Annotated in this window: 51 protein-coding genes and 2 tRNA genes (2 of these 53 only partly in view); 19 read left to right on the top strand and 34 right to left on the bottom strand. The window is 62.3% G+C overall.

Features of this window, described 5'->3' with window-relative positions:
* Positions 1-1529, bottom strand: the beginning of a protein-coding gene (gene mfd, locus IC232_RS09450; RefSeq protein ID WP_190844666.1) for a transcription-repair coupling factor. It extends 1993 nt beyond the left edge of the window; only the first 1529 of its 3522 coding nucleotides appear in the window; it begins with the start codon at positions 1527-1529; its stop codon lies off the left edge, out of view.
* A gap of 77 nt (positions 1530-1606) precedes the next feature.
* Positions 1607-1903, bottom strand: coding sequence for a succinate dehydrogenase assembly factor 2 (locus IC232_RS09445; RefSeq protein ID WP_190844665.1), 297 nt, complete (start codon positions 1901-1903; stop codon positions 1607-1609).
* A 224-nt stretch (positions 1904-2127) separates the two neighbouring features.
* On the opposite strand from IC232_RS09445, the gene recG reads away from it, so the two are divergent.
* Positions 2128-4245 (top strand): ATP-dependent DNA helicase RecG, encoded by a 2118-nt coding sequence (gene recG, locus IC232_RS09440; protein WP_190844664.1) that lies wholly within the window; start codon positions 2128-2130, stop codon positions 4243-4245.
* Positions 4246-4371: 126 nt separating this feature from the next.
* Here the strand turns inward: recG and glmS are convergent, their stop codons facing one another.
* Both glmS and glmU read right to left on the bottom strand, forming a co-directional pair.
* Entirely contained in the window at positions 4372-6198 is a 1827-nt protein-coding gene (gene glmS, locus IC232_RS09435) for a glutamine--fructose-6-phosphate transaminase (isomerizing) (RefSeq protein WP_190844663.1), read from the bottom strand.
* A 110-nt stretch (positions 6199-6308) separates the two neighbouring features.
* On the bottom strand, positions 6309-7682 hold the full coding sequence (gene glmU / locus IC232_RS09430; protein ID WP_190844662.1) for a bifunctional UDP-N-acetylglucosamine diphosphorylase/glucosamine-1-phosphate N-acetyltransferase GlmU: 1374 nt from the start codon (positions 7680-7682) through the stop codon (positions 6309-6311).
* Between the two features lie 325 nt (positions 7683-8007).
* On the opposite strand from glmU, the gene IC232_RS09425 reads away from it, so the two are divergent.
* A complete protein-coding gene (locus tag IC232_RS09425) occupies positions 8008-9438 on the top strand; it encodes a glucan biosynthesis protein (RefSeq protein ID WP_190844661.1) in 1431 nt (476 codons plus the stop codon).
* Entirely contained in the window at positions 9414-11609 is a 2196-nt protein-coding gene (mdoH, locus tag IC232_RS09420) for a glucans biosynthesis glucosyltransferase MdoH (RefSeq protein WP_190844660.1), read from the top strand. Before IC232_RS09425 ends, mdoH begins: the two co-directional genes overlap by 25 nt.
* Positions 11610-11625: 16 nt before the next feature.
* Here mdoH and gcvA read toward each other — a convergent pair whose 3' ends face one another.
* A complete protein-coding gene (gene gcvA, locus IC232_RS09415; RefSeq protein ID WP_190844659.1) occupies positions 11626-12561 on the bottom strand; it encodes a transcriptional regulator GcvA in 936 nt (311 codons plus the stop codon).
* 132 nt (positions 12562-12693) lie between these two features.
* Here gcvA and IC232_RS09410 point away from each other — a divergent pair, with 132 nt between their 5' ends.
* Complete coding sequence (locus IC232_RS09410) at positions 12694-12894, top strand: hypothetical protein (RefSeq protein WP_190844658.1); 201 nt, start codon at positions 12694-12696, stop codon at positions 12892-12894.
* 9 nt (positions 12895-12903) lie between these two features.
* Here the strand turns inward: IC232_RS09410 and IC232_RS09405 are convergent, their stop codons facing one another.
* A complete protein-coding gene (locus IC232_RS09405; protein ID WP_190844657.1) occupies positions 12904-14547 on the bottom strand; it encodes a Na/Pi cotransporter family protein in 1644 nt (547 codons plus the stop codon).
* Between the two features lie 395 nt (positions 14548-14942).
* Between IC232_RS09405 and IC232_RS09400 the strand changes: the two genes are divergently transcribed.
* Positions 14943-15284, top strand: a complete 342-nt coding sequence (locus tag IC232_RS09400; RefSeq protein ID WP_190844656.1) for a hypothetical protein — start codon at positions 14943-14945, stop codon at positions 15282-15284.
* Positions 15285-15568: 284 nt separating this feature from the next.
* Positions 15569-18040 carry an SdrD B-like domain-containing protein gene (locus IC232_RS09395; RefSeq protein WP_190844655.1) on the top strand — a complete coding sequence of 824 codons (2472 nt, stop codon included), beginning with the start codon at positions 15569-15571 and terminating at the stop codon, positions 18038-18040.
* Between the two features lie 91 nt (positions 18041-18131).
* Here IC232_RS09395 and IC232_RS09390 read toward each other — a convergent pair whose 3' ends face one another.
* From IC232_RS09390 to IC232_RS09380, 3 genes are read right to left on the bottom strand one after another with little or no spacing between them, the layout of a single operon-like run.
* Entirely contained in the window at positions 18132-19184 is a 1053-nt protein-coding gene (locus IC232_RS09390) for a sensor histidine kinase (protein ID WP_190844654.1), read from the bottom strand.
* Positions 19181-19612, bottom strand: coding sequence for a response regulator (locus IC232_RS09385; RefSeq protein WP_190844653.1), 432 nt, complete (start codon positions 19610-19612; stop codon positions 19181-19183). The genes IC232_RS09390 and IC232_RS09385 overlap by 4 nt, the downstream gene beginning before the upstream one ends.
* Positions 19612-21690, bottom strand: a complete 2079-nt coding sequence (locus IC232_RS09380; protein WP_190844652.1) for a PAS domain-containing protein — start codon at positions 21688-21690, stop codon at positions 19612-19614. The genes IC232_RS09385 and IC232_RS09380 overlap by 1 nt, the downstream gene beginning before the upstream one ends.
* 256 nt (positions 21691-21946) lie before the next feature.
* Here IC232_RS09380 and IC232_RS09375 point away from each other — a divergent pair, with 256 nt between their 5' ends.
* Positions 21947-23470, top strand: a complete 1524-nt coding sequence (locus IC232_RS09375; RefSeq protein ID WP_190844651.1) for a peptide ligase PGM1-related protein — start codon at positions 21947-21949, stop codon at positions 23468-23470.
* Positions 23471-23479: 9 nt separating this feature from the next.
* On the opposite strand, the gene purT is transcribed toward IC232_RS09375, so the two are convergent.
* Entirely contained in the window at positions 23480-24652 is a 1173-nt protein-coding gene (purT, locus tag IC232_RS09370) for a formate-dependent phosphoribosylglycinamide formyltransferase (RefSeq protein ID WP_190844650.1), read from the bottom strand.
* Positions 24653-24690: 38 nt separating this feature from the next.
* Here purT and IC232_RS09365 point away from each other — a divergent pair, with 38 nt between their 5' ends.
* The 7 genes from IC232_RS09365 to IC232_RS09335 all read left to right on the top strand — a co-directional run bounded on the left by IC232_RS09365 (position 24691) and on the right by IC232_RS09335 (position 30221).
* Entirely contained in the window at positions 24691-24927 is a 237-nt protein-coding gene (locus tag IC232_RS09365; RefSeq protein WP_190844649.1) for a hypothetical protein, read from the top strand.
* 36 nt (positions 24928-24963) lie between these two features.
* Positions 24964-25275, top strand: coding sequence for a hypothetical protein (locus IC232_RS09360; RefSeq protein WP_190844648.1), 312 nt, complete (start codon positions 24964-24966; stop codon positions 25273-25275).
* Positions 25276-25371: 96 nt separating this feature from the next.
* Entirely contained in the window at positions 25372-26292 is a 921-nt protein-coding gene (locus IC232_RS09355; RefSeq protein ID WP_190844647.1) for a DMT family transporter, read from the top strand.
* Between the two features lie 129 nt (positions 26293-26421).
* Positions 26422-27504, top strand: a complete 1083-nt coding sequence (locus IC232_RS09350; protein ID WP_312895132.1) for a type III polyketide synthase — start codon at positions 26422-26424, stop codon at positions 27502-27504.
* A 7-nt stretch (positions 27505-27511) separates the two neighbouring features.
* Entirely contained in the window at positions 27512-28225 is a 714-nt protein-coding gene (locus IC232_RS09345) for a methyltransferase domain-containing protein (RefSeq protein WP_210335291.1), read from the top strand.
* Positions 28222-29376, top strand: coding sequence for an NAD(P)/FAD-dependent oxidoreductase (locus tag IC232_RS09340; RefSeq protein WP_190844645.1), 1155 nt, complete (start codon positions 28222-28224; stop codon positions 29374-29376). Before IC232_RS09345 ends, IC232_RS09340 begins: the two co-directional genes overlap by 4 nt.
* Entirely contained in the window at positions 29373-30221 is an 849-nt protein-coding gene (locus IC232_RS09335; protein ID WP_190844644.1) for an SAM-dependent methyltransferase, read from the top strand. Before IC232_RS09340 ends, IC232_RS09335 begins: the two co-directional genes overlap by 4 nt.
* 19 nt (positions 30222-30240) lie before the next feature.
* Here the strand turns inward: IC232_RS09335 and IC232_RS09330 are convergent, their stop codons facing one another.
* Both IC232_RS09330 and IC232_RS09325 read right to left on the bottom strand, forming a co-directional pair.
* Positions 30241-30765 carry an ankyrin repeat domain-containing protein gene (locus tag IC232_RS09330; protein ID WP_190844643.1) on the bottom strand — a complete coding sequence of 175 codons (525 nt, stop codon included), beginning with the start codon at positions 30763-30765 and terminating at the stop codon, positions 30241-30243.
* A gap of 11 nt (positions 30766-30776) precedes the next feature.
* A complete protein-coding gene (locus IC232_RS09325) occupies positions 30777-31721 on the bottom strand; it encodes a nucleoside hydrolase (protein ID WP_190844642.1) in 945 nt (314 codons plus the stop codon).
* A gap of 80 nt (positions 31722-31801) precedes the next feature.
* Between IC232_RS09325 and IC232_RS09320 the strand changes: the two genes are divergently transcribed.
* Positions 31802-33676, top strand: a complete 1875-nt coding sequence (locus IC232_RS09320) for an adenine deaminase (RefSeq protein WP_190844641.1) — start codon at positions 31802-31804, stop codon at positions 33674-33676.
* Positions 33677-33679: 3 nt separating this feature from the next.
* Here IC232_RS09320 and IC232_RS09315 read toward each other — a convergent pair whose 3' ends face one another.
* The 6 genes from IC232_RS09315 to IC232_RS09290 all read right to left on the bottom strand — a co-directional run bounded on the left by IC232_RS09315 (position 33680) and on the right by IC232_RS09290 (position 39609).
* A complete protein-coding gene (locus IC232_RS09315; protein WP_190844640.1) occupies positions 33680-35005 on the bottom strand; it encodes an amidohydrolase family protein in 1326 nt (441 codons plus the stop codon).
* Positions 35005-36072 carry an ABC transporter ATP-binding protein gene (locus tag IC232_RS09310; RefSeq protein WP_190844639.1) on the bottom strand — a complete coding sequence of 356 codons (1068 nt, stop codon included), beginning with the start codon at positions 36070-36072 and terminating at the stop codon, positions 35005-35007. The genes IC232_RS09315 and IC232_RS09310 overlap by 1 nt, the downstream gene beginning before the upstream one ends.
* 6 nt (positions 36073-36078) lie before the next feature.
* Positions 36079-36870: an ABC transporter permease gene (locus IC232_RS09305; RefSeq protein ID WP_190844638.1), complete on the bottom strand. Its 792-nt coding sequence runs from the start codon at positions 36868-36870 to the stop codon at positions 36079-36081.
* On the bottom strand, positions 36867-37715 hold the full coding sequence (locus IC232_RS09300; RefSeq protein WP_190844637.1) for an ABC transporter permease: 849 nt from the start codon (positions 37713-37715) through the stop codon (positions 36867-36869). Before IC232_RS09300 ends, IC232_RS09305 begins: the two co-directional genes overlap by 4 nt.
* A 10-nt stretch (positions 37716-37725) precedes the next feature.
* A complete protein-coding gene (locus tag IC232_RS09295; protein ID WP_190844636.1) occupies positions 37726-38766 on the bottom strand; it encodes a PotD/PotF family extracellular solute-binding protein in 1041 nt (346 codons plus the stop codon).
* Between the two features lie 153 nt (positions 38767-38919).
* The gene (locus IC232_RS09290; protein WP_190844635.1) at positions 38920-39609 is read right to left on the bottom strand and encodes a phosphoribosyltransferase; all 690 of its coding nucleotides are present in this window, start codon (positions 39607-39609) and stop codon (positions 38920-38922) included.
* Between the two features lie 99 nt (positions 39610-39708).
* Here IC232_RS09290 and IC232_RS09285 point away from each other — a divergent pair, with 99 nt between their 5' ends.
* Entirely contained in the window at positions 39709-40878 is a 1170-nt protein-coding gene (locus IC232_RS09285; protein ID WP_190844634.1) for a M20 aminoacylase family protein, read from the top strand.
* On the opposite strand, the gene IC232_RS09280 is transcribed toward IC232_RS09285, so the two are convergent.
* Positions 40875-43304, bottom strand: a complete 2430-nt coding sequence (locus tag IC232_RS09280) for a helicase-related protein (RefSeq protein ID WP_190844633.1) — start codon at positions 43302-43304, stop codon at positions 40875-40877. The two genes, IC232_RS09285 and IC232_RS09280, sit on opposite strands and share 4 nt — an antisense overlap.
* Positions 43305-43621: 317 nt before the next feature.
* The gene (locus IC232_RS09275; protein WP_190844632.1) at positions 43622-45670 is read right to left on the bottom strand and encodes a prolyl oligopeptidase family serine peptidase; all 2049 of its coding nucleotides are present in this window, start codon (positions 45668-45670) and stop codon (positions 43622-43624) included.
* 144 nt (positions 45671-45814) lie between these two features.
* Between IC232_RS09275 and IC232_RS09270 the strand changes: the two genes are divergently transcribed.
* Complete coding sequence (locus IC232_RS09270) at positions 45815-46189, top strand: hypothetical protein (protein WP_190844631.1); 375 nt, start codon at positions 45815-45817, stop codon at positions 46187-46189.
* 15 nt (positions 46190-46204) lie between these two features.
* Here IC232_RS09270 and IC232_RS09265 read toward each other — a convergent pair whose 3' ends face one another.
* On the bottom strand, positions 46205-46996 hold the full coding sequence (locus tag IC232_RS09265; protein WP_210335290.1) for a DUF2243 domain-containing protein: 792 nt from the start codon (positions 46994-46996) through the stop codon (positions 46205-46207).
* 239 nt (positions 46997-47235) lie between these two features.
* Here IC232_RS09265 and IC232_RS09260 point away from each other — a divergent pair, with 239 nt between their 5' ends.
* Entirely contained in the window at positions 47236-47433 is a 198-nt protein-coding gene (locus IC232_RS09260) for a hypothetical protein (RefSeq protein ID WP_190844630.1), read from the top strand.
* A 34-nt stretch (positions 47434-47467) separates the two neighbouring features.
* On the opposite strand, the gene IC232_RS09255 is transcribed toward IC232_RS09260, so the two are convergent.
* From IC232_RS09255 to IC232_RS09230, 6 genes are all read right to left on the bottom strand, one after another.
* The gene (locus tag IC232_RS09255) at positions 47468-47638 is read right to left on the bottom strand and encodes a hypothetical protein (RefSeq protein WP_190844629.1); all 171 of its coding nucleotides are present in this window, start codon (positions 47636-47638) and stop codon (positions 47468-47470) included.
* Positions 47639-47770: 132 nt separating this feature from the next.
* Entirely contained in the window at positions 47771-48868 is a 1098-nt protein-coding gene (locus IC232_RS09250; protein WP_190844628.1) for an SPL family radical SAM protein, read from the bottom strand.
* Positions 48869-48963: 95 nt separating this feature from the next.
* Positions 48964-49713: an SDR family NAD(P)-dependent oxidoreductase gene (locus IC232_RS09245; protein ID WP_190844627.1), complete on the bottom strand. Its 750-nt coding sequence runs from the start codon at positions 49711-49713 to the stop codon at positions 48964-48966.
* Positions 49714-49824: 111 nt separating this feature from the next.
* The gene (locus IC232_RS09240; RefSeq protein WP_190844626.1) at positions 49825-51060 is read right to left on the bottom strand and encodes an NAD(P)/FAD-dependent oxidoreductase; all 1236 of its coding nucleotides are present in this window, start codon (positions 51058-51060) and stop codon (positions 49825-49827) included.
* Positions 51061-51087: 27 nt separating this feature from the next.
* Positions 51088-52104: a 4-hydroxyproline epimerase gene (locus IC232_RS09235; RefSeq protein WP_190844625.1), complete on the bottom strand. Its 1017-nt coding sequence runs from the start codon at positions 52102-52104 to the stop codon at positions 51088-51090.
* A gap of 72 nt (positions 52105-52176) precedes the next feature.
* Positions 52177-53106, bottom strand: coding sequence for a dihydrodipicolinate synthase family protein (locus IC232_RS09230; protein ID WP_190844624.1), 930 nt, complete (start codon positions 53104-53106; stop codon positions 52177-52179).
* Positions 53107-53204: 98 nt separating this feature from the next.
* Here IC232_RS09230 and IC232_RS09225 point away from each other — a divergent pair, with 98 nt between their 5' ends.
* On the top strand, positions 53205-53924 hold the full coding sequence (locus IC232_RS09225) for a GntR family transcriptional regulator (RefSeq protein ID WP_190844623.1): 720 nt from the start codon (positions 53205-53207) through the stop codon (positions 53922-53924).
* Here the strand turns inward: IC232_RS09225 and IC232_RS09220 are convergent, their stop codons facing one another.
* The 7 genes from IC232_RS09220 to IC232_RS09190 form a co-directional block, all read right to left on the bottom strand.
* On the bottom strand, positions 53925-54632 hold the full coding sequence (locus tag IC232_RS09220; RefSeq protein ID WP_190844622.1) for a TVP38/TMEM64 family protein: 708 nt from the start codon (positions 54630-54632) through the stop codon (positions 53925-53927).
* 107 nt (positions 54633-54739) lie between these two features.
* Positions 54740-54816, bottom strand: a tRNA-Arg gene (locus IC232_RS09215).
* 21 nt (positions 54817-54837) lie between these two features.
* Positions 54838-55143: an ETC complex I subunit gene (locus IC232_RS09210; protein WP_036352548.1), complete on the bottom strand. Its 306-nt coding sequence runs from the start codon at positions 55141-55143 to the stop codon at positions 54838-54840.
* A gap of 37 nt (positions 55144-55180) precedes the next feature.
* Positions 55181-55257 (bottom strand) — tRNA-Pro (locus IC232_RS09205).
* Between the two features lie 625 nt (positions 55258-55882).
* The gene (locus IC232_RS09200; protein WP_190844621.1) at positions 55883-56350 is read right to left on the bottom strand and encodes a hypothetical protein; all 468 of its coding nucleotides are present in this window, start codon (positions 56348-56350) and stop codon (positions 55883-55885) included.
* A 38-nt stretch (positions 56351-56388) separates the two neighbouring features.
* The gene (locus IC232_RS09195; protein ID WP_190844620.1) at positions 56389-56856 is read right to left on the bottom strand and encodes a DUF192 domain-containing protein; all 468 of its coding nucleotides are present in this window, start codon (positions 56854-56856) and stop codon (positions 56389-56391) included.
* Positions 56856-57218: the 3' portion of a cold-shock protein gene (locus IC232_RS09190; RefSeq protein WP_190844619.1), read on the bottom strand. It continues 258 nt past the right edge of the window; 363 of the gene's 621 nt are visible here — the last part of the coding sequence; its start codon lies beyond the right edge, outside the window; its stop codon occupies positions 56856-56858. Before IC232_RS09190 ends, IC232_RS09195 begins: the two co-directional genes overlap by 1 nt.

Below are 57218 nucleotides of genomic sequence, written 5' to 3'. Positions count from 1 at the left end.
TGCACCACGAGGTCGCCGGGCGTGAGCGCCGCCACCTCGGTGAGGAAGTCCTGCGGCCGCTTCGACTTGCGCTTCTGGCGCACGAGACGGTCGCCCAGAATGTCCTGCTCGCTGATGACAACGAGATCGGCAGTCTCAAAACCCGATTCCAGGGGCCAGATGCCGACCGGTATCTCGTTGCGCGGATAGGCCAGCGCCTCCGAGAACCGGCCAATCGGCTTCGTCTGGCGCAGGTCGTGATCCTGCAGCACATGGCAGAGCCGCTCCCGCGAGCCCTCCGACCAGGCGCCCAGCATGACGCGCTTCTTGGCGGCCTGCAGGTCGCGGATATGACGGATGACCGCCTCGAACACGTTGGCGTTCTCGTCCGCCCGCTCGGCGATGAAGTTGCGGCCCTGCCGCGCCTCGCAGTCGATGACAAGCCGGCCCGAGGATTCGGGCAGCGCGAAAGGTGTCAGGCGCGCGAGCGGAAGGGCGGCGGTGCGTTCCGACCACTCCTCCGGCTTGAAATAGAGCGCATCCGGCGGCAGCGGGCGATAAGGCGCGACGCCGGGCTGGTTCTGGCCCATGCCCTCGCGGCGGGCATCATAATAGTCCTTCACCTGCGACAGGCGCTCGGCTGCCGCATCATCGGCCAGTGCGTCGAACACAACCGGGATGCCGGGCAGGTAGTCGAACAGCGTATCCAGATGATCGTGGAACAGCGGCATCCAGTGTTCGAGGCCGGGATAGCGCCTCCCCTCGCTGATCGCCTCATAGAGCCGGTCGTCGCGGGTCGGTGCCCCGAAGGCTGCCACATAGGCCTGCCGGAAGCGCTTGATGCTCCCGGTGGTCAGCTGCACCTCGCTCATGGGTACGAGATCGAGAGCGCGCAGGGTGCCGACCGTGCGCTGGGTCTCCGGATCGAAGGCCCGGATCGATTCCAGCGCGTCGCCGAAGAAATCGAGGCGAACCGGGTTGGGAAGACCTGCCGGGAAGAGGTCGATGATGCCGCCGCGGACCGCGTATTCGCCCGTGTCACGCACGGTGCCGGTGCGGAGAAAACCGTTAGCCTCCAGCCAATTGACCAACTGGGTCGTGTCCACCACGTTGCCGGGCGCAGCCGAGAAGGTCTCCGCCGCGATACGGGCCTTCGGCGGCACGCGCTGGACGAGGGCGTTCACCGTGGTCGAAAGGATGCGGGGCTTGTCCTCGGAAGTCTTGGAGCGGGCGAGCCGCGCCAGGGTCGTCATGCGCTGCGCCGTGATCGCCGCATTGGGCGAGACGCGGTCGTATGGCTGGCAATCCCAGGCCGGGAAGGTCAGAATCTCAATCTCCGGCGCGATGAAGCCGAGGCTGCTGGCGAAATTCTGCTGCCGCTGCCCGTCGCGGGCCACATGCACCAGAACGGCCGGCCCCTCTACGTGCCCCGAGAGGCCGCGGGCCAGATCGGCGACGGCAAGCGCATCGAAGCCGTCCGGCGCGCCGGACAAGGTGAGGCTTTGCCCCTTTTTCAGAGCATCAAGGGCGCGGGTCAGGGCAGGCTTCATGGTGAAATATCAGGCCAGAGATCAAAGGGAACGCGGGCGTTTCCGCTCGGTTCGGTCAAAACGGCGCTGCCAGAGCGTCAGCTGTGTATCGGCGACGTGTGGGTGTGAAAGGCCTTCAAGCGCCTGAATAGGGGCGTGTCGTAATTCGAGGGCGTCTCGATCTCGCCAGTGATCCAGCCCAGCAGGTCCCGGTCCGTCACCTCGATCAGACGCTCGAACTCGGCAAGATCCTCCTCGGAGAGCTCCCCGATTTCCGCATCGGCAAAGCGGCCCATGATCAGGTCCATCTCCCGCATGCCCCGGTGCCAGGAACGGTACAGGATCTGCCTGCGGCGAATATCAAGGCCGGCGCTGCTGCGTGTTGTTCCGCTCATGACGATGCTCCGATCTGATAAGTGGCCGTCGCCTCCGGCTGACCTAGCGCATTGTGCGGACCCAGAGGGCCGCGTCAGCGAAAAGTGGATCCGGTTTTCCGCACTGAACGATGCGCCGTATAGAGGATTGAGCATCGGAGTCGATCCCAAAAGTGCATTTCACTTTTGGGTCCGATGCTCTAGCCGCTATATAACCATCTCCCTTCCAGTTGCCACCCATTTGAATGTCACTGCGTCCTTCCATTCTCGATCCGCTATTCGCCCCGGCCAACACCCTGCCAGGGGTCGGCCCAAAGATCGCTCCCCTGCTCGACCGCCTCCTCGGCGAGCCGGGCAAGCCCACGCGTGTGGCAGACCTTCTGTTCCATCTGCCGAGCAGCGGCATTTCCCGGGAGATGAAGGGCTCCGTAGCGGATGCTCCTGTCGGCGAGCCGGTCACCCTCTCGGTGAGCGTCGTCGCGCACCGCCCGCCCCCGCCCGGCCGCCGGGCGCCGTACCGAATCCTGGTGGAGGACGAGACCGGCGATGTGACGCTGATCTTCTTCAACGGTCAGAAGGCCCGCCTGGAGAAGATCCTGCCCGTCGGTGAGCGCCGCTATGTCTCCGGCAAGATTGAACTCTGGGAGGGCCGCCGGCAGATGGTTCATCCGGACCGGATCCTCGACGACCGTGGCATCGAGAATCTGCCGGCGGTCGAAGCCGTCTATGGGCTCACCGAGGGTCTCTCATCGCGCATGGTAGCCAAGTATATCGGTGCGGCCCTCGAAACGGTCCCGAACCTGCCCGAATGGCAGGATCCAGCCTGGATGGGCCGCAACGCCTTGCCCGAGTTCCGGCAGGCGCTCTTTGCCCTCCACAGACCTGACAATGCGGCGCAGCTCTCAGAGGAAGCGATCGCCAAATCCGCCCCGCGCCGGCGCCTGGCTTATGACGAATTGCTTGCCTCGCAGCTTGCCCTCGCCCTCGTGCGAAGCCGCATGCGGCGGCTGCCGGGCCGGGTGAATGCGGGCGATGGGCGTCTGGTCGAGCGCCTGAGATCCGCCCTGCCCTTCGGACTGACGGCATCGCAGGAAAAAGCCGTCGAGGACATTCGCCACGATCTGGTTTCCGACAAGAAGATGCTGCGGCTGCTACAGGGCGATGTAGGATCGGGAAAAACCGTCGTCGGCCTGCTCACCATGGCCAGTGCCATCGAGGCGGGGCGTCAGGCGGCCATGATGGCGCCCACCGAAATCCTCGCCCGCCAGCATTACGAGCGGCTTGCGCCGATGGCCGAGCAGGCCGGCCTGACCATCGCGCTCCTGACCGGACGTGAGAAGGGTGTCGCGCGCCGAACGATTCTCGCGGGCCTTGCTGACGGCAGCATTCAGATTGCGGTCGGCACCCATGCGTTGTTTCAGGAAGGCGTCGCGTTCCATGATCTGGGTGTTGCTGTCGTGGACGAGCAGCACCGTTTCGGGGTGCATCAGCGCCTGGCGCTCGGCTCCAAGGGTGAGGCCGTCGACATCCTTGTGATGACCGCGACTCCGATCCCGCGCACCTTGGCTCTCACCTATTTCGGCGACATGGACGTGTCGGTGCTGAGCGAGAAGCCGGCGGGCCGCAAGCCCATTTCGACAAAGCTCATCGCCATCGACAGGCTCGACGAAGTGGTGGGCGGAATCGGGCGGGCCATCGCCAACGGCGATCAGGTCTACTGGGTCTGTCCGCTTGTGGGTGAATCTGAGTCCATTGACCTCGCTGCCGCCGAGGAGCGGTTCGAGTTGCTGAAAGGCTTCTTTGGCGACCAAGTCGGCCTCGTACATGGAAAGATGGCGGGCCGGGACAAAGACGCCGCCATGGAGCGGTTCTCGGGCGGTGAGACCAAGATCCTGGTCTCCACCACGGTAATCGAGGTAGGCGTCGACGTGCCGAACGCCACCATCATGGTGATCGAACATGCCGAGCGCTTCGGCCTCGCGCAATTGCACCAGCTGCGCGGGCGGATAGGACGCGGCTCGAAATCCTCGACATGCCTGCTGGTCTACAAGGGCCCACTGGGCCAAGTCGCACAGGCGCGACTTGAGATGATGCGCCAGACGGAAGACGGCTTCCGCATCGCCGAGGAGGATCTGCGGCTGCGCGGTGAAGGCGAAGTGCTCGGCACCCGTCAGTCGGGCACCCCCGGCTTCAAGCTGGCCCGTCTTGAGGTGGATGGCGACCTCCTCGGCGCGGCCCGCGACGATGCCCGCCTGATCGTTGATCGCGACCCGGACCTCGTGAGCGAGCGGGGGCAAGCCTTGCGAGTGCTGCTCTACCTGTTCGAGCGCGATTCCGCGATCCGGCTACTGCGGGCGGGATAGACCTGAACGGTTGAAGACACGCCCCGTCATGGCCGGGTTTGTCCCGGCCATCTCGCTGCTGTGAAGCGCCAGGCTTTTCCAATCGAGATCACCGGCACAAGGCCGGTGATGACATGAAATAAGTGCCTATTCCACCGTCACGGACTTGGCGAGGTTGCGCGGCTGGTCCACGTCCTTCCCCATGAAGACGGCCGTGTGATAGGCGAGCAGCTGGATCGGGATCGAGTTGATGATTGGCGCCACAATAGGATGCACCGATGGCATCACGATCGTGGCCATGGTGTCGAGACCGGTTTCCAGGGCACCCTTCTCGTCGGTGATCAGAATGATGCGCCCGCCGCGGGCTGCGACTTCCTGCATGTTGGAAACGGTCTTTTCAAAAATGGTATCGTGGGGCGCAATGACGATGACCGGCATCGTCTCGTCGATCAGCGCGATGGGGCCGTGCTTCAGCTCGCCGGCCGCATAGCCTTCCGCATGGATGTAGGAGATCTCCTTGAGCTTCAGGGCACCCTCCATCGCAAGGGGGTACGAGGTGCCGCGTCCGAGATAGAGAACGTCCTTGGCCTTGGAGAGTTCGCGGGAGAGAACCTCGATCTGATGCTCGCGCTTGATCGCTTCGGTTATCTGGCCCGGCACGGCAATCAGGGCGTTCACCAGTTCCTTCTCGTCCTCGGCACTCAGCGTTCCACGCGCCCGGCCGGCTGCGATGGCGAGAGACAGGAGCACGGTCAGCTGGCAGGTGAATGCCTTGGTCGATGCCACGCCGACTTCGACGCCAGCAAGGGTCTGCGCAACCACATTGCTCTCGCGAGCCATGGTGGATGTCGGCACGTTCACCACGGAGAGCGTATGCTGCTTCTCGGACGTGGCGTAGCGCAGCGACGCCAAGGTGTCCGCCGTCTCGCCCGATTGCGAGACGAAGAGCGCCAGACCGCCCGGCTCCAGAGGAGCCTCCCGATAGCGGAACTCGGACGCCACATCGATCTCGACCGGAATACGCGCCAGACGCTCGAACCAATATTTCGAGATCAGCCCCGCCAGATACGCGGTGCCACAGGCGGAGATCGAGATACGATTGAGGTTCTTGAAGTCGAAGGGCAATTCGAACGGCAGCTCAACCCGTTCACCCGAGAAGTTGACGTAGTGCGCGAGCGTGCGCCCCACGACCTCAGCCTGCTCGTGAATTTCCTTGGCCATGAAGTGGCGGTAGTTGCCCTTATCGGCCATGAAGGATCCGGCCGGGATTCTGTGGCGGGCCCGCTGCACGGAACGTCCGGATTCATCGTGAATATCGGCGCCTCTATGGGTCAGGATCGCCCAGTCGCCATCTTCCAGATAGGCGACGCTGTCGGTGAACGGCGCCAGCGCCAAAGCATCGGAGCCGAGATACATTTCGCCGTCCCCATAGCCGATCGCGAGAGGAGCGCCGTGGCGTGCGCCGATCAGCAGATCATCCTCGCCGGAGAACAGGAAGCCGAGCGCGAACGCACCGCGCAGGCGCGGCAGAGTGACGGCAACGGCCTCGATCGGCCCACGGCCCTGGCGGATCTCATAGGTGACGAGCTGGGCCACAACCTCGGTGTCGGTCTCGGTCTCAAACCGGATGCCTTTGGCCTCGAGCCCGGTCTTCAGCTCGCGGAAATTCTCGATGATGCCGTTATGGACAACGGCCAGTTTGTCGGTGGCGTGCGGATGCGCGTTGGTCTCGTTGGGCTTGCCGTGGGTCGCCCAGCGGGTGTGGCCGATGCCGATGACGCCGGAAAGAGGAGATTGGGAAAGCTTGGTCTCGAGATTGCGCAGCTTGCCCTCGGCCCGCCGGCGGTCGAGGCGCCCCTCCTCCAGAGTTGCGACGCCGGCGGAATCGTAACCCCGGTATTCAAGCCGCTTGAGCGCCTCCACGATCTGGGGAGCGACCGGCGTTTTCCCAATGATTCCAACAATTCCACACATGATGAAGAACTTCCTTTTGTAACGCGACCAACGCTACGCTTAACGCCTCTCTTACAAAGGGAGGCCTCAAGGGCAGAATCAACTTGCGTAACCTATTGTGACAAACGGCCTTATTTCTTCTTGGCGGCTTGAGCCTTTTCTCGGAATTCGATGGCCCAGCCCTCTTTGACGGTCTGACGTCCTCGGCCAAGACCTAAGGCATTATTGGGGATATTGTCCGTAATAACTGAGCCGGAACCGACGAATGCACCCTTGCCTATGGTAATGGGGGCCACCAGCGAGGAGTTGGAGCCGATGAAGGCGCCCTCGCCGATTTCGGTCCGGTGCTTGTTGAATCCGTCGTAGTTGCAGGTGATGGTGCCGGCTCCGATATTGGCCTCGGCGCCCACACTGGCATCTCCGAGATAGGTCAGGTGGCTGACCTTGGCGCCTGCCCCGAGATCCGTGTTCTTGATCTCGACGAAGTTTCCGACCTTGGCCTTAGGGCCGATCATTGCACCGGGGCGCAGGCGGGCGAAGGGACCGACTCCTGCCCCAGAAGCAATCCGCGCTCCTTCCAGATGGCTGAAGCTGTGGATGACGGCTGCCTCCTCCACCACCACACCCGGACCGAAGACCACATGCGGCTCGACCACCACATCCTGCCCGAGCCGGGTGTCGTGGCTGAAGAACACCGTCTCCGGAGCAATCAGCGTGACGCCGGACGCCATGGCGGCTTGGCGCAGGCGGTCCTGGATCATGCGCTCGGCGGCTGCGAGCTGCGCCCGGTCGTTGACCCCATGCACCTCTTCCTCCGACACGACGGCAATGGCCGTCCTGTGGCCCAGGCTGCGGGCGATCTCGACGATGTCGGTGAGGTAGTATTCTCCTTTGGCGTTGTTGTTCTCGACCCTGTCGAGGAGGGTGAGAGCCAGATCGCCCCGGATCGCCATCAGCCCGCCATTGCACAGGGTAATCGCCCGCTCGGCCTCGCTGGCATCCCGGTGCTCGCGAATGGCCAGAAGCTCTTTGCCCGATGTGATGAAGCGGCCATAGCCGGTCGGGTCCTTCGCCTCGAAGCCCATGGCGACCACGGCGGCCCCTTCCGCTAGGGGCGCCCTCAGCTTTGTGAAGGTCTCGGGCAGGATCAGGGGCGTATCGCCGAACGCGATGATCACATCGTCGACCGGCTGCGCCAGCGCCTCCCGGGCGCTCAGAACGGCATGAGCGGTCCCGAGCCGGTCTGTCTGAACGAAGATCCTGGCCTCGGCCGAGATCTTCTGAACCTCCCTGGCCACGTCCTCACGATCCGGACCGACCACGACGGCGGTGCTCGTGGCGCCTGCCTGGGTCAGGGTCGCCAGGACATGGCCCAACATGGAGCGGTTAGCGACCTGATGCAGCACCTTGGGCTTTGCGGATTTCATCCGGGTGCCCTCGCCTGCTCCAAGCACGATAGCCAGGCAGCTCCGAGACGAGACTTGGGAGGCGTGAGACAGGGTCATACAGTTTCAATCCGGTGGGGCACTGCCGTGCAGCTAAATCAGAAGGGGTAAATCGGCAATCGTTTCGTGAGCAATCAGGCAGTTTGCCCAATGGCCGCGTTTACTTCGTGCTCACAATTGACGATATGTATAAAGCATTCCACTTGTCTGGCTGAAGAGCCTTCGTACACGCAAGAGTATTACTGTGCCGGTATCGCCAAGGGGTCGATCCCCCTTCCATCCTCGCCGGCGCGACATGCTGGCCTACATCGGTGCCTCCGTCGCCGGGCTGGCATTCGCGTCGAGCCTTAGGGCGCAGACGCCTCAAGAGACGATTTCAGCCAGAATGGGAGAGAATCAACGGTTCGATCCGGCGGTTGTGGTCGACATTGCGCGCCAGCTTGCCAAGAAGCCGTTTGCCCCTCCTCCGAACGACCTGCCGGATGTGTTCGCGAATCTGAACCCGGAGCAGTATGGCGCGATCCGCTACACGCAGCCGCCTATCTGGGCTTCTGAGAACCGTGGAATCTCAGTCGAGCCGCTCCATCGTGGTTTCGTGTTCCGGGATGCGGTCGAGCTTTTCATGGTCGAGGACGGAGCCGTTCGCCGCATCGGCTACCAGCCGTCCCAGTTCGAATTCGGCCGGGTCAACCTGCCGAACAATCTGGGGGATATCCGTTATTCGGGGTTCAAGCTGATCGCCCAGGTGGGCAACGGCCGGCCATTCGACTTTGCGGTCGTGCAGGGCGGCACCTTTTTCCGTGCGCTCGCCCGAGGTCAGAACTATGGCGCCATCGCACGGGCATTGACCTTACGTCCGGCCGAGGCCCGCGGCGAGGAATTCCCCGCCTTCCGTGCCTTCTGGCTCGAGCGACCAGCTGTGGGCAGCAACAGCATCACGATTCACGGCGTTCTCGATTCCGAATCGACGACGGGTGCCGTCCGCATGACCTTCCGCCCAGGCGACATGACCATCGTCGACGTGGAAACCACCCTGTTTCCGCGCGTCAACCTGGAGCATGTTGGCTTAGGTGGCCTCGCCTCGACCTATCTTTATGGGGCGAACGACCTTCTCAACTCGGACGACATTCGACCCGCCGTCCACGATTCATCGGGCCTTCAGATGCTGAACGGCTCCGGCGAATGGCTCTGGCGGCCGCTTCACAATCCGGAGACGCTCCAGATATCCGCCTTTGTCGACAATGCTCCCCGGGGCTTCGGTCTGCTGCAGCGCGAGCGGTCCTTTGAGGCTTTCCAGGACGACGATCAGCGGTTCGAGCGTCGGCCGAGCGTCTGGATCGAACCCCTCGGAGATTGGGGCCAGGGCAGCGTGCAGCTGCTGGAGATCCCGACCGACGCCGAGATCAACGACAACATCCTCACCTACTGGCGTCCGAGGGCACCCATGGCGGCCGGGTCGGAGGTTGCGTTGGCCTATCGGCAGTACTGGGGTTGGAGCGCGCCGGAGCGCCCGCCCCTCGCGACTGTGACACAGACCCGGTCGGGCCGAGGCAGCGGAGCCCGGCGACGGCGGTTCACGGTGGACTTCTCGGGCGACATGCTGGGTGAGAATCTGCCGGCGGACCTAAAATCTGTCTTAACCGTTGGCCCTGGAACGTTCCAAAACCTCAAACTTTTGCCATATCCTGAGAGAAAGACAGTACGTGTCGCATTCGAGCTTGACCCAGGCAACGAAAACGCGTGTGAGATGCGCCTGATCCTTGAAGCAGGCGGGAAACCGATTAGCGAGACATGGCTGTATCGTTGGACACCGTAAGTCACGATTCGAACCCGAACGTAGCTGCTCTTGAGCGGCCCACCGCCGCTATGCCCCCCGAAAAGCACCTCGATATGCCGACCCAGTCGCTCCGGCACTGGTCGGCGTCGGAAGAGCGCAAGCCTGTCCTGCAGCACCCGAAACTGGGAACTTGGCTCGCGCGCCTTTTCGTTTTTGGCGGCGGTCTCCTGATTACGGCCTACGGTACCTGGGAGATGTATCAGGTCGTGTCGGTCAGCCGCACCACGGCTCTCCAGTGGGTGCTCCTCGGCCTGTTCACGGTCAATTTCTCGTGGATCGCCGTTGCGTTCACCAGCGCGCTCCTGGGCTTCCTCGCTTTGCTCCGTCGCCCAGGACATGGGGGCCCACTGCCTTCGACGCTCCAGCAGAAGACCGCCATCGTCATGCCGGTCTATAACGAGCAGACCGACCGCACCTTCGCGGCCCTCGAAGCGATCTATGAATCGGTTCAGGCGACAGGGCTCGGGGACAGCTTCGACTATTTCATCCTCTCGGACACCACGAACCCTGATGCCTGGGTTGCGGAAGAGCGGGCTTTCCTGGCGTTGAGAGAGCGCCTGGGACCCGGGGCTCGGTTCTACTACCGTCACCGCCAAAAAAACCATCACCGCAAGGCCGGCAACATCGCCGATTTCGTCTCCCGCTGGGGCGGGCATTACGAGCACATGCTGGTGCTCGATGCCGACAGCCTCATGACCGGCGAGTGCATCGTGCGCCTGGCTGCCGCCATGGAAGCCGATCCGGATGCAGGCATCATCCAGTCCCTGCCGCTCATCATCAACCGCAACACCTTGTTTGCCCGACTCCAGCAATATGCCGCCCGCGTGACCGGTCCTGTGATCGCCATGGGCCTTGCGGTCTGGATGGGACGCGACGGCAATTACTGGGGCCACAACGCCATCATCCGCACCAAGGCTTTCGCGGCTCATGGCGGCTTGCCGGACCTCAAGGGCAAGCCGCCCTTTGGTGGACACATCCTCAGCCACGACTTCGTGGAAGCCGCCCTGCTCCGCCGCGCCGGCTGGTCGGTCTACATGCTTGCGGACTTGCAGGGGTCCTATGAGGAAAGCCCGCCTTCCCTGATCGACCTGTCGGCCCGCGACCGGCGCTGGTGCCAAGGCAATCTCCAGCACATGCGAGTGGTTGCCGCCAAGGGCCTGAAGTTGCCGACGCGCCAGCACTTCGCCACCGGCATCATGTCGTATCTCGCCTCGCCGTTCTGGCTGTTCCAGCTGATCGTCGGTATCGCCCTGGTTCTGCAGACCACCTACATCCGGCCGGAATATTTCGCCCGTGATTTCCGCCTTTACCCGATCTGGCCGCGGTTCGACCCCGAGCGAGCCCTCACGCTGTTTGCCGTGACCATGGGGATCCTGCTTGCACCGAAGTTTTTTGGGCTGATCCTGATGCTGATCCGCGGGAGCGACCGGCGCGCCTCGGGAGGTGGAATCCGGTTGGTCATCTCCTCGACCATCGAGATCATCCTATCGGCTCTCCTAGCGCCGATCCTCATGCTCATCCAGTCCGGTTCGGTGTTCCAGATCCTGCTCGGGCGCGACACGGGCTGGCAGCCGCAGCGTCGCGACGACGGCTCCATTCCGTTCAAGGACATCGTCCGTCGCCACCGGGCCCATACGGTGCTGGGAGCCCTTGCCGGTCTCTCGGCATTCATGATCGCCACGTCCCTGTTCCTGTGGATGTCGCCGACGATCATCGGTCTGCTGCTTGCGATCCCGCTCTCCTGGCTCAGCGGCCAATTGGGAGCAGGTCTCGCCTTGAAGCGGCTTGGGCTTCTCAGGACGCCCGAGGAGCACCAGCCTCCGGCCATCGCCACGCGCGCCAACGAGCTTCAAGCCCGCAACATCACCTTCGGCTTCGACGACGCGGACAGCCTGAGGGCCATCTACGAGAATCCGACCCTCAGGGAGCGTCATGTCGAGATGCTTCCGCCGGCCCCGCCTCGCAAACGTGGGATCATCGAGACGGAGCGTGCGCTCGCGGAGGCTAAACTCGTCGATGCCGAAACCATCGACGATGCGGTGAACTGGCTTCACAACAAGGAGCGCATGGTCGTCCTCCACGACCGCGCACTCATCGACATGCTGGTCCACTTGAAGCCCAAACCAGCCGAAGCGCAGGCCGCGGAGTAGCTCGGATCCGGGGCTGTCACGCCCCGGCTTCCATGGGGATGATTGCGGACGTCTTTTCCGCATCCCCCGCCACTTCACTCAAAACCCAGTCGCGGAACGCTTCAATCTTGGCGGAGCGCCGGCGCGCTTTCGGGTAGACCAGCCAGTAGCCCCGTTCGGACGTGGCGAGCAGGTCGAACGGCTGAACGAGACGACCTGCCGCGAGATCCGCCGGGAAGAAGTAGGGGTTGATCAGGGCAAATCCCTGCCCTGCCATGGCGGCCATGCCCTCGAACTGCTGAGCGCCGAGATAGTTGTCGGGGCGCTGCGAAGGATCGAAGTCCTTCACCCCTGCGGCAGAAAACCAGTCCTGCCACCAGGGATCGTTCGGCGAGATGATTGGAAATCGCAAAATATCGGATGGTTCTTCGAGCGTGATGCCCTGGAGCAGCGTGGGGCTGCAGACCGGTGTGAACAGGTTCGGAAACAGAAGATGCGCCTCCAGCCCGGGCCAGTTCCCGTTGCCGCTTCTGATGCCTAAGTCGAAGTCGCTCTGGCCGAAATCCACCACCTGCCCCGAGATATTGATCTGAACGGCAATATCCGGATGGAGCTGCTGAAAGCGCCCCAGCCGGGGTACCAGCCAGTTTGCCGCAAAGGTGGTGAGCGTCGAGATCGAGAGTACGGTTTGAGCCGTTGCTTCAATGCCCGCAAAGGCAGTGCGCAATGCTTCGAAAGCCTCGGTCACGGCGGGAGCAAGTTGCCGCCCTTTGGCCGTCAGGCTGACTTGGCGCGGCAAACGGACGAACAGCGGCGCGCCGATGCGGTCCTCCAGAATTTTGATCTGGTAGCTCACGGCGGCCTGTGTCATGCCCAGTTCCTCGGCTGCCCGGGTAAAGCTTTGGTGCCGCGCCGCTGCCTCGAAGACCCTGACGGCGCTCATGGGGGGAAGTTTCGACAGCATCTTGGGCATAGATCATCCATAAGGCTGCCTTATGCCAGCCTATTGGCATTTGCTTTGTCAAGCTCCTGAAACGGGAGCACCTTACAGATGCTGGATCGAGGGCTTCGGAAGCCCTCTGGCGAAACAAATCGGTAGGCTGTCATGAGGTACGAAGAGACTCGCCGCTCGCGCGGTATCGAGAACGCTTGGCTGCGCCTGAAGCTCTGGCTCCAGCCAGGGCTTCTCAGGACCGATACGGCTATCTGGGATCTGAGCCACCTGTCTGATCATGAGCGGCGCGACATCGGTCTGCCCGACCCTGTCCGCTACATGGATTGGCGAACCCTGAAAGATCAGAAGTAGCTTTCGCGATCAGGAGGTCAGGCGGCTCGGCTTGAGCTCTCCGCTCTGTTCCAGCAGGGAGTGGCCGGTGGAGGCGATGTGAGCCTCGATGCGCTTCAGGTCACGGACGATGTCGAGCTGAAGCGTGCCTGTGTCCCCTGCAGTCCGGCCGGACCGAAGCTGATCGAGATGCTTCTGTGCCACCGCGCGCTCGAGATCCCGGAAGCGCTCCTTCTCGGAGACGAGCCTGCGAGCCGAGCCGATGTCCTGGAACATGAGCACGGAGGCGGCCAGCTGCAGGTGCTCCAGCAGCTTGGCGTGCATGCTGGTGATGTCGTCCAAGCTGTCCTTCGGCAGGCGCAGGTGGTTTTTGATGCGTTTGGCGGCAAGCTCCATCAGGTTCTTGTCGATGATGTCGCCCACATGCTCCAGATTGATCGCGAAGGCGAGGATGTCCGAGAGGCGTTTCGCCTCCGCCTCGTTCAATGCTTCATGGTTGATGGAGCTGAGATAGCGCCTGATGGCGCTGAATAGGCGATCCAGCACGTCGTCTGTGCGGCTGACCTGATCAACGCGGCTGATGTCGTCTTCCCGGAACAGATCCTGCGAGCTGCGCAGCATCGCATCGACCGTATCGACCATCCGCAGAACCTCACGGGCTGCGTTGGACAGGGCAACGGACGGCGTGTCCAAGGCATCCTTGTCCAGATATTGCGGCACTCCTGGGTCGGAGGCCTGGAGCTTCTCAGGAAACAGCCTGACGAGCAGCTTTGCGACCCATGGCAGTGGCAGAATGAAGAGGGCGGCCAGCGCCACATTGAAGATCGTGTGAAAGTTCGCTGCGAGACGCGATGGATTCGGGTCGATCAGCGTGATGGCTGATAAAATTGGCTCGATGAGAGGCAACGCCACGGCACATCCGACGACCCGCGTGGCCAGGTTTCCGATCGGCACCCGGATCTTGGCCGGATCGCCTCCCATGGCTTCCAGGAAGGGATTGAGTGCGCTGCCGAGATTGGCGCCGAGCACCATCACGAGAGCCGCGGACGGTCCGATCACGCCGGCTGCGGCCAGGGACATGATCAGCAGCATCGCGGCCACGCTGGAATGGGCGATCCACGCAAAGAACGCCGACAGGAAGACCAGGATCAGCGGATCTGAAGCGATGGACGCAAGGAGCTCCTTCAGGACAGCCGAGTTCTCGATCAGATGGATCGTCTCGCTCAGCAGGTGAAGCGACAGAAGCATCAATCCAAGGCCGATGGCAACGCGACCCAGATCCTTCGTCCGGCTTGTTTTCCCGCGCCGGAAAGCCATGAAGCCGCCGAAGACAAGAACCGGGAAGATCAGGGAAACATCGAAGGACAGCACCTGTACGATCAGGGTGGTGCCCACATTGGCCCCCAGCATCACGGCAAGAGCCGGAACGATGTCCACCGCTCCCCCGGCCGTGAAGGACGCCACCATCAGGGCTGTGGCCGTACTGCTCTGGAGAACGGTGGTGACGCCGACACCGGCCAGAAAGGCTTGCAGGCGGTTTCTCAGCGCCACCCCCAGGATCCAGCGCAGATCGCTACCGAAAGCGCGCTGCACCCCGCTATTGACCATGGTGATGCCCCAGAGAAGCAGGGCAATCTCACCGAACAGGTGGATCAAGACGGATGTAGCAGACATTCAGCCCTCGAAAACCCAAAGAGATGGCACAATCGACCTGCTTATCCTTCAAAAGCTAGGATCGCAATCAGGTTGCCGGCTAATCATGATGGCGGGTGCGAGAGCGCCATAAAATTCTGCCGGTTAGGGCAGATTGAAATGCGCCTCGATAGCTAAGGGGAATCTAATCCTAATTGCCTAATAAGTTCAAAGATTTGAACCTGCATACCCTTCCAGGGACGACCGAATGTGGATGTGGAACAATTTGGCTACTCCGAACGCATGCCCCTATCCCCGAAATGACGTCTGCTCTTTTCCACATTTAGCCGGTACGCATGAGTATCCGGCGCGGCCAAGTCTTAAGGGTTGCATTCTTGATAGACGGTATTTCAATAGTGAGTTTGCGAGGATGTGAGATGGGTTTGGACGATCCATTTCCGATTGAGAAATGCTCCGGACGAGTCCGGGGGGCCATCCTGGCAGAATTCCAGGGGCGGTGTCCTACGATCCGCGAGGTCGCCAGCATCTCCGATGCCCAGTGGCTGACTGTGCCTAATATTGGCCCGACGACCCTGGAGGAATTGCGCAGCATGGCACAACCGCTGCCGAATGGAGAAGATGGTGCCGCTGCCTCCCAGATGCCGGACCATGAGATCCTGTCGCGATTAAGCCGGCTGCAGCGGGAATTGAATATCTTGGTCGGCGCGATCCGAACAAGACTGAATGCCACTCACTCCAGAAGAAATCCGCACAGATAAAAGCGTTGGTGTCTTTCCCTTTCAGATATCCGAGCGACCGCTTTGTACCTGCATAGTGAGGATTGGCTTTGGTATCCAATGGTTTCTTAGCGGAACCTCACTGTTATACGATGCAATGAAGTTGCATCTACGAATAATGTTAAAAGACAAGCTTATGTGTGCCTTGTATAGAGACTTTGGCAGCGATTGACTTTGCGTCATGAAAAGAGTTGATGGATCCCAAAATATGGAGTGGCTCGCTCTGACCTCACTGCGTCAGCTAACTCTTGTCTGGGGCAAGTTTCATGTCTGGCGTGGTTCGAGCGCTCGAGTTCATCATCAACAAGGATGAACTGATCGGTAACACCGGTTCCGAATACGAAATCGGCACTCCTGCAGTTAATTTTCTCGTTGAGCAGCTTGCAGACGGCACCCTCCGGTTGACTGCAACCATCCTGGATAATGACGCCAATGGGACTGAGGAAACTGCCGATCTTCGCGGCATTTTCTTCCATGTTGCAGGTGTCGAGAACGACCCTGCAGACGAAACTTGGCTGAAGGGTCTCTCGGTTGTGGGAGCCGCCGGTTTCGAACCCATGATCGAAGGCCAGCTGTTCGACGCGGATGGGGTCGAGTCTGTGCCGGGCAGCGGCAACAGCGACACCATGAAGGGTCGCCCCCTCACCCCCTACGATGTGGGCATCGGCATCGGAACGTCCGGCATGGGACGGGATGACATCAAAACGGTCTCCATCATCCTGGACCACGCCACCGACAACCTGACCCTCGAGCATCTGGCGCAGCAGGGCTTCGGCGCACGTCTCACGAGCGTCGGCCCGGACGGTGCCAAGCGGGAGGACAGTCTGAAGCTTTGGGGACTTGCGCCCGCAGCACCGATCGTTGCGAACCCGGCAGCACCGACTGGGTCTCTTTCAGGGCGAGTTTGGCTCGATCTCGACCAAGATGGTCTGCAGGGTGACAGCGGCCAGGAGAATGGCCTGCCCGGTATCGAGGTCAATCTAATCGATTCCAGCGGCAAGATCGTGTCGACTGTCACTACGAACGAAAATGGCGAGTATCGCTTGGGTGATCTCTCGTTCGGAACCTATGACGTTCAGTTCGGCAAGGGGCCTGTTGGCACATATCAGTTCACGGCAATGAATGCCGGCTCGGACGAAGCCCGGGACAGCGATGCCGACGCAAGCACCGGCCGTACGGGATCCTACACGATCAGCGAGACGCTGAGGCACGTCACGGCCGTAGACGCCGGGTTGTCCAAGGTTGACGTTCAACCCCCTGCCCCGACTCCTGTGAAGGAGATCGGAAACGACGATCTCATCGAGGCAGGCGACCACGACGACTTCATCCATGGCGGCAGCGGCAATGACGAAATGCAGTGTGAAGGCGGCAACGACACGATCTACGGCGGCACGGATCGCGGCGAAATTGCCTTGAACCCCGGCAACGGAAAGCTGAACAAGGTTCTCATCGGCGACAACCTTTACGGCAACGACGGCCACGATACCTATCGCTATGCCAAGGGCGATGGCGTCGACATGATCTGGGACTTCAGGCCCGGCGACGATGTCATCGAGCTTTCGGGCTATTCCCTCAAGGATATCAAGGCAACTTGGGTCGGCAAGGTTGCGAACTGGATCGATACGCCGAAGCACACCAAACTTGCGCTGACGTTCAGCGATGGCGGCGCCATCGTCTTCAACGACTACTCGGGACTGGACAGCAGTTCGGCCGCCGTCCTTAAGCTAAGCGACGGCACGGTGGTCAAGTTCGCAGATCTGGTTGCACTGGCTGGCAGCAAGCCTGCCAATGCCGATGCCAACGACGAGCGGCAGGTCGCCCTTCGCAAATACGAATGGCGGGATCTCGGCAAGGGCCAGAACGGCTATGGCGGCAATGACCGGGACAAGCTGATTGGCGCAAGCGGTGACGACAATCTTTATGGCAATGAGGGCGTCAACGGCCTGAACGGCAAAGATGGCAACGATCAGCTGTTCGGAGGCAACACCCGGGACGTCATGATCGGCGCAAGCGGCGATGACATCGGCTATGGCAATGGCGGTGACGATCTGATCGTTGGCGGAGCCGGTTCCGACAGGCTCTATGGCACGGGCGGTGCAGATTATATCTTTGGCGACGAGATGCCCCTCGGCTTCGTCCTGCCATCCACCTTCTCGGGCGATCTCGCTTGGCTGCAGGAGGAGAAGACGCTCGTCACTTCCTCCAGCATGACGCTCGCTGACGATGTGAGCAACATCACGGCTTCCGGCACAACTTACCTCAGCCTCACCGGCAACAAGTTGAACAACGTGATGATCGGCAACGCCGGCAAGAACGTGATTGCAGCTGCCGAGGGTGACGACATGGTCTTCGGTGGTTACGGCAACGACGTCCTGGCCGGGGGCACCGGCAGGGACAAATTTGTGTTCAATGAACGGCTGGGCAGTTCGACGACCGACAGACAGGTAAACTTCGATACGATCACCGACTCCAAGGTGAAAGACGATGTATTCTACCTCGACGACGCCGTGTTCAAGAAGCTCGGCAAAGGCTCGCTCGATAAGCCGTCGCAGCTGAACAAGAGTTTCTTCACGGTCGGTACAATGGCCAAAGACAAGAACGACTACCTGGTCTACGACAAGGCCTCAGGCGTTCTCTCTTACGATGCTGATGGTTCAGGGACGAAGATCAAGGCAGTCGAGTTCGCCAAGATCGGCGCAGGCCTCAATCTGAAGTACAGTCACTTCTATCTGATCTGACGATCCGAAGGATCCTAACTGATCTTCACGGCGGCAGGTGCCCAGGGAACTCGCACGTCCTTTTTGAAAGAAGTGCATGTGAAGATCTCCTTCAGATTGAGAAGGGCAGCACGGCACGTGTCCCGGCATGCTGCTGATCGAACTCGATAGCGGATTGCAGATTGGACGCCATGGCCTTCACGATCTTCGTGCCAAGGCCGCTTCCCTGCACTTCCCCGTCGCCCTTCCAACCAATGCCGTCATCCTCGACCACAAGGACAGCCTTCTCGCCGGAGGACGACAGGGCAACCCGAATGTCGCCGGAAGCACCCTCGGGATAGGCATACTTGAAAGCGTTGGTGACGAGTTCTGTCACGATGACCCCAACGGAGACGGCCTTGTCGGTGGGAATCGCGATCGGCTCCGCCAGAACCCTGATCGTATGCACGCGACCGGCAGCCCTCATGGCGCCTTCCAGTTCCTCGACCAACCCTTGGAGATAGGTGTCCATCTCCACGAAGCGAACGTCGTTAGAGGTATAAAGACGCCGGTGAATCTGCGATATGGCCGTTATCCGGCTCTGGGTTTCGGTGAGGGTGTCCCTTGCGATCGTATCGTTCCGCAGTGCTCTCTGCTGCATGGCCACAAGAGAGGCAACAAGCTGCAGGCTATTGGCGACCCTATGGTTGACTTCGCGAAGGAGCATCTCCGCCCGCTCCCGCGCCGCACGCATTTCCCGCTCGGCCGCTTCTTTCTCCCGTCTGAGACGAGCCGCTGCAAGAGCCTGCTCGGCAGCCGTGCGGAGAAGATCAAGGAAGACCCCACCCACATCTTTGATCACATAGTCCGCCGCACCCGCCTTGAGAGCGGCAACCGCAATCCGGCCTTCATCGGTGCCGGTCACGTAGATCACCGGCGGAGGATCGGGGAGCTTGTGGATCTCCGTGAGGACTTCCAGCCCCTCCTTGCCCGGCATGAAGTGATCCAAAGCGATCACGTCGAAACGCTCCGTGGCGAGCTGTCTCAGTCCCTCGTCGCCACTCAACGCATGTCTGACATGGAAGCCGTGGCGCGAAAGGGCTCGCTCGACAAGGCGACCAAGGCCGTGGTCGTCATCGATGTACAGGAGCCGGATCGGCGGGCTGTCTGTAATGCCTTCAATCATAGGGTCTCTGGAACCTGGATAACAGACAGGAACAATCCCAGCTGGCGTATGGCTTGGGAGAACGACTCGTACTCGACCGGCTTCGTGATGTAGACGTTGGCGCCGAGGTCGTAGCAACGCTGGATTTCACGCTGGTCGTCGGTGGTCGTGAGCACAACCACCGGCGCGCGCTTCAACTTCTCGTCCGCTTTCAGCTTGATGAGAATGTCCACCCCGTTCATGTCCGGCAGGTTCAGATCCAGCAGAACGAGGAACGGCCCGGCATTGCGAACATCGTCGCTGAACATGTGCTCTAGAGCGCTGGTCCCGCTCGCAAAGGTCCGGATCTCGTTGCAGACGCCTGCTCGGCGAATGTTCTTCTCGATCAGGCGAGCATGCCCCTCATCGTCCTCGACCATGATGATGGTGACAGGCTGCTGCTGGGGCATTAGGCGGCTTCCGAATTCGTGCTGATGTATTTTGGCAGAACTACCGTGAAGGTCGAGCCCTCACCCGGTCGCGAGGACACGGTGATCGTGCCGCCAAGCCTTCGCACGAGCGCACGCACATGTGCAAGTCCGATACCCTCCCCCTGCTGGTCCTGAACGCCGGAGCGTCGGAACAGGTCGAAGATCCGCTCGAAGTCCTTGGGGGCGATCCCTCGACCGTTATCCTCGATTTCGAACCGGACACTCGCTCCAAGGTCACTGCCTCGGACGACGATCCGCCCAGGGCGGCCAGTGTCTAAGTACTTGACGGCGTTGTCGAACAAATTCCCAAAGACCTGCTCGATGGCAAGCCGATCGCTTGTGAGGTCCGGGACAGCCTCGATGACCAGCTCCGCGCCGCGCTCCTGGAGCTGATGTGCGACGCTTTCGCACTGGGCCTCAAGCAGCTGGCGCATGCCGAGCGGCTCCGGCATGAGAACGCGCCTTCCCTCGCGGGAGAGTTTCAGGATAGCGTTGATCAGCTTGTCCATCTTGACGGTCGAGGAACGGATAAACCCGATCGCCTCCGGCAGGTCCGTCTCAACAGCCGTCTGGGTCTCCGCGGTGACCAGCTGAGGGTCCTTCGCAAGAACATGCCGATAGAAGCGCTCCACCTCTGTTTGTGCGGCCTCGAGCTCACTGGTGAAACCCATGACGTTGACGAGGGGCGCCCTGAGATCGTGGCTCACGATATAGGCAAAGCGCTGGATTTCCTCGTTGGCCTCATCCAGTTCAGCCACGCGTTCCGTCAGCATCGATGCGAGCCGGCGTGTCTCCTCCTGAGCCATCTTGAGGTCGTGGATGTCCGTGCAGCTGCCGTACCACCGAGCGATGCGCCCCTTGTCGTCGCGAAGCGGCTGGGCCCGGCCAAGAACCCAGCGATACTCGCCCGAGCGATGCCGAAGGCGGTATTCAATGTGGTAGGGCTCCCCTGTTTCCAGGCATTGGCGCCATACACCCCAGGCCCTGTCCTGGTCATCCGGATGGAACATGCCGTTCCATCCTTCTCCGTCCGTCGTGCCCTCGGGAACGCCCGTGTATTCGTACCAACGTTGATTGTAATAGTCATGGGAGCCGTTCGGCTGCGTTGCCCAGATCATCTGATCGATGGAGTTGGCAATGACCCGGAAGCGTTCCTCGCTCGCGCGCAGAGCCTGCTCATTCCGCTTCTGCTCGGTCACATCATGACCCTGGACGAAAATCCCGGACACCTTACCGTCCGTGTCGAAGATCGGCTGGTAGACGAAATCGAGAAAGCGCTCCTCCGGAGCGCCGCCGGAGCTTGGCTCAAGGACGATCCTGATGCTCCGGCCGACGAAGGGCTGTCCGCTTTGATGCACGCGGTCGAGCAGAGCCAGGAAACCCTGCTCGACGACTTCAGGCAATGCCTCCCGGACGCTCTTTCCGATGATGTTCTCACGGCCGATCAGCCGCAGATAGGCGGCATTGGCCATCGTAAAAACATGGTCCGGGCCGCTGAGGGCCGCCATGAAGCCGGGAGCCTGCTCGAAGAGACCCCGCAGGTGCTGGCGCTCCTCTGTCAGAGCCTGATTGGCCTCCTGCACTGCCTGCGCCCTGCGGAGCATCCCCGTCTCGATCAGAACGGACGGCCCGGACGACAAGCCGGAGCTTTTTGCGAGAACCCGCAAACGCTGCAGCTCGGTCACATCGACCGTATGCTGAAGGATGAAGGTCATCTCGCCCGCATGATTGAAGAGCGGCGTGTGAGACGCGCTCCAGAAGCGTTCCTCGAAGCCCTGGTCGTTGGGAAGGGGAATAGCGTATTCGATGATGGGAATATGATCGGCCACCCTCTCGCGGATCACCTTCTCGAAGGAGCTCCGCAACTGTCGATGGCCTGAGGAGGCCGGATCGCTGGGAAAGGCCTCGAACATGTTGCGCCCGACTAGATCCTCCCGCTCGCGCATGGTGACCTTGAGGTAGGCATCGTTCATCCCGACGATGTTGAGGGAAAGGTCCAGAAGCACATAAGGATTGGGGGATGCGCTGAACAGCGCCTCAAAATTGATTGTCTTCAAAAACTTGCGCTGGACAGCAGCCAGCCTCCCTATCTGAGCCGGGCGGAGCTTATGCGTATTTAGGCGCAGTCTCGCCGAGAGCCATGGGAAGCACCCAATACAACCGGGTCTGTGACGGAATCGACACTCTTCGTGGCGCTTACGCTACGACCGGCACCTAGCCAACCCCGCGACCGCGGCGCAACAAAACCTTGGCCACAAGCGTTCCGCTGCTGAGCCGAGGTTCATTGCCTGCATGCAAGAGGGTTCAGGGTTGATGACGAATGGAGCAGGCACATCAGCGCCTTTCCCTGAGACAGGGCAGTTCGCCCAGTTGCAGGCGCGCCTGGCCCCCATGTTCCGCGGCTTCTCGGATCAGGATGCTCCCCGCACGGTCATCATTGTTCCGAGCCTGACCATGGATCGGGAGGTTCTCGCCAACATCTCGGGCGTTCACCACTACGAAGAGCGGATGCTCTGCTATCTGATGCTCCTGCGGCTGCCCCGGACGCAGATCATCTATCTGACAAGCCACCCGGTACCGGAGCCGATCATCGACTATTACTTGCATTTGCTGCCGGGCATCCCGGCGCAGCATGCCAGGAAACGCCTGACCCTTCTCTCCTGTCACGACGGTTCGCGCACCTCCCTGACCGAAAAGATCATCGAGCGCCCTCGCCTGCAGCAGCGGATCCGGGACGCCATCGCCGATCCGGCCGCCGCCTACATGATCTGCTTCAACGTGACGGAGTTGGAGCGCGACCTTGCCCTCAGCCTCGACCTGCCGATCTATGGCTGCGACCCCGACCTGCTCTCGCTCGGCTCCAAGAGCGGCTCAAGGAAGATCTTCCGTGACGCCGGCATCGCGATGCCCGAGGGGTTTGAGGACCTCTTCACGCCGGATCAGATCGTCGATGCGCTGTTGGAGCTCAAGCACCGTCGGCCTACCATCAGGCGAGCGGTGGTGAAGCTCAATGAAGGGTTTTCGGGCGAAGGCAATGCCATCTTCGCCTATGAGGGAGCACCGGAAGGCGCTGATCTGCGGAACTGGATCCGCAGCCGCCTTCCACACCTCGCTTTCGAGGCCAAGGATATGACCTGGGAGCTGTTCGAGGAAAAGCTCTCCGTCATGGGCGGCATTGTGGAGGAGTTCATCGAAGGTGAGGTCAAGCGATCCCCTTCGGCTCAGTTCCGCATCGACCCGCTCGGGCAGCTCGAGCCTGTCTCGACACACGATCAGGTTCTCGGAGGTGACAGCGGACAAGTCTTCCTCGGCTGCACCTTCCCGGCCGACGAGCACTACCGCCTCGAGATTCAGGAGGATGGCTTGAAGGCAGCCCGGACGCTTGCCGAGCAAGGCGTCTGCGGGCGCTTCGCCATCGATTTCCTGTCGGTTCTGGAAGGCAACGAATGGCGCCATTATGCCATCGAGATCAACCTGAGGCGCGGGGGCACGACGCATCCGTTCATGATGCTCGAGTTCCTCACGGACGGCTGCTACGACCCGGCCACCGGCAACTTCCTCACCCCGGCCGGTCACCCCCGTTGCTACTACGCCTCAGACAATCTTGAATCGCCGCTCTATCGCGGTCTCACCCCTGGCGACCTGATCGATATCGCGGCCATCAACAGGCTGCACTTCGATGGAGCCTGCCAGAAGGGCGTCGTCTTCCACCTGATCGGCGCCCTCTCGGAATTCGGCAAGCTCGGCGTTCTGTGCATCGCTCCCTCCCACGATGAGGCCAATGCGCTCTACCGCCGCACGACCGCGGTGCTCGACCGGGAGAGCACAACGGTCTGACCCACGGTCTCAGCTTTCGTAGGTGATCTGCACCCGAGCCGCCGCCTGACGTGCCCGCTCGCGGGCCTCCTCCACGGTGTTCACGGAGGCCAGAGCAACGCCCATGCGACGATGCTTGCGGGTCGTCGGTTTGCCGAACAGGCGGACTTCCACGTCAGCATCCTCGGAAGCGAGCGCCAGCGCTTCCCGCAGCCCCTGAATCGAGAAACGTTCCGCCTCCCGGTCCGCCAGGATCACGGCCGATGCGGTGGGGCCGTTGAGGCGAACCGGCGGGACCGGCAGCCCCAGGACGGCGCGGGCATGGAGATCGAATTCGGAGAGGTTCTGGGACAGAAGGGTGACGAGGCCGGTGTCATGCGGGCGGGGTGAGAGTTCCGAGAAGATCACCTCGTCGCGGGTGACGAAAAACTCGACACCGAAGATCCCGTAACCCCCGAGGTTATCGACAACCTTGCGGGCCATCTCCTGGGCATCGGCGAGCAGCTTGTCGGTCATCGGCGTCGGCTGCCAGGATTCCTGATAATCCCCCCGCTCCTGCCGGTGCCCGATTGGCTCGCAGAAGGACACGCCCTCGCGGGAGCGGATCGTCAGCAGGGTGATCTCGTACTCGATCGCAACGAACTCTTCGACGATCACCTTCTTGCGGTCGCCCCGCATGTTGGCCACGGCATCGTTCCAGGCCTGCTCCAGCTGATCGGCCGTCCGCACGGTGCTCTGACCTTTGCCTGAGGAGGACATGACCGGCTTGATAACGCAGGGCAGGCCTGTGTGCTCGGCCCCCGCCCTCACCTCTTCCAGGCTCTCCGCATATCTGTACTTCGAGGTGCGCAGCCCAAGCTCGGTGGCGGCAAGCTCGCGGATCCGGTCCCGATTCATGGTCAGCGAGGCCGCGCGGGCTGAGGGCACGACCGTAAAGCCCTTATCCTCGAATTCCTGCAGCACCTCGGTGCGGATCGCCTCGATCTCCGGCACGATGAAGTCAGGATTATGCTTCTCGATAGCCTGCCGCAGGGCATCCGCATCCAGCATGGAGAAAACTTCGGCTTCGTCCGAGACCTGCATGGCCGGTGCATTGGCATAGCTGTCGCATGCCACCACATGGCATCCGTACCGTTTCGCCGAAATGACGAACTCCTTGCCGAGTTCGCCGGATCCGAGGAGGAGAATTTTGGCAGTGAACACAGGATTGCCTTTCGGGTTCTGGGCCGCGACGACACTGAATGCCCCAGCGGCTCGATATGGTCGAGTCTGCCCTGGCAGAAAAGGGCAATAGCGCACGCAAACTGCACGCCCGGCCGGTAAGCGCCCTTCCTGAAAAAGCTTTGTTCCTGGCCATTTTCCCGGGTTCGCCATGGATCCGGTTCCGTTCAGCGGCGTTCAAGAGCATCGAGGGGATTTCAGCCTCGCTTGCGCTCAGTGCAGCCCTGCCGTCTCAACCATGCATTACGCAAACCTGAGTGTCGTGAGTTAAGGGTCTGCCCAGGAGAAGCCCGATGCTAGCCAAGAAGAAATCTTCGGAAACTCATAACCGCCGTGTGACCCGCGTTGACCCTCCTGCCCTTGAGGAAGCGATTGCGGCTGCCCAGGGCCTGACGGACGATGTCGAGAGCCAGATCGAGATCGCCGCGCAGCTCATGGGAATGTCCGAGGACGAGGTCAGACCCGAGGTCATGAAGGCTGTCGTTCCGGCTCCGGTCCGTCGACCCATGCGCTTGGCAGGCCCCTTCTCCATGCCGGAACGCAACGAGGGACCGAAAGTCGTGGTGGTCGAACGAAAGCGCCCTCGCCTCGTCATGCCGCGATAAGCCTGTTATCCTGTTCTCCCGCCCGATGGCGCTGGCCTGATCGGCTGGCGCCTTTGCGTTTTCTAACTGTCCTCCTGCGTGCGGGATTGCCCGAACATGGTCAAAGGTATCGTCCTCGCCTTCCTCGCCTTCGCGGTCTTCGCCTGGGGCGATGCCATCGTGAAGGCGATCGGCCATGGCCTCGATCCATTCGAGGTGACCTTCTTCGGCTATCTTATCCCGCTGATCCTTTCCCCCGTCTTCATGAGAACCGGCGACAGCTTGCTCGACATGGTGCGCTGGAACAGGCCCTGGCTCATGGGGCTCAGGGTCTTCCTGATCGCCGCCACCACGCCGCTCAGCGTTATGGCGTTCCGGAGCCTGCCCTTTGCGGAAGCCTTCGCGCTCCTGTTCCTCATGCCGAGCCTGGTGACCGTTCTTTCCATCTTCATCCTGACGGAACACGTCCGCTGGCGGCGCGGTCTTGCCGTCTGCGCCGCCTTCATCGGTGTGCTGGTCATCGTGCGTCCCGGCTTCAAGGAACTGTTGCCTGGTCATTTTGCAGCTCTCGCGGCTGCTTTGTGCGCGGCCGGAGGGGTTATCACCGGCCGCATGATCGGGCACACGGAGAAACGGTTCACCCTGATCAGCACGGTGTTCCTGGCGACAACCCTCCTGGCCGGCGTGCTGATGATCCCGGGCTTCGCGTGGCCCACAGGGTACCAGTGGATCCTGCTCCTGGCCTTTGCCGCCACGGCCTTCGTCGCGCAGGCTCTGTTCATTGTAGCGACCATGTATGCGCCGGCCGACCGCCTGGGGGCGGCCCAATACAGCCAGATCCTCTGGGCTCTTGCGATCGGAGCCCTCTTCTTCGACGAGTGGCCTGACGCTTTGGCCCTGTTCGGCATCGTCATCGTGGTGGCAGCCGGCCTGTTCATCTTTGCCCGCGAGCAGACGCTCAAGCGCGGCCGGCCGGAGGCAGCCCCGCTGCCCGAAACCGTACCTCCGGCGCCGGCGGCGACATCCACGCCGCGCTGAAGCCGTCATCACAGAGGTGCGACTTCTGCCGCACCCGCGTTCACTCGCCTGCCCCGTGCCCTATGTCCCTGAACGGCAACCAATAAGGCTTGGTCCTCAGCCAATGGCCAGACAGGCAGGGTGGGTTTCGTGACAGGCGCCTATATCAACCGGATCGGCACGGCTGTGCCTGAGCATGATGTTCATCAGACCTTTATCGGTTTTGTCGACAACCTCTTGCCCGAGCGAAAGGACAAGCTTCTGTTCAGGCGGATGGTGCAGCGCTCCGGCATCGAGCATCGCTTTTCAACACTAACACCCAGTGAGAATCTGGACATCGCAGCCGATCAGGAAGGGTTCTTCCAACCGGGGCAGTTTGCCGGGACGGCGGCCCGGATGAGCCGCTTCGAGACCCATGCCGTTGACCTTGCCGAGAAGGCAGTTGAGGCCCTCGAGTTGGGCGAGGAGCTCTCCTCACTGACCCATCTCGTTGTGGCATCCTGCACGGGCTTCACCGCTCCGGGGCTCGATCAGCAGCTGATGGAACGCCTCGGCCTCAATCCTTCCATTGAACGCACCATGGTCGGGTTCATGGGCTGTGCGGCGGCCGTCAACGCGTTGAAGCTGGCGCACCACATTGTCCGGTCGGAGCCCTCGGCGAAGGTGCTGGTCGTCAATCTGGAACTCTGCACGCTTCATCTTCAGGAAACCTCCGACCTTGAGGTGATCCTAGGGGCTCTGCTGTTCGGGGACGGATGCGCCGCGAGCCTCGTGTCCGCCGAGCCGCGGGGCATTGCCCTCAAGGATTTCCGCGTCGCGACCATTCCGGACACGGGGGATCTCATCACGTGGCGCATCGGCGATGCCGGCTTTCAGATGAGCCTGTCCGGCGAGGTCCCGCAGCAGATCGCAAAAGCGCTTCGGCATGAGGCGACCCGCAACGACGATGGCGGCATCCTGCGTGGCCAGCACAAGGACGACTTCGACCTCTGGGCCGTTCATGCGGGCGGCCGTACGATTCTCGATGCGGTCGAGCAAGGCCTTGAGCTTGCCCCGGAGGCCCTGCGCTGGTCCCGGGGTGTCCTCCGGGATTTCGGCAACATGTCGTCCGCCACCCTGATGTTTGTGCTCGACCGCATGATGCAGCAGGCGCCACCGGATTCGAAGGGCTTCGGCATGGCCTTCGGGCCTGGGCTGGTCGCCGAAACCTTCCGGTTCGATATCGCAGGATAAGGATGCCATGGGCCGGAGCTTCGCCGAGCGCAGCCATGAGACGGAGTTGATGGACACCGAAGCCGTCAGTTTCGAGGATTACCGCGACTGCCTCAAGGACCTCGCCACGGTCAATGCCTTGACTCTGACCCACGGCCCAGTCCTCACATGGCTCGACCGCGCCACTCGCAATCTGGCACCGAACGAGCGTGCGACGGTTCTTGATGTGGGCTACGGCTATGGCGATCTCCTGCGCAGGGTCCATGACTGGAGCCGCCGCAAGGGCCGCCTGGTCGATCTGGTCGGGATCGACCTCAATCCCATGAGCGAGCCGATTGCGAAAGCTGCGACACCGTCCGATGTCTCCATCGATTTCCGGACCGGGAACGTCTTCGACTACACGCCCGAGCGGCCCGTCGATTTCGTCATCAGCTCACAGACGACGCATCATATGTCGAACGAGGAGCTTGCAACCTTCATCCGCTGGATGGAACAGGTGGCGGCACGCGGCTGGTATATTGCCGACCTTCATCGCCATCCTGTGCCGTTTCACGTCTTCGGCGCCCTTGCACGCGTCGCGCGCTGGCATCGCTTCGTTCAGCATGACGGTCCTGTCTCCATAGCCCGCAGCTTTCGGAAAGCGGATTGGAAAAAGATCCTGCATGCGGCGGGTGTTGCGCCCGAAGCGGCGGAAATCCGCTGGCATGTTCCGTTCCGCCTCTGCGTCAGCAGGCTGAAATGAACCAGCACCGCACAGAGAAGATCGTGATTGTCGGAGGAGGACTTGCAGGCGCCTCGGCCGCCTGCGTCCTGGGCAGGGAAGGACACTCGGCGCTTCTCCTTGAGCGCGATCGGGAACCGCGTAATAAAGTCTGCGGCGAGTTCCTCAGTGTCGAGGCTCAAACCTATCTTGCCGGTCTCGGCATCGATCTCGACGACCTGGGCGCGAGCCGCATTTCACGTCTTGGGCTGTATCATCGCGGGATGCAGGCGGAAGCGAAGTTGCCCTTCCTGGCCCGTGGCCTCTCCCGCAAGGTTCTGGACGAGGCGCTTCTGCAAAAGGCCATATTGCACGGTGCTCGGATCATGCGGGGCGTAAGCGTGCGATCCGTCACCACAGAAGAAACAGCCAGTTGGATCGACGCGGGTTCGTTTGGCGGCATTCAAGCCGAAACGCTCTTCCTGGCCAGCGGCAAGCATGGCGTCAGGGGCATCAAAAGGCCGGCTTCAGGATCGATCAACGACCTCATCGGGTTTAAGATGCACTACCGGCTGTCGGCGGAGCAGCGAACTTCCCTTGACGGCGCGATTGAAGTCATCCTGTTCGAAGACGGCTATGCGGGGCTGCAACTGATCGAGGATGGCATTGCTAATCTCTGCCTAGTCGTAGCCCAGGAACGTTTCGAGCGGGCCGGCAAGAGCTGGGACAGCCTTGTCGAGCAGATCACCGGCGAATGCCACATCCTGGCAGATCGACTGGAGGACGCACTCGCGGCCTTCGACAAGCCCCTGTCGATTTTTCAAGTTCCCTATGGTTTCGTGCATCAGCCCGAGACGACCGGGCCGCAGGGACTCTTTCGTCTCGGGGATCAGATGGGAGTCATCCCCTCTTTCACCGGTGAGGGCATGTCGATGGCGCTTCACAGCGGTTATCTTGCGGCCAGGATATTTCTTCGACATGGCCGCACCAGCAGCCAGTACCATCGCAAGATGGCATCTGACATCCAGCGACAGGTTCAGCTCGCCTTCCTGCTCAACAAGGCTGCGCGCTTCGGGCCGGGGCAGGCGGCGCTCTTTCACCTCTGCCGCACATGGCCCTCTCTCATGCGGCAGGTTGCGACCTTCACCCGAATCCGGGAGGGTTCCATGCAGGGAGCCCTGGCACTGGTATGATCGTGCCGCGGGAGGTTCAAACATCCGCCGCCGTCGCGGAGCATTACGACGAGCTGGACCCGTTCTACCGCGAGATCTGGGGCGAGCATGTCCATCACGGCCTCTGGGCCAGCGGCGAGGAAACCCCGGACCAAGCGGTCGAAGCCCTTCTTGCCCGTCTCGCCGGCAAGCTGAATCTTCATCCTGGCCAGCATATCTGCGATGTCGGCTGCGGCTATGGCGCAACGGCGGAATGGCTCGCCCGTCACTATGATGTCCGCGTGACGGGCGTCACAATCTCGTCCGCGCAGCTTCGGCAGGCCCAGGCCCGGAGCGCCGCGTCGCCTCTGCTGCACTTCAGCCAGCAGGATTGGCTCGAGAATACATTCGAGAATGAGACCTTCGATCATGTGATCGCTATCGAGAGTTCCGAGCACATGCCGGACAAGCAGCGGTTCTTCGACGAGGCTTTTCGCACCATTCGTCCCGGCGGGCGCTTCGCCGTCTGTGCGTGGCTGGCCCGAAATGACGCACGCCCGTGGGAGGAACGCTACCTGCTGGAGCCGATCTGCCGTGAAGGGCGTCTGCCGGGCATGGGGAGCGAAGCGGAGTATCGCGCATGGGCCAGCAAAGCCGGCTTCGTGGTGGAGGGGGTGGAAGATCTCAGCAACAAGGTCCGGCGCACCTGGGCGCTCTGCACGGGACGGGTTGCAAGGAAGCTCCTGACCCATCCGCAATACAGGCGCTACCTGCTGAATGCTCGCGCCAAGAACCGCGTCTTCGCCCTGAGCGTTCCGCGCATCTGGATGGCCTATCTGACTGGCTCGATGCGCTACGGTGTTCTGACGGCGCACAAACCAGGATAGCTCTCAAACATCTCTCAAATCAGGCTGAACGAGCCAGCAATTCCGCCGTATCTGACGCACCCATGGCGCTCGCCAGCGCCTCGGCCGTGAGCCCGCCGGCATCTTGCGCCTGAACATCCGCGCCCCGCGCCAGCAGCATCTCGACGATCTCTACCCGGTTGAACATGGCCGCCACCATGAGCGGAGTCTTGCCGCCGTCGGCCCGGCCGTTCACGTCGGCACCTCCGTCGAGGAGGCACTCCACCGATGCCACATCGCCTTTGAAGGCGGCCCCCGCGAGGGGCGTCTGCCCACGATCGTTGGAGAGTTCAGGATCGGCGCCATGCTGCAGCAGAACCCGCACGGCCTCGGCGTGCCCGTGATAGCTCGCCAGCATCAGGAGCGAGTCGCCCTTCTCGTTGCGAAGGTTTGGCGGCAGGCCCATGCCGAGTAGGTCGCCCAGCTCGTGCACCTGACCTGCCCGCGCATGCTGGAAAACACGTTGAGCGAAGGCGATGGTCTCCTCGTCGAGTTCCGGAGATGGCTTCTGCGGCTCATCGGTCATCGCGGTCTCCCCTATTCGATGGATGCGTTTGTCGAAACGGCGGTGAGGCATTGAGCGAGAAGGTCAAGCGCTTCAGAACCGTTGACGCCGAGTGCTACCTGCACAGGGCTTCCATCCGGGCTGATTGTGAGCGCTCCAGCCATCTCCCCACTTCCGGTGTCAACACTCAGACGAAGCTCCTCGATGCGGAAGAGTTCAGGCGCAATGGCGTACAGCATTACGCATGGATCGTGGAGCGGACGGCTTTCCCGGTTCGTTGCCGCCTCGAAATAAGATTCGATGAGGCTGCCCACCATGACAGCCATCGGCTTTCCGTCCGCTGCCAGTGTCTGGACGAACTCGCGGGTGGCGCGCACGCGTCGGGTAACGTCGAGAGGAACGAGCACAAGGGACAGTCCTGATGCAACGGCAACCGCCGCTGCGTCGGGATCGGCCCACAGATTGAACTCGGAACGCGGCCCGACATTGCCGTGTTCATGGATTGCCCCACCCATGGCGATGATCCGGCCAATGCGCCTAGCTGCCTCGGGCCGCTCCACGATCAGACGAGCTAGGTTGGTCAGCGGCCCGAGGGCGAGCACATCGACCATGCCTGCCGGCTGCTCCATCAGGAAATCCGCCAGCCATTCCACCGCATGCCGGCTCTCAGGAAGACGCGCGGGCTCAGGCAGGGCAACACCGCCGATGCCGTCTTCGCCATGCAGGTTCAGCGGCTCCGGTCCGACCCGCGACAGAGGCGCGGCTGCCCCTCGAAATACCGGAATATCTTCCCGATTTGCGAATGCGAGAAGGCGGCCGGCGTTCCGCATCGTGGTTTCGATGCCGATGTTGCCCGCCACGGTCGTGATCCCGGCGATGGAGAAGCCGGGCGAAGCGAGCGCCAGGAGAATACCGATGGCATCGTCGATGCCGGGATCGGTATCGATGACGGTCAGGCGGGGTTTTGCGAGGGTCATGATCGGGGTAGAAACCTTCCAGGTCCGTGTCGTTTCTTATCCGACAGCAGACCGCTTTTGACCATAGCCACAGGTGCGCCGTGACCCATTCCGCTTCGCTTCCCGACGACCTTCTGGTGAATGCCGCGGATGAGGTGAAGATCCGTCAGGACCTCGTACTGGTCGCCCTCGGCAAGCGGCCGGCGGACAGGCTCCTGCGCGTCGGACGGCTGCTCGATGTTCATACCCGCACCTGGCTAGATGATCAGGAGATCGCGATCCGCGGTCGGCGCATTGCCTGGACCGGACCTGCTGGCAAGTTTCCGGGAACAACGCTCGCGCGGGAGGACCGCTCGAAACTTGCTGCCGTTCCGGGTTTCGGTGAGGTGCACAAGCACATCGAGAGTTCGCACATCACGCCGGAACACGAGGCAGCGCTGGTCCTCCCGCGCGGCAACACCTGGACATGCGAGGCAAGCCATGAATTCTCGAATGTCGATGGTCCGCACAATCTGGAATTCTGGCTGACGGCGCGCCGGCATGGCTCGCCGATGAAGATTTTCCTGCTTCCCGGCTCGGCGGTGCCGCCCACGGCCTATGAATGGGGTGGCGGATATTACGACTACGACGACCAGACGAGATTCCTGAAGCAGAGCCTGATGGTAGCGGGTCTCGACGAGGTCATGGACTGGCCTGCCGTCTGGAATCCTGAGAACCCGTCACACAAGAGGCTCTGGGGCATGATCCAGGCTACGTTCGAGCTGCGCGGCGTGGTTGAAGGCCACGGCGCCGGTCTGCGAGACCTCAACTCCATCAACGCCTTTGCGGCGGCGGGCCTCGCATCCGATCATGAAGGTTGGACCGCCGAGGAGGTGTGGGACAAGCTGCGCCACGGCATCTTCATCGAGATCCGGCCGCATTCCATGCCGGAGATCATCCAGGGCCTGCTCCAGCGTGGCCTGTCCGACTGGTCTCAGGTGGCCTTTGCCACCGATGACCGCAGCGCCTCGGATACGCTGAAGATGGGAGCAACCGACTACAATGTGCGCCTCGCCATCCAGTCCGGCCTCTCGCCGGAGATCGCGGTTCAGTGCGTGACCATCAATCCTGCGCGCCATATGCGTCTGACACCCTGGGTCGGCAGCATCGCGCCGGGGCGCTTCGCCGATCTCGTGCTGCTCGACGACGTCGAAACCGTCTCAATCGCCGAAGTCTGGGCTGATGGACACCCTGTCTCCAAGGTCACGGAATATCTCGGCGCCCTGCCCCATATCGACTGGCCGGATTGGGCCTCGAAGACCGTCAACATCAAGCGCAGGATTGAAGCCAAAGATTTCGCCATTGATGCAGAACCCGGCCGCAGCACAATGCAGGCTGCCTTGCTTCGCCCTTTCCACTGGCACGACGACTTCATCACCATGGAGCTTCCCGTCACGCATGGCGAGGTCCAGCGCGATCCAGCTCGGAACGTCACCAAGTTTGCCATCGTGGACCGCTTCTCGGGCAAGGGACAGATCTCCCGCATGTTCTGGCTCGGCTGCGGACCGAAGACGCCCGACACGGCGGTCGGCTGCACGGTCGCGCATGACAAGCACAATCTTTGGATCGTGGGCTCGTCCGATGAAGCCATGGCGATGGTGGCCAATCGTGTCGCGGAGATCGGCGGCGGATGGGTTCTCGTCAGCGGCGGCAAGGTTCTTGCGGAGGTGCGCTACGAAATCGGTGGGCTGATGACTCAGCGCTCGGCTGAAGAGCTCGATGTCGATATGCAGAAGCTCTATGCGGAAGCCGAAGCAATCGATTGGCTCTACGAGCCGACTTTCTCGCCGCGTTGGTATCCGGGTTTTCCGGAGCGGCTGCAATTTGCCACGCTCACCTGCGCTCCCTGGCGCTGGGTCCTGGTCGCGCCTTGCGAGGCCGCTCCCCAAGGTTTCATCAATGTGGCGACCGGGCAGACCCACCCGGTCGTCTGGTGAGGCTCAACCGGCGGCGTCGATCCGGGCCATCTCGGCCTTGAACTCCGTTGCAATCTGCCCCGCGTCCCGCAGGATCTTCTTGCGCTCCAGGCTTTCAACGTTGCGGCCGCGCATGATCCAGCGGCCGCCGACCATCACGTCCTGCACGTCCACGGGCATCGCGGAGAACACGAGGGTCGCGTAAATGTCGTAGACGGGCTGCAGCCGGGGCGCGGACAGGTCGATGCGGATGAGGTCGGCCTGCTTGCCGGGTTCGAGCGAGCCGATCCGGCTGTCGAGGCCGAGCACCTGCGCGCCTTCCAGCGTTGCCATGCGGATCACCTGCGCGGCCGGCATGGGCTTGCGGCTGTGACCCAGCAGCTTCTGGAACATGGAGACCGGCCCGAACTGGCTGAACAGGTCCAGCGTATTGCCGCTCATCGGTCCGTCGGTGGCGATGCCCACCTTGATGCCTGCTGCCCGCATGGCCTCAATGGGAGCAATCCCGCGCCCGGCCTTGGCGTTGGACCGGGCGTTGTGGGCGACGCGCACATCCGCTTTGGCCAAACGTTCGATTTCGAACGGGTCGATGTGCAGGCAATGAGCGGCGATCAGGCCCGGGAGCAACAGCCCCGCCTTTTCAACGACAGCGACCGGCCGCAACCCATGGTTCTTGCGGCACCATTCCATCTCGCTGTCCATCTCAGCGAGATGGAGCTGCACCGGCACCTCGGGATGAGCTTCAGCCCACCGGGCAACGCGGGTCATCACCTCGATATCGGTCGAGTAAGGTGCGTGAGGCGCGATGGAGGCAATGACCCGGTCATGTCCGGAAAACTCGGAGACGAGCTCCTCGACCAGCGCGAAGCCCTCATCAACCGTCTTATGATCCGGCGGGTCGAAGGTCGCCAGCGTCTGCCCCACGACGCCGCGCAAGCCAGCCTGATCGAGAGCCCGCCCGACCTCCGTCTCGTAGTAGTACATGTCGGCGATGGTGGTGACGCCTGCCTCGATGGATTCGAGTGCACCGAGGAGCGTGCCCACCCGCACCATCTCGGGCGTGACGAACTTGCGCTCCATCGGCAGCACATAGCGGAACAGCCTGTCGTCCACGTCCTCGCCGAGACCGCGGAACAGTGTCATGGCCAGATGAGCATGGGGGTTGACCATGCCGGGCATGATCACGTCGCCTTCTGCATCGATGACCTCCGCACCGTCTACCTGCGGCGGCTCGCCGGCGCCAAGCGCCCGGATCGTGCTGCCCTCGATATGGATCCACCCGCCTTCCATGACGCTCATGGTCTCGTCGATGGGGAGCAGGCAGGCGTTCCTGATGAGGACCGATGCCATCACTGGGCTCCGTCGGCGGAAAGGATAGTGCATTGCTCCGGCATCGGAACGAGCTTTACGCTGGCTCGGGCCTCCAGAGGTGTCGTGAGGCTGCCATTGGCGACGAGATGGCCAGCCTCAGTCACGCACTGGTACTGATAGGCGCGGCCGAGATAGGTCCGCAGGCCCAGCTGGGCCGGAAGGCCCTCGGCTGCGGGATCGGTGGATACCACCAGGCCATCGGGTCTGGTCGCCAGCAGGAAGCTGTCGGGGATAGCACCATAGGAGGCTTGCGACAGCCGCAGGGTCATTCCGGCTGTCTCGGCGGTGGCTACATCACCATCACGCGCCACCACCTTGAACGGGATGATGTTCTCGAACCCGACGAAGCGGGCCACGAAGGTGTTGGCGGGGCGCCGATAGAGAACTTCCGGCCGGTCGAACTGCATGAGGCGCCCGGCATTCATGATGGCGACACGGTCGGAGATCGAGAAGGCCTCCTCCTGATCATGGGTGACATAGACCGAGGTGGTGCCGTTGGACCGCTGCAGCTGGCGGATCTCCACCCGCATATCGACCCGGAGCTTGGCATCGAGGTTCGAGAGAGGCTCGTCGAACATCAGCAGCGGCGGCTCGATTACGAGGGCTCGCGCCAAGGCCACGCGCTGCTTCTGCCCACCCGAGAGCGCACCGGGCGCACGATCCGCCAAAGCTGCAAGGCCCACACGCTCCAGCATGGCCATGGCCCGTTTGCGGCGCTCCGTCGATCCGATGCCGCGCTGCTTGAGCCCGAAGGCAACGTTGTCGAGCACGGAGAGATGCGGAAACAGGGCATAGTTCTGGAAGACGAGACCGATATCCCGCTTGTGGGGCGGCAGGCGCGTGAGGTCGCGGCCTCCAAGCTGGATCAAGCCGGTGGTCGGCGAGAGGAAGCCCGCAATCAGGCGCAGGGTCGTGGTCTTGCCGCAGCCGCTGGCCCCGAGAAGCGAGACGAGTTCACCGGCCTGCACCGAGAGTGAGAGGTCCTCGAGGACCTTGGTCGTTCCGTAATGGGCGGAGATGGCGTGGAGATCGAGGGGCTGTGTCACGGAAAACTACTTCGCAAGAAAGGTGAGACCGAGAGTTCGCTCCACCACAGCCATCACGGCCACGGTGAGGAACATCAGAAGCACGGAGACTGACGCGACCGTCGGGTCGAAGAATTGCTCGACGTGCGCGAGGATCTGAATCGGCAGGGTGCTGATCCCCGGACCTGTCAGGAAGAGCGACACCGATACGTCGTTGAGCGAGGTGATGAAGGCGAGAATGAAGGCGGCGATCACCCCTGCCCTCACGTTCGGCAGCACGATGGTGAAGAAGGTCTTGATCGGCGCACTCCCCAGGCTGATCGCCGCCTCCTCGATGGAGAAATCGAAGGACGCAAGGCTCGCGCTGATCACGCGGACTACGTAAGGGAGGACGAGGAGCGTGTGTCCGATGAGAAGAGCTGCGAAGATCGGCACTCCCGTGCCGACGGTCAGCGACTTCAGCAGCGCAAAGCCGAAGACGATCTCCGGTACGAGGATCGGCAGCACGAACAATGTCCCTAGCCATTTCGGGAGTTCGACCCGGAAGCGGTTAAGGGCATACGCGGCCGGGATGCCGATCAGGAGCGCGAGAAGCGTCCCCATAAAGGCAATCTGCAGGCTCGTCACGATGGTCCGCCGGAAAGCGCTGATCTCGAAGATATTCTCAAACCAGCGCAGGGACAGCCCCTGCGGCGGAAAGGTGAGATAGGTGGTGTCGCTGAGCGCCGCGCCGACCACGATGACCAGCGGCAGCATGAGGAACAGATAGACCAGCGCCGCGACGCCGATCAGGATGGGATGAGGTCTGTCGGACATCATGTGGCCATGGGATTGATACGGCGGGCGATGTTGCTCATCGCGAGGACGATGGTGATGGTGATCACCGTCATGATGGCCGCAATGGTCGAGGCCCCGACCCAATCGAAGGACACCATGGCACGCTGGTGAAGCAGCGTGGCGAGTACCGTCTGGCGCTCGCCGCCGAGCAGCTGCGGCGTGGCATAGGCCGTGAAGCTGCCGGTGAAGACGAGTACGGCGCCCACGATCAGGCCAGGGACCGCGAGGGGCAGCAGCACCTGCCAGAAGGTGGCAAGCGGTGAAGCTCCGAGCGACGAGGAGGCCTGCAGCACATCCTTGGGGATGTTCTCAAGCACACCGACGAGCGAGAGCACCATCAGCGGTACGAAGAGATAGACCATGCCGATGATGACGGCCCCCTGCGTGTAGAGCATCTCAAGCGGCTCGTTGACGATGCCGAGCCCCAGCAGGGTCTGGTTCAGAATGCCGTTACGGCCCAGGATGATGAGCCAGGCGAAGGCGCGAACCACGACACCGGTCAGAAGCGGGAACACGGCTGCAACGATGAGCAGGCTCTTCAGCTTTCCCGGTGCGCGGGAGACCACATAGGCGGTCATGAAGCCGAAGATCAGCGAGATGATCGTGGTGATGGCTGCGATCTGGAGCGTCCGGAACAGGACAGTCGTGCGGAATCCGCTATTGAAATAGGAAATGTAGGGGGCAAAGACCCCGCGAGGATCCATGAAGGTGCCGGCGATCACGGCTCCGATGGGAATGAGCAGGAAGCCAATGATGGCGAGCGTGGCGGGCGCGGAGAGCGCCCACCCGGTTGCGCCGTTGCGGCGCCAGAAACGTCTTGAGGTCATGATCGCTGGATTACTTCCCGAAGACCTCGCTCCAGGCATCGATCCAGTCGTTCTTCGCCGCATTGAGCTTTTCGTAATCAAGGCGCTTGAGGGACGAGATCATCTTCTGCCCATAGGTCCAGCGGGCTGCCTCTTCCGGCTTCAGCTGCACGGCGGTTGCAACGGGAGCGTCCACTCCGCGCTCGGCCAGAATCTGCTGAATCTTGGGGTCGAGGATGAAATTGATGAACTGGTGGGCAAGTTCGGGGTTCGCCGCGCCCTTGGCGATGTTCACCGTGTTGAGGGTCGCATAGTCCCCCTCCTTCAGCTCTGCCCAGCGGACCGTCGGCACGGCCGCCTGGATCTGAGCCAGGGTGAAATCCTGCGCCATGGCGACGGAAATCTCGCCGGTCGAGAAGAGGTTCACCAACTCGGAGCCGGTGTTGTAGTTCTTCACCACGTTGGGCTTCAGCTGCTCGATTGCCTTGAAAGCCGCCTTCTCGTCCTTGTAGGGATCGACGCCTGCCTTGCTGGCAGCAACCAGAACGGTCATCGGACCGGCTGTGGTGGTGATGCCTGGCAGAGACACACGACGCTTCAGGTCTTCCCGCCACAGGTCGTTCCAGGAGGTGATCGGTGTGCTCACCTTGGCGCTGTCGTAGATGATGCCGACGCGGCCGATGGTGTAGGCCGGGCCGAACTGGCCCTGAGGAGCCCGGGCTAGTTCGTAGATGCCGTTGAGGTTGGGGAGCTTGGAGCGGTCGACCGGCTGGAACAGGCCTTCCTGAATGCCGAGCTGGGAGAAGCTGTCGGTGAGATAGACCACGTCAACGCCGCTTCCGCCGCGGATCTTGATCTTGTTGAGGCGGTCAGCATTGTTGCCGGTCTCGAAGACCAGATCACAGCCGCATTGGGCGCGGAACGGCTTCAGGACGATCTCCTCCAGCTTGTCGCCATTGAAGCCCCACCAGGAGATCGTCAGGGTCTTATTCTGAGCCATGGCCGGCGCTGAGGACAGAGCTGCCAGAAGAAAGGCCGTGCTTACAAGCGGTTTGTACCAACGCCTTACCATCTCAGGATCTCCGAAGTTTCAATGTTTCGCTGCCGACGAGGTCGTCACCCGGTCAAGGTGCCCTAGGCATTAACACAACCATGGCCATGGAAAAGCCCTTCCCCTCACGGGTATTGCTCACGTTACAGCCAATCTGCTCAAAAAGCTCGCAAATCAGAAGGCAGGCGTCCATCCGCCAGCAGCTGTACGCATCAGGCGCGGTGTCCGCAGCACGCCGACGACCCGCTCTAGCCATTGCGGGTCGATGGCTGCGAGCTTTTCCCGCCAAGCATCCGTCTGAAGCATCGCTGCGCCGATGGCGACAGGTCTGACTCCACATGAGGCGAGGAGCTCCAGTGCGGCGGCTATTGATCGTCCACTGCTGATCACATCATCCACCAGGAGAACCCGCCTGTTCTCGAGCAAGGGCAGCATGCGCGGATCGAAATAGAGCCGCTTGGGCTTGTCCGGGCTGGTAATCGAGGTCATGGGAACCGAAAGATCCTCCCGGTACCAGAACTTGCGCGAGGTCCCGAGGGGAACATAGCGGCTGTGCCCCAGCTTCTTGGCCGTGCCGCTCGCCAGGGTGAGTCCTAAGGTCGGAAGCCCGACCACCACCTCTGGAGCGAACGAGCGGACCTTCTCGGCGAGGCTGGCGCACAGCGCGTCCTCCACGGCAAAGCCGGCTTGGTTGATAATGAGCGATGCCAGAGCATGCTCACCATCCGCCAGCTCCCGGATTGGCAGTCGCAGCTTACGTCCATCATCGAATTCGGCTGGATAGAAGCCGCGATGCTCCCCAGCCGCCTGCCGGTCGAAGGTCGATGGCGGGTGGATCTCCTGCCAGAAATCGTGGGGCTGCATCGCTCGTTCCTGTCTCTTCGACGCGCGAAGGATGATTGTGGGCTGTCCTCTGCCGGGTTATCGATCGATTCGAGCCCGCATATCCAGGACGACACCACGATGCTCCTTCAGGACCTCATCCAGGCGGACCTACCATTCCTGCGGAGCCTCCGCCAGGATCTTCATGCCCATCCGGAACTGGGTTTCGAAGAGGAGCGGACGAGCGGGATTGTCGCCTCCCTGCTGGAAGACGCGGGCCTTCAAGTGCATCGGGGGCTCGGCAAGACAGGTGTCATTGGCACCCTGCAGGTCGGCAACGGCACGCGTAGCATCGGCCTTCGTGCCGATATGGACGCACTGGCAATGCCCGAGCAGGTGGAGCGTCCATACAAATCGAAGTTTCCCGGCAAGATGCACGCCTGCGGCCATGACGGGCACACGACGCTCCTCCTCGGAGCGGCCCGTTACCTCGCCAGCACCCGCAACTTTTCCGGCACTGTGCATTTCATCTTCCAGCCAGCAGAGGAAGGCCGGGGCGGCGCGAAGAAGATGGTGGAGGATGGACTCTTCCGCCTCTTTCCCTGCGACGCGGTTTATGGCCTGCACAACATGCCAGGACTAGCGGTGAACGAGATGGCCGTCACCGCTGGCCCGCAGCTTGCATCATCGGACAGCTGGTTCGTGACCTTCAAGGGCATCGGCACCCATGGGGCAAAGCCTCATCTCGGCAAGGATCCGATCACGGCGAGCGGCCACTTCCTTGCTGCTTTGCAGACCATCGTTGGGCGCGTCGTCAATCCGTTGCAGCCTGCGGTGGTGAGTGCCTGCTCAGTCCAGGCCGGTGATCCACGAGCGCTGAACGTCATTCCTGATCTGGTCGAGATCGGCGGCACGGCGCGAGCCTATTCCGCCGAGGTGCGCAACCAACTCGAAGCTGAGATCGGGCGCCTCGCCAGGGGCACTGCCGCGATGTTCGGCATCGATGTTTCGTATGAATTCCGCAGGCGCATCCCGCCCGTGATCAACCATGCCGATGCCACGGCCCGAGCCTTGAGGGCAGCGCAAGCCGTCTGCGGCTCAAACGTCGTAACGAACTTCGAGCCCTCTACCGCGGGCGATGACTTTGCTTTCTTCAGCGAGGCTTCTCCCGGCGCCTATGTGTGGCTTGGGAACGGCCCCGCCGTCGACGGAGCGCTCCACCACAACACGGCCTATGACTTCAACGACGAGGCTATCCCAACCGGCGTTGCCTTCTGGGCAGCCCTCATCGAGCAGGAGCTTGCGGCCTAGCGCCTCTTGGCGCGGTATTGCTCCATCTCACCAGCATCGGCGTCAGACCGCCGCCGCCGGTTCTTTCTTTGCTTCTGCGGAGCTTTGCCTCTGTCCCGTCGCGCCTTGTCCTCGGGCTTCCGGCGCTGCGAAACGGAAGTCGACACAAGCTTCTCCTCGATCTTGGCGTTGAGGCTGGCGCGCAGATCGACGACTGCCTCCACATCCTGGAAGACATTCGGATAGCGTTGGGCGAGCCAAAGCCAGGAGGTGGCGATCTTCACCCGGGCCTCCAGCTTGAGGAGATCCGTGTTGACGCCGAAATCAGGCGCCTGCACACGCCCGTCGCGGGCATGCTGCCGAGCCCAGTCGACGAGCAGTTCCACGGCCAATTGCTCGCGTCCATCGACCGGTGCCATGGAATAGGACAACCGGTGGAGGATCGGCATATCGACCGTGTCGAGAAGCGTTGCCAGCTCGATCATCTCATCCATGTCGGCCATGCGCAGATCCGGATGACCGGCCACGAGGGTGTCGTAAAGATGCCGGAGCACGTGGCCTAGACGGTCGGTCTGCAGCACCTCGCTCGCCGAGAGCACCGTCTCCTGGTTCGGGCGCACATAGGCCTTGCCCCGCAGCTTGCCGGCATCGCCCGTCAGCGCGTTGCCGATGATCTTCTCCACCTGGGCGTAGCCGCCGACATCGGGTAGAGCCGTCACGAGGCCCTCGTCGTGGTGGCCGAAGCGCCCTGCCCGGCCGGCGATCTGCTTGATCTCCATGGCGGTGAGCTGGCGGTCGCGGACGCCGTCGAACTTGCGCAAGGTGGAGAAAACAACACGCCGAAGCGGCCCGATATTCAATCCCATGCCGATGGCATCGGTTGCCACCAGAATTTCGGCCTCGCCATTGCGGAAGCGTGCGGCCTCGGCCCGGCGAACCTCGGGACCGAGCGCACCATAGACGGTCGCCACCGTGCGCCCGGACTGCACGAGGCGCGTGCGCAGGTCGTGTACATCGCGGCGGGTGAAGGCCACGACGGCATCGCCTCGCATAAGCTTGTTGAGATTGGCCGGCACACCCTCCACGCGCAGCCTGCCCTTGCGCTTGAGGATCTTCACCTCCAGGGGTTCGCCGGTCATGGCGAGCAGGTGCTCGACGAGAGGGATCGCCTCCGGCGCACCCGTCAGCACAACGAGTTTCGCGGGGGCTCCAATCATTGCCTGTGTCCAGGCCCAGCCGCGGCTCGGGTCTCCCAGCATCTGCACTTCGTCGATCACGCACACATCAACAACGCGATGCAGATCGAGCGTCTCAATGGTTCGGGCGATATGCGTCGCGCCTTCCGGCAGCACCCGCTCCTCGCCCGTTACCATGCCGGCGGGTAGGCCCTCTTCGCTCATACGCTCGAAGTGCTCGAGCGCCAGGAGGCGCAGGGGCGAAAGGATTTCGGCGGTCTCCGCCTCGCGAGCGAGCTTCAGCGCCTCATAGGTTTTGCCTGAGTTGGTCGGCCCGGCCAAGAACAGGAAGCGGCGATTGAGGGAGCGGGCGACCGGGAAGATCGCCGCATAGCGCTCGTAGCCGGAAGCCTCTCGGATCTGCGCCTCGCGCAGGTGCCGGAGCCTCCGGGCAGCCGCCTTCGAGCGGTAATCGTCCAGCTTCTGGCGCAGCTTGCGCGCCGCACCGGCAGGACCGCCCTTGTCGGACGCATGAACCCGGTCGAGCTTATCGAGAGCGGCACGAATGCCGCCAAGAATGGCCTGCCGCTCGTCGGCATCCTCAAACGCGTCGAGATAGGTTTCGAGCTCGTCACGCCAGCCGGCGAGCTCCTGCTCGCAAGCCTCGAACGTGGCATCCCGCAGCTCGATCAGCCTAGCCTCGAGAGCCTCGGATGCCGCAGCAAGCTCGGTGCGTTCCACGCGGGCCGGTGCCAGTGCCACGGCCGCGACTTCGACAGGCTCGGCGAAGGCGAACTCGATGGCGATCTCGATGGGCTCGCTGTCGGGCATAACCTGCATCGGCTGGCTGAACACCGCCCGATAGCCGGCGAATACGCGCTCGGGCTTCCAGCGGCCGCTCTCGATCCGGCGGATGTCCTCGGCGACATAGATGCCGGTGTTCCTGCGAACAGGCGCAAGGATGCTCTGGCGCCGCCGATGAACTGCATCGTCCGGCGACTGGTCGCTGTCCTTTCGGCGACCATGAGAACGCTGCGCGGATCCACTCTCGTCGCCCTGCCCGCGCCAGGCCGGAACCTGAGCGGCAAGCGGCCCGACGACATCCGGATCGAACAACGGCTCCTCTATGCTGCGTCCGCGCCGCTGCACGGTCCGGTGCTCCGCCACCGGAATCAGCCCGGCCTCGATCCATCGCTCGCATTCGGCTTGGCTGGCGAGCAGGATGCCCGGCAGGTGGTTGAGGCTGACAAGGTTCTTCGATTTCTTGGACATTCAGATTTCCGAAAGGCGGAACGCGCCAACGCGGCTCCTGCCTCTTTCATGGGACAGCCTGTCATCGCAGCTTGCGCCGCGTGCCGGGGTAAACACCAAAGGGCTGCAGATGTTTTCGAGTGTCGCTGTGAAGCGATGATGACCCCGCTGCTCCGGACATTCCTCCGGAGCGGGATTGCGGGGTTAAGATGTTGAGGTGCCGCGCTTTTCCTCTGTTCCTATGTGATCACGGCAGAGTGCAATATCAAGGGAGCCCCTAGCTATGGGGAGACGCCCCCCGCAAAGATTTATCCCCTGATTAACAGGCCTGCGCCAGCTCACGCGAGTCCTGTGCCGTTCAACGTCCTTCGCAGGAAAGACAAACCCAGCGCCGAGAGAAAAGCCGCCTGCTCCTTGTTGGCGGCGCCATGGCCGCCATCGTCGGGCTCGTAGAAGAAGACCGGCTGTTTCATGGCCTCAAGCTTGGACGCCATTTTGCGGGCGTGGCCCGGATGGACGCGATCATCCCGTCGGGATGTCACCAGCAGCACCGGAGGATAGGCACGGCCCTCCTCCAGGTTCTGGTAGGCTGAAAAGCCTGCCATGTAGGCCCAATCCTCAGGCTTGCCCGGATCGCCGTATTCTGCCACCCAGCTGGGCCCGGCCAGCAGGCGCGTATAGCGGTGCATGTCGAGGAGCGGCACGGTGCACCAGATGGCCCCGAAGCGCTCAGGGTACCGGGTGAGCATATTGCCCACGAGGAGGCCGCCGTTTGAGCCGCCATAGGCCGCCAGCTGCTTCGGTGTGGTCACACCCCGTATGGCGAGGTCCTGGGCGATGGCGGCGAAATCGTCGTGGGACAGGCGCTTGCCTTCGCGCATGCCGGCTTTGTGCCAGGCTGCACCGAACTCGCCGCCGCCGCGGATATTGGCCACTACCCAGACATTCCCCCGCTCCAGCCACGTCTTGCCGATGCCGCCGAGGTAGCCCGGTGTCATCGAGACAGAGAAGCCGCCATAGCCGTAGAGCACTGTCGGGCGTGGTCCGTTCTGGCCTTTCGGTCCGATCTGATAATACGGGATCCGCTCCCCATCCACCGAGACGGCCTCATGGCGCGTCACCTCCAGGCCGGAGGCGTCGAAGGCGGCGGGCGCTTCCTTGAGCACCTCAATCCGCTTGTCCTCCGTCACCAGCGCGAGCTTCGTCGGCTCGACGAAGCTGGAGATCGTCAGGAGAAGCTCGTCGGTTCGCTCCAACTGGCTGGCGTCCAGGGACATGGCATGGACGGAAGCCGTATCCGGCAGCCCCTCCAATTGCTCCAGGCTCCAGGGAGAACCTGGCGTGCCGAGCCAGATCTGGCTGGCGAGATTGTCGAGAACCGTGAGCACCAGCCGGGACTTCGTCCACCAGAACCCGGAGAGAACCCGCCGCGGCCCGGGCTCGAACAGCACCTCGAACCGGCGGTCTCCCTCAAGGAATCGCGAGAAGCTGATGGCCAGCAGTGAGTCGGCCGGATAGGTGCGCTCCGGCAGGGGCCAATCGCTTTTCAGCTTCACGACGAGCCAGTCCTTCTCCACACCGAAGCGGGCGTCGAGCGGCAGGTCGATCAGCAGGGGCTCGCCATTCTCCCTTGCGAGGTAGCTGAGCCCCTCCTCGAAGGTGATCTGCCGTCGGTAAAAGGTGCGCTCGAACCCGGGCTCGCGATCCACCGAGGCCGAGATGTAGATGTCGCTGCCCTCGCCCTCGAAGAGCACAGGCGCCTGCATGAAATCCGAGCCGCGGCGCCACAGGCGCACGGTCCGCGGATAGCCGGAAGCAGTGGCGGCGTTTGCCCCGAGGGTGGTCGAGACGAGGAGCGTATCCGCATCGAGCCAAGCTGTTCCGCCCTTGGCCTCCTGGAGGGCAAAGCCGTTCTCGACAAATCGTTTCTCGACGAGATCGAACTCGCGGATCACCACGGCGTCGGCGCCGCCCCGGGACAGGCTTACCAAGCCGTAGCGTTGTTCCGGCTGAAGCGTGCCGCAGCCTTTCCAGACCCAATCCTCCCCCTCCAGGCCCGCAAGCGCGTCGATGTCGAGAACGGTCTCCCAGGTTGGCTCGGGCTGCCGGTAATCCTCCATGGTGGTGCGTCGCCACAGGCCGCGCACATGGGAAGCGTCCTGCCAGAAGTTGTAGAGCTGACCCCGCCGCCGGGTGATGAACGGGATGTTGTCCGGACGGGTCGAGATCTCGTAGATCGTCTTCTTGTCGGCCTCGAAAGCCTGATCGCACAGGGCCGCCTTGGTCGCCTCATTATGGGTTCGCACCCAGGTCAGAGCTTCCTGACCCTCCACATCTTCCAGCCAGAGATAGGGATCGGTACGTTCCTGCATCTGTTCGACCTTCATGTGGATTTCGCCCAGATGGGCTTGAGGGGCGGAAGACAATCGACAACAGGATTATTGGTCAACTGAGGCCTGCGGCAACATCCCGGTCGTGAACCGAACCGTTCACCATCCGTTGAAGGTCAAATCACTTAGAAGGGGGCCAGCATGGATCCGTTCGTTTCGGCGTTGGAAGAACTCGCGGAAGCGCTGCTCGCAGGAGAGGATCCGGAAGGCGCGTTGCAGGACATCGCCCAGGAACACGAGCTTCCGGCGCCTGCCCTGCGCAATCGGGCCCTGCGGGCATTCGGTCCCCTGGAGACCTACAAGCAGCGTCAGGCGGAGTTGAAGAAGGAGCGGGACCAAACCGCCCGACGCCGCGACCCGGTTTTCGCCGGCGCGTCGTTTCTGGCCGCGGTCGCGAGCCTCAGCCCCAAGCTGAGCACCGAGGACAGGCGCGCCGAGATCGAACGCCTCGCAGCCGAGTACGATGTTGACCCTGCTGCGCACAAGGATGCCATCGAGCGGCTGCGCAGGCGCTGAAACCCGGCAGAACAGTCAGGTGCGCAGATTGTTGAAGCAGCCTGCGGGCAGTCCGGCTCCGGTCACGAGGATCGCACCATGCTTGAACAGTCGCCAGCCTGACCGCCCATCAGCCAGCCTGACCACCGCAAGCTCGCCGCTGCTATCTGTCCAGACCAGTTGCGCATCGACTGCTGCGAGCGATCTGACGACGCGGTCCTGTCCGGTGCCTGGGGCGAACAGCACCGTGGTGAACTCGCTGCTCTTCAGGGGCCAGATACCGAAAGCTCCTCCGCTCAAAACCAGAACGGTCACCAATGCGCGGGTTGCAGCGGAGGAGCGGCCAGTGGCAGCTTCATCGTCCCTTGGCCCGCCCATGATCCACCCCAGGATCACCGGTACGAGGCCGAAGAGACCTAGCCAGAGAAGATCCCAGAAGAGCGGGCTGCTGCTGTCCATCCGGATACGGTGGATCCCGAGCAGCCAATGCGAGAGAGCGGCATCGACCATGTGCCAGGCACCGAAGCCGATCAGAATTCCGGCGAACAGCAGACGACCAGAAATCCCAACGGCGTTGCGCCGGGAGGCCCACAGCATCCAAAGCCCTACGGCTGCGATAACGTACATGAGGGCATGGAAATACCCGTCGACAGCGACCTGAAACCGGATGTCGTCGCCATTGATGGCACTCAGGAGATGATGCCATTGCAGGATCTGGTGGAGCAGAATTCCATCGAAGAAGCCGCCGAGGGCAAAGCCGAGCACGTAGCCCGGCCATGGATGATAACGTCGGGATGCGGTGATTGCCACGATGCGACCTGGGTTCAAGAGCCGTTCCAGTCTCTCAACCTTCGGTGCCGATCCAGGTTTCAAAGGTTAATCCATGTTTACGTTTGCGTTTGATATGTCGGGTTCCTGACAGACGAGGTGCGGACCCTCAGGTAGGATTCGAATCAACAACACAACGAACGATTTGCAAGGGGGCACAAGCATGGCTCTCCGAAACTCGGCCGTCGTCTTCCTCAGCAGGGAGAGTCAAGGCTGCTTTTCGGACCATGAGGTGCCAGATGAAGAGCAGGAAAAGAAAGCCGTCTGAGTCGAAAGCCCGTCGCGCTGCAAAGCTTGAGCGGCAACTCAAGATGATCGAAGCGCAGATCGCCCTTTTGGAAAAGGACGCCGGCCTTCAGCTCGCCGTGCAGGACCACTTCGTTTTGTGGAGACGCCCAAACCTGTTCGCACCCTGGCCGCTCGGAGTTCAGCACTAGATAAACTTTGGACCGCCGCACTCCACCGTCTCCTTCATCGAGGTCTATGAAAGCGAGTGAGGGCCGTCGTCCAACCTTGCGGCCGCAATGCCACGACGGCAACGATGAGCGCGACCAGGACGAGAGTCATCATCACCTGCGCGACGCCGAAGATCGGCGCATCCTTGGCGACGAACCAGCCCGTCACGAAGCCGGCCGCGATCATCTAGAGTCGAACGATCAAGCTGAGCAGGTAAGCCTCCGTTCCTGTCGGAGGTGTCCTGCGCATCGCAGCGGAGCATTCGGGTCTTTCCCTGTTGCCGATCAAGGTCGTGTCAATTTGTTCTGGTGATGGCCTTCAGGTCCAGTAGAGAATCCGAGCAGACGGAAGATGGTCTCTGACCGCATGCTCAAAGAAGCCTCGCATCTGCTTCATGAGATCGGATGTGTAGACAAATTTGACCGAGTTGAACTTGGTTGTCTTCCGCGCCCGTGTCTGCTCGTCCATGTCCAGGTCCGAACCCGGATACCACCCGTTCAGGACGGTCTTGGACCCTGGCGTGAAACGGTGGGTGATGAGTTCCACCGACAGGTCGAGATCGGGCACGTCCCGCATTGCGGCAGCGGCATCCTCGAGCAAAGTGCCATAGGCCTCGCGCCAGTTCTCGACAGGCATGATCGGCGCAATCGTCAGGCCGACCCTGTAGCCGGCCAGGGCCGCCGATCGCATGGCGTTCAGCCGCGCCGCGACCGATGCGGTGCCGCCCTCGAAGCGAGCCGCCGGCTTCGCGTTGACGGAAAAGCGGATCCGGGTGCGTCGGTTATGCGAGACCGCGAGCAGAGGCTGGACCGCGTCATACTTGGTGGTGAAGCGGAGCTGCACAGGAGCCTCCCACGATCCGAAATGCGCGATCGTCGCCGCCAGCGATCCGGTGAGGTGCTCAATCCCCAGCGGGTCAGTATAGCAGGACGCCTCGAACGTGGTGCCCTCATGCATCCGGTCCGCTGACCTGGAGGTGACGGCGCCCTTGCCTGCATAGTCTTCTAGGCTGCCGAGGATGTCGGGCATGTTGGCGTAAACCCTCGTGACTGGAGGGCCCGACAGGGAGCCTGCGAGGTAACAGTACTGGCAATGAGCCGGGCAGCCTTCTGCCAGATCGACCCGCCAGTCCGCGCTCGGCGGTATGGGCTGCAGGCGAAGCTTGCCGGGAGGCGCCACGACAACGGCGAGCGTCGTCTTGGCATTCACATAGCTCTGCCGCTCATTCTCGCCGGTCAGGCCCGTGAGCCGGTTGCTTTTCAGCTCGACGATTTCCGATCCCAGCGACGACGCCCGTTCAAGAATGGCGCGGCCGTGCTCCCATTCCAGCGCCGCCGGCGTGACGAGCACGCGCCTGGGTCGCCAGATCTTGGGCGCAGCCTCCCTCCTCTCGTCCAGAGCCAATTCGGCGTTCAAAGCGGCATCTCCTTCAGCGGAGTGAACGCCGATCGGGAACGCAGGATCCTTCGCGGGCAATCTGCCACAGCTTCAGGTCTGATCCGACGCAAACCTCAGAACGGGATGCGTTGACCATCCCAGGCGAAGAACCCGCCGCTGTCCGTAGCAGTGAGGCCATCCAGCACCATGAGCAGCCGCTGGGCTGAATAGGCCGGTGTGAACAGCTTCCCGCTTTCAACCCCGCTTTGGAAGGGATGGCTCAGGGCCGTGTCGACGGTTCCAGGATGAAGCGCGACACAGATGGCGTCGGGCTTCTGGCGTCTGACTTCGACCGCCAGGGTCCGCATGAACTGGTTGAGAGCAGCCTTCGAGGCGCGGTAGCCGTACCACCCACCGAGCCGATTGTCCTCGATGCTGCCGACACGAGCCGAGATCACAGCGAAGATGCTCTTTCCATTTTTCGGCAACAGAGGGACCATGTGCTTGGCGACAAGCGCGGGGCCGATAGCATTGACACGAAAGCTCCGGGCCAGGAGTTCCGGATCGAGACTGCGATAGGTTTTCTCCGGCTGATGATCCGCGGCATGGAGCAATCCGGTTGCCACAACGACAAGGCGCAAAGGGGCACCGTACCGGAGTCCATCGGCTGCCGCAGCGATGCTAAACTCGTGTTCGATGTCGATGACGCCGGAGCTTACCCCCACGGACTCGTTGTCGCGTTCCTTTCGTGCAAGGGCATGAACAGTCTCGAACCCCTCTCCCGCGAGCAGTTCCGTGGCGGCCGTTCCGATTCCTCCGGAAGCGCCGATGACGGCGGCTCGCGAGGGCCGCTCAAGACTTGCGAATAGGTTCGATGAGGCCATGGGATTCCCGGCAGGAGTGACACGCAATTATGCGCGGCCTTCCTCATGCAGGGAAAGACCTTTCAGCCCGTCCCGCATCCACCGTCAGTTTTCGTGAACGAGGCAGCCGGATCAGAAGCGCCGCGCAGAGAAGGGGCTCCCGTCGACCGGGCCGGATCGCCCCTCAAGCATGCTCGCCACCATCTGGGCCGTGATGGCTGCCTGGGTAAGACCGTAATGCCCGTGACCGAAGGCGTAGATCACGCGCCGGTCCCGTCCGGCAGGCCCGATTACCGGCAGGGAGTCCGGAATCGAGGGCCGGAAGCCCATCCATCGCTTTGCGGCCGGTTGGGATTGCAGATGTGGCAGGAATCGCGTCAGGCGCTGCACCATGGCGTCGGTTCGACTGTGGTTGGGCGCAGCCTCAAGTCCGGCGAACTCGACCGCGCCACCAACCCGGTCGCCCGTATTGAGTGGCGTCGTGACGAAGCCCTCGCCCTCGAACATGATTGGCCGGCCGATCCCGAACGTGCCCTTCGCATAGGTCGCGTTGTAGCCTCGCTCCGTATCGAGCGGAATCCGGTCGCCGAGTTGAGCCGCCAATGCGCGAGACCAGATGCCGGCCGAGACCACTACCTGGTCGGCGGTCACGGCCGGACCTCCCCCATCCGTATGAACGCGCACGTCCCTGTTTTGCAGCTCGATTCTTGAAGCGTGCGCCGCCACAGGAACCGCGCCGCGCTCCAGAGCCAGTCGCAGAAGGTCAGCAGCCAGAACAGCCGGATCGGACACATGGCAGGCGTCGGGATACAGCACGGCGGCTTCTACGTTGCGAAGCGCGGGCTCAAGCTCTGCGAGCGCCGCGGGGCTCAGCGCTTCCGCCTCGATCCCGAAACTGCGCTGACGTTCGATGATGTCCTGCGATCGATTGAAGTCGCCCTGGTGCCTCCACACGGAGAGGATGCCGTTTTCTCTGAGATGCCCGTTCAGAGCGAGAGACGACAGAAGGCTCTTCCAGGCCGGCAGCGACTCCGCATTGATCGAGCGGATCGCCCCGATGCTCGATTTGATGCGTGAGGGCGACGAGGCCAGCAGGAAGCGTGCCAGCCAGGGTGCCAGATGCGGCAGGTAGCCCGGCCGGATGGTCAGCGGCCCGAGCGGGTCCATGAGCCAGCGCGGCAGGTTCCGCCACGCCTTCGGCGAGGCGAGCGGCATGATGTCGGTATGGGCGATCCAGCCGGCGTTCCCGTCCGTCGGACGCCCCTGCTTTGCGCCGGGCTCGATCAGAACGACCTCATGGCCCCTGTCGAGCAAGGCGTGCGCCGTGGCAAGCCCCACAACGCCGGCTCCGATGATCGCAACCCGCATGTTACTTTCCTAGAACAGGCCTAAGGCCTAGCGGTTCTGGTCGACGACCTGGAAGCCGTTGGCGAAGGGATCCCGGTCGTCGATGAAGATGGTGTTGAACCCGGTCACGCGGGCCCAGCCTTCGATCGACGGGATGATCGCATCGCGATCACCCACCTTGGTGCGCCCCTCGATGCGCCCCGTGAAGGTGGAGCCGATGATGCTCTCATGGACGAACGCATCCCCCTCGTTCAAGGCGCCGCGGGCCGCAAGATGCGCCATGCGGGCGGAGGTGCCCGTGCCGCAGGGCGAGCGGTCGATGGCCTTGTCGCCATAGAACACCGCGTTGCGCGCTGTGCTGCCCGGATTCTGGGCTTTTCCTGTCCAGAGCACATGCGTCAGCCGGTCGATGGCCGGATTCTCGGGATGGGCGATCTGGTAGCGCGCATTGAACGCCTCGCGCAGCTTCGGGCTCCAGCGCAGGATGTCGGACGGATTGACGTCCGCAACATCCGTATAAAGCCGCTGCGGCTCCACGATGGCATAGAAGTTGCCGCCATAGGCGACATCCACCATGAGGTGTCCAAGCCCTTCGACCTCGACCTCGTAGCCGGTGCCATAAAGGAACGACGGGATGTTGGTGATACGCACGCGCTCGACGAAGGGACCGTTTTGCTCGTAACGCGCTTCGACCACGCCGGCCGGCGTGTCGAGCCGAAGCAGGCCCGGGGTTTTCGGGTGGATGAGACCATTCTCGAGCGCGATGGTCACCGTCCCGATGGTGCCATGGCCGCACATGGGCAGGCAGCCCGAGGTTTCGATGAACAGGATGCCCACGTCGCAATCCGGCCGGGTCGGCGGATAGAGGATGGAGCCCGACATCATGTCGTGCCCGCGCGGCTCGAACATCAGCCCGGTCCGGATCCAATCATATTCCGCTAAGAAGTGCTGGCGGCGCTCGAACATCGTGTCCCCCTTTAGCTGGGGGATGCTGCCGCCGCCCACCACGCGTACCGGGTTGCCGCAGGTGTGGCCGTCGATGCAGAAGAAGGTATGGCGCGCCATGGCCTCACTCGCTGTTCACAAGAGGTCTTATCGCAGATGAAAGGCGGTGCGGTCACGCACCGCCTCGATTTGTCAGGCCGCGGACCTCAGGCCCACGTCCGGCAGCTTCGGACGATTCTTGAGAGCCTTGTCCATGACAGCCTCAACATGAGCGCGGTCCGCTCCTTCGAGGGGCAGACGCGGCGGACGGGTGAGCGCGGAGCCACGGCCCATGATCTCTTCGCACAGCTTGATGCACTGGACGAGATCAGGGCGGGCATCGAGATGCAGAAGCGGCATGAACCACTCGTAGAGCGCCCTCGCCTCCTCATAGCGGCCAGCCTTGGCCAGACGGAACAGCGTCTCGCCCTCTTGCGGGAAGGCATTCGACATGCCTGAGATCCAGCCCTCGGCGCCGAGCATTACGCTCTCGACCACCACATCGTCCAAGCCTGCGAACAGGACGAAGCGGTCGCCGACCATGTTCTTGGTGTCGATGAAACGTCGCGTGTCGCCGGATGAATCCTTGAAGCAGACGACGGTCTCGCAATCGGCCAGCGAGGCCAGGATATCGGGCGTTACGTCGTTCTTGTAGATCGGTGGGTTGTTGTAGACCATTACCGGCAGGTCGGTGGCCTTGGCGACGCCGCGGAAATGGGCGGCCGTCTCATGCGGCTTCGAGGAATAGACCAGGGCCGGCATGACCATCACGCCATCGACCCCGACGCGCGCGGCCTCCTTGGCCACCTCTGAGGCGAACTGCGTGGTGAACTCGGCGATGCCGGCGATCACCGGCACCCGGCCTCGGGACACGCTCTTGGCGGTCTCCATGACGGCAACCTTCTCGGAGCGGCTGAGCGACGTGTTTTCGCCGACGGTGCCGCAGACGACGAGGCCGGAAACGCCATCCCGGATCAGGCCGTCCAGCACTTTGGCCGTCGCATCCAGATCAAGATCGTAATTCGGCTTGAACTGGGTGGTGACTGCTGGAAAGACGCCTTCCCATCCGATCTTGTTCGCCATTGTGACCCTGCTCCCGGTGGTGGATTGAAGTTCCGTATTGTAGATTGTATAAAATCTCTGCTGTCAAGCGAGCCGTGCCCTCCTGACCCATGAGTTTGATGACGAACCCAGCTGCACCATTGCCGAAGCCCGTTCAGAAGACCTTCCAGTACCGGACGATTTCCGCCTCCGTGGCCGGGGAACTGCGCCGGCGTATCGTGGACGGTGAGTTCCAGGCTGGCTTTCAGCTGCGTCAGGAGGCTCTGGCCGTGGAGTTCGGTGTCAGCCGTATTCCCGTCCGCGAGGCGCTGATGCAGCTTGAAGCTGAGGGACTCGTCAAGATTCACCCCCATCGGGGCGCCATCGTGTCGGCGCTCTCGCCGGCGGAGGTCGAGGAGTTGTTCGATCTCAGGGCACTCCTCGAGCCGCGGCTTCTCAAGGCCTCGGCTCGGCACCTGACAGAAGAGGATTACCAGCGGCTGAGAGACATCCTGCAGGAATACAGCTCGGAGCTTCACGCCATGCAGGTGAGCCGCTGGGGCGAGCTGAATCGGGAGTTCCACATGGTCCTCTACCAACATGCAGGTCAGCCCCGCTCACTCGCCATCGTGGCGAACCTTTTGCAGGAATGCGACCGGCACACCCGCCTACAGCTCGCCCTGACCGATGGCCGGGCACGAGCCGAAGCCGAACACGACGAACTGCTCCGCCTCTGCGCCGGGGGCCAGATCGAGGCAGCCTGCAACCTCCTGAAGACCCATATCGAAGGCGCGGGGACGTCGCTCCTGAAGTACATTCACGAGCATCAGAAGGACGGCAGGGCCGCGGTCTCGGTCTGATTATGAGCCCTGGAGCGCGGGCTCGGCCTGCTGCTTCATGCGGATCTTCGCCTGACGGGTCATCCAGACGGTGAGGACGATTGTTGCCACGAGCCCCACGCCCAGCAGAATCCAGTTCATCACACCCGCGCCCCCTTCGGCTGCGGTGCGTCCGATCACGCCGATCCATACATTCTGAATCGTCCCAGGCACGATGCCGATAGCCGTTGCCAAGAGGAACGAGCCGAGGCGAACGCCTGTGACACCGAAAGCATAGTTCTCGACGGCAAAGGGCGTGACCGGTGTCAGGCGGGCCAACACGATGGTCTTGAACGACTCCTCGTGAGCAACCGCATCAACGGCCTTCATCGTCGGATGTCGGTCGAGGAAGCGTTTCACCCGTTCCCGGGCAAGATAGCGGCTGATCAGGAAGGAGATGAGGGCTGCCGTCATGCCGCCGAAGAAGCAGATCGCCAGCGCCCACCAGCCATAGGCGACAGCGACCGCGAGGGTTAGTGCGACGCCCGGCACAAGCAGCACCGTGCAGATCACATAGGCAATGCTGACGATCACAACGCCTGTTGTGCCAAGGCCTTGCGCCCATTGGCTGAAGTCATGCAGCCACTGATCCATAGGCAGCAGGAACCAGGCGGCAATCAGGACGACAAAGCCGAGCACGGATGCGACGGCGAGCCAAATGAAATGGCGGTTGTGTGATGCAGGTGGCAAGGACGCGGGCTTCTCGATTAGCCGAGGCCAAACGCTTGATCGTCCCTGCCGTTCCGGGCTGAAGTTCTGAATGCAGCCGCCGCACGGCTGCCTCACCTATTGGTGAATGGCGACTCCGGTAGGGCTCGAACCTACGACCTGCCGCTTAGAAGGCGGCTGCTCTATCCAGCTGAGCTACGGAGCCGTCTGGTGGCTAGCCTCGACCTCAGTGGGTCCAGGGGCCGACGCGGTTGAACTTGAAATTGTCGGAGTAGGAGATCGTCCGCCGCTTGATCTCGTGCGGCTCCTCGACCCGGTAGGCGATGCCTTCCCGCTCCGCATAGGCCATGGCTTCTTCCTTCGAATCGAACCACAGGCGGATCTGCTGGCGGGTGTCGCCCGAGCTGGTCCAGCCCATGAGGGGCTCGATCTCGCGGGGCTTGTCCTGCTCGAAGACGAGAAGCCACTGCTTCGTCCGGGCCATCCCGGACTGGGTTGCAGATTTGGCAGGCTTGTAAATCCGTGCAGGCATCGGTTTTGGACTCTCTCCAAGACTCATGCGGTGATGATGGTCGGGGCGGCAGGATTTGAACCCGCGACCCTCTGCTCCCAAAGCAGATGCGCTACCAGACTGCGCTACACCCCGATATCTTCAACAGCTTGGTTTCTCTATCGATTTGAGAACCCCTGTGCAAGCCCTCCAGTTCCTCGTCGGGTGACCTTGTCAGTCAACACCAGGGACGCCTCTCGAGATGCTCTGAAAAAGCAAGCACATTCCTAATGGCAAGAAAGTATTCAATCAGCGCCATAGGAAAAAGGGCCGCGCCCTGCCATTCATCGACAGTGTCCGCGACCCTCCCGGCCCGTATTGCCCCTACGGGAAATTCCCTCCTAGGACAATGTTTACGTTTGATCAACCTGATTTCGTTCATAGATGAACTTTAATACGAGATACAATATCTCATCAAATCCTTGCAACAGCTTTGGATTTCCCGATCTGCCGCATTGATGACATGTTCGTGCGGCAGATATTGAAGAACCGGCCTTCTTTGCCCCTACGGGCCGGACACTTAAGCGTCCATCTAGCATGGGCGCTTTCTTTTGCGGGGGACTATCCGAACGCCAGCATGATCGTAATCAGCGCGCCAAGGGCGACAACGCCCATGGCGAAGCCGGCGACGGTCAGGGCGTTGTTGCGGTCTCGGCGATCCATGGGACTCTCCGGCTTCCTCGAGCTCACCCCCTGCCAACGCGGAACAAGGGCGAATGTCTCAGACAAGTGACTGCACCAGCATTTGAGACGGCTCGACGGGATGCCCAAACCCTCCCCGTGGCAAAGGGCTCGGCGTGCCGCTCAGCACGCATTGCTGGTCCTTGGCTGTTACATCGCCGGTGATCACCCAATGGATGATCTTTTCGTCCTCATCGATCTCGAGCACCATTTCGAGAACCGAGTTTTCCGCATAGACCCCAAAGAAGCCGTACCGGCGAGCACCCCAGGAAGGCAGACTGAAACGCTCGACCTCATGGGTCAGGCCATGGCAACGCGCCAGGGTCAGCTGCAAATCCTCGATTGAGTATCTTGCCTGCAGCGATGGTGCCAGAAGCTCGTGAAGCGCCGCGGCGTCCCTTGCATTATAGACGCGCAGAAGGCTCTGGGAGACATTGATCACCGCATGAGGGCCGACCTGGGCGGACGCGGCATCCGTCAGCAGCAGGCCGGCCAAGCCAGCGGCCACTCTCATATGCCTGCCGAACACCCCTGCCTGCAACGGTCTCAACGCTTGAAGATGGGGTGCTCCACCCGGTCGCCTGGCTTGATGCCTAACTTGCCTGCCATGCCGGCGTTCAGTTCAAGAACGGCGAGAACCGGCTCGCCGGACGGGATAGTGCGGGTCGACAGGGGCTCGGTGTTCGCGGCGATGCGGGCGATGGTCCCATCGGGCCTGATGAACAGCATGTCGAGGGACAGGTAGGTGTTCTGCATCCACATGGACACCGGTTCGACGCGCCCGAAGTCGAACAGCATGCCCTGGTCCGCCGGCATGGAGCGCCGGAACATCAGCCCCTGCGCCCGGTCCGCATCGTTGCGGGCCACCTCGACGCGGAAGGACTGCTTTTGTCCGCCCTGAGTGGCAATCGACAGGGTCTCAAGAGCCTGCGCGTATGCGGCCCCGGCGAAAGCCGCGACAAAGCCAAGAGCCGGAAGAGCCGGCCGGAACCGCTGCAGCACGGATGGTCTCATCAATGGGAATGCGGCAGGGCCATCTCGGCCAGACGGACCTCGGCAGCCATCAGCCCCTTCGAGCCGTCTCCGAACCGCACGAAGACCTGCTCGCCGGGCTTGAGCTCGGCAATGCCGTAGCGGCGCAGGGTCTCCATGTGGACGAAGATATCCGGCTTGCCCTCGCCCTGGGTGAGGAAGCCGAAGCCGCGTAGGCGGTTGAACCACTTCACGACCGCAGGCTCCAGACCGCTCGTCGGCACCACCTGGACATGGGTGCGCGGCAGCGGAAGCTCGGACGGGTGAAGCGCCGTCGACTCGTCGAGGGACAGGATGCGGAACGCCTGAAGGCCGCGCGGGCGCTGAACCGCCTCGACGACGAT

Origin of the sequence: Microvirga sp. (assembly GCF_014699075.1) — a bacterium.
GTDB lineage: Bacteria > Pseudomonadota > Alphaproteobacteria > Rhizobiales > Beijerinckiaceae > Microvirga.
The sequence above is the reverse complement of the archived record's forward strand: the minus strand, read 5'-3'. Positions and strand labels throughout refer to the sequence as shown.

What these genes read in the sequence shown, in the direction of transcription:
- IC232_RS09395 (WP_190844655.1), top strand. Translation starts at nt 15,569, where the DNA reads ATGTCTGGCGTGGTTCGAGCGCTCGAGTTCATCATCAACAAGGATGAA.
- IC232_RS09290 (WP_190844635.1), bottom strand. Translation starts at nt 39,609, where the DNA reads ATGCAGCCCCACGATTTCTGGCAGGAGATCCACCCGCCATCGACCTTC.
- IC232_RS09235 (WP_190844625.1), bottom strand. Translation starts at nt 52,104, where the DNA reads ATGGCGCGCCATACCTTCTTCTGCATCGACGGCCACACCTGCGGCAAC.
- IC232_RS09230 (WP_190844624.1), bottom strand. Translation starts at nt 53,106, where the DNA reads ATGGCGAACAAGATCGGATGGGAAGGCGTCTTTCCAGCAGTCACCACC.
- mdoH (WP_190844660.1), top strand. Translation starts at nt 9,414, where the DNA reads ATGGCTGTATCGTTGGACACCGTAAGTCACGATTCGAACCCGAACGTA.
- IC232_RS09330 (WP_190844643.1), bottom strand. Translation starts at nt 30,765, where the DNA reads ATGACCGATGAGCCGCAGAAGCCATCTCCGGAACTCGACGAGGAGACC.
- IC232_RS09410 (WP_190844658.1), top strand. Translation starts at nt 12,694, where the DNA reads ATGAGGTACGAAGAGACTCGCCGCTCGCGCGGTATCGAGAACGCTTGG.
- IC232_RS09345 (WP_210335291.1), top strand. Translation starts at nt 27,512, where the DNA reads ATGGGCCGGAGCTTCGCCGAGCGCAGCCATGAGACGGAGTTGATGGAC.
- IC232_RS09445 (WP_190844665.1), bottom strand. Translation starts at nt 1,903, where the DNA reads ATGAGCGGAACAACACGCAGCAGCGCCGGCCTTGATATTCGCCGCAGG.
- IC232_RS09355 (WP_190844647.1), top strand. Translation starts at nt 25,372, where the DNA reads ATGGTCAAAGGTATCGTCCTCGCCTTCCTCGCCTTCGCGGTCTTCGCC.
- gcvA (WP_190844659.1), bottom strand. Translation starts at nt 12,561, where the DNA reads ATGCCCAAGATGCTGTCGAAACTTCCCCCCATGAGCGCCGTCAGGGTC.
- IC232_RS09360 (WP_190844648.1), top strand. Translation starts at nt 24,964, where the DNA reads ATGCTAGCCAAGAAGAAATCTTCGGAAACTCATAACCGCCGTGTGACC.
- IC232_RS09225 (WP_190844623.1), top strand. Translation starts at nt 53,205, where the DNA reads ATGACGAACCCAGCTGCACCATTGCCGAAGCCCGTTCAGAAGACCTTC.
- IC232_RS09390 (WP_190844654.1), bottom strand. Translation starts at nt 19,184, where the DNA reads ATGATTGAAGGCATTACAGACAGCCCGCCGATCCGGCTCCTGTACATC.
- IC232_RS09270 (WP_190844631.1), top strand. Translation starts at nt 45,815, where the DNA reads ATGGATCCGTTCGTTTCGGCGTTGGAAGAACTCGCGGAAGCGCTGCTC.
- IC232_RS09405 (WP_190844657.1), bottom strand. Translation starts at nt 14,547, where the DNA reads ATGTCTGCTACATCCGTCTTGATCCACCTGTTCGGTGAGATTGCCCTG.
- IC232_RS09300 (WP_190844637.1), bottom strand. Translation starts at nt 37,715, where the DNA reads ATGACCTCAAGACGTTTCTGGCGCCGCAACGGCGCAACCGGGTGGGCG.
- IC232_RS09315 (WP_190844640.1), bottom strand. Translation starts at nt 35,005, where the DNA reads ATGGCATCGGTCCTCATCAGGAACGCCTGCCTGCTCCCCATCGACGAG.
- IC232_RS09195 (WP_190844620.1), bottom strand. Translation starts at nt 56,856, where the DNA reads ATGAGACCATCCGTGCTGCAGCGGTTCCGGCCGGCTCTTCCGGCTCTT.
- IC232_RS09425 (WP_190844661.1), top strand. Translation starts at nt 8,008, where the DNA reads ATGGGAGAGAATCAACGGTTCGATCCGGCGGTTGTGGTCGACATTGCG.
- IC232_RS09280 (WP_190844633.1), bottom strand. Translation starts at nt 43,304, where the DNA reads ATGTCCAAGAAATCGAAGAACCTTGTCAGCCTCAACCACCTGCCGGGC.
- IC232_RS09385 (WP_190844653.1), bottom strand. Translation starts at nt 19,612, where the DNA reads ATGCCCCAGCAGCAGCCTGTCACCATCATCATGGTCGAGGACGATGAG.
- IC232_RS09255 (WP_190844629.1), bottom strand. Translation starts at nt 47,638, where the DNA reads ATGATCGCGGCCGGCTTCGTGACGGGCTGGTTCGTCGCCAAGGATGCG.
- IC232_RS09295 (WP_190844636.1), bottom strand. Translation starts at nt 38,766, where the DNA reads ATGGTAAGGCGTTGGTACAAACCGCTTGTAAGCACGGCCTTTCTTCTG.
- IC232_RS09340 (WP_190844645.1), top strand. Translation starts at nt 28,222, where the DNA reads ATGAACCAGCACCGCACAGAGAAGATCGTGATTGTCGGAGGAGGACTT.
- IC232_RS09325 (WP_190844642.1), bottom strand. Translation starts at nt 31,721, where the DNA reads ATGACCCTCGCAAAACCCCGCCTGACCGTCATCGATACCGATCCCGGC.
- IC232_RS09240 (WP_190844626.1), bottom strand. Translation starts at nt 51,060, where the DNA reads ATGCGGGTTGCGATCATCGGAGCCGGCGTTGTGGGGCTTGCCACGGCG.
- IC232_RS09305 (WP_190844638.1), bottom strand. Translation starts at nt 36,870, where the DNA reads ATGATGTCCGACAGACCTCATCCCATCCTGATCGGCGTCGCGGCGCTG.
- IC232_RS09210 (WP_036352548.1), bottom strand. Translation starts at nt 55,143, where the DNA reads ATGCCTGCACGGATTTACAAGCCTGCCAAATCTGCAACCCAGTCCGGG.
- IC232_RS09260 (WP_190844630.1), top strand. Translation starts at nt 47,236, where the DNA reads ATGAAGAGCAGGAAAAGAAAGCCGTCTGAGTCGAAAGCCCGTCGCGCT.
- IC232_RS09285 (WP_190844634.1), top strand. Translation starts at nt 39,709, where the DNA reads ATGCTCCTTCAGGACCTCATCCAGGCGGACCTACCATTCCTGCGGAGC.
- IC232_RS09400 (WP_190844656.1), top strand. Translation starts at nt 14,943, where the DNA reads ATGGGTTTGGACGATCCATTTCCGATTGAGAAATGCTCCGGACGAGTC.
- glmU (WP_190844662.1), bottom strand. Translation starts at nt 7,682, where the DNA reads ATGACCCTGTCTCACGCCTCCCAAGTCTCGTCTCGGAGCTGCCTGGCT.
- glmS (WP_190844663.1), bottom strand. Translation starts at nt 6,198, where the DNA reads ATGTGTGGAATTGTTGGAATCATTGGGAAAACGCCGGTCGCTCCCCAG.
- IC232_RS09365 (WP_190844649.1), top strand. Translation starts at nt 24,691, where the DNA reads ATGCCCCAGCGGCTCGATATGGTCGAGTCTGCCCTGGCAGAAAAGGGC.
- IC232_RS09275 (WP_190844632.1), bottom strand. Translation starts at nt 45,670, where the DNA reads ATGAAGGTCGAACAGATGCAGGAACGTACCGATCCCTATCTCTGGCTG.
- recG (WP_190844664.1), top strand. Translation starts at nt 2,128, where the DNA reads ATGTCACTGCGTCCTTCCATTCTCGATCCGCTATTCGCCCCGGCCAAC.
- IC232_RS09335 (WP_190844644.1), top strand. Translation starts at nt 29,373, where the DNA reads ATGATCGTGCCGCGGGAGGTTCAAACATCCGCCGCCGTCGCGGAGCAT.
- IC232_RS09375 (WP_190844651.1), top strand. Translation starts at nt 21,947, where the DNA reads ATGACGAATGGAGCAGGCACATCAGCGCCTTTCCCTGAGACAGGGCAG.
- IC232_RS09245 (WP_190844627.1), bottom strand. Translation starts at nt 49,713, where the DNA reads ATGGCCTCATCGAACCTATTCGCAAGTCTTGAGCGGCCCTCGCGAGCC.